54 protein-coding genes (2 of these 54 running past the window's edge) are annotated in these 57,371 nt (G+C 67.9%); 40 read left to right on the forward strand and 14 right to left on the reverse strand.

Going from position 1 to position 57,371, the window contains the following annotated elements; all coding sequences use genetic code 11:
* The 12 genes from IJ15_RS0107215 to IJ15_RS0107270 all read left to right on the forward strand — a co-directional run.
* A protein-coding gene (locus tag IJ15_RS0107215) for an MlaE family ABC transporter permease (protein WP_031937668.1) crosses the window boundary here: on the forward strand, positions 1–594 show its 3' portion. The gene continues 201 nt to the left of window position 1, outside the view; 594 of the gene's 795 nt are visible here — the last part of the coding sequence; the start codon falls outside the window, past its left edge; it ends in the stop codon at positions 592–594.
* Positions 595–598: 4 nt separating this feature from the next.
* On the forward strand, positions 599–1,459 hold the full coding sequence (locus tag IJ15_RS0107220) for an MlaE family ABC transporter permease (protein ID WP_031937669.1): 861 nt from the start codon (positions 599–601) through the stop codon (positions 1,457–1,459).
* On the forward strand, positions 1,456–2,784 hold the full coding sequence (locus IJ15_RS0107225; RefSeq protein ID WP_031937670.1) for an MCE family protein: 1,329 nt from the start codon (positions 1,456–1,458) through the stop codon (positions 2,782–2,784). Before IJ15_RS0107220 ends, IJ15_RS0107225 begins: the two co-directional genes overlap by 4 nt.
* A gap of 8 nt (positions 2,785–2,792) precedes the next feature.
* A complete protein-coding gene (locus IJ15_RS0107230) occupies positions 2,793–3,860 on the forward strand; it encodes an MCE family protein (protein ID WP_031937671.1) in 1,068 nt (355 codons plus the stop codon).
* Complete coding sequence (locus tag IJ15_RS0107235; protein ID WP_031937672.1) at positions 3,857–4,852, forward strand: MCE family protein; 996 nt, start codon at positions 3,857–3,859, stop codon at positions 4,850–4,852. Before IJ15_RS0107230 ends, IJ15_RS0107235 begins: the two co-directional genes overlap by 4 nt.
* A gap of 1 nt (position 4,853) precedes the next feature.
* Positions 4,854–6,101 carry an MCE family protein gene (locus IJ15_RS0107240; RefSeq protein ID WP_031937673.1) on the forward strand — a complete coding sequence of 416 codons (1,248 nt, stop codon included), beginning with the start codon at positions 4,854–4,856 and terminating at the stop codon, positions 6,099–6,101.
* Positions 6,102–6,112: 11 nt separating this feature from the next.
* Positions 6,113–7,351, forward strand: coding sequence for an MCE family protein (locus IJ15_RS0107245; RefSeq protein ID WP_031937674.1), 1,239 nt, complete (start codon positions 6,113–6,115; stop codon positions 7,349–7,351).
* Positions 7,351–8,601, forward strand: coding sequence for an MlaD family protein (locus tag IJ15_RS0107250; RefSeq protein ID WP_031937675.1), 1,251 nt, complete (start codon positions 7,351–7,353; stop codon positions 8,599–8,601). The genes IJ15_RS0107245 and IJ15_RS0107250 overlap by 1 nt, the downstream gene beginning before the upstream one ends.
* A 40-nt stretch (positions 8,602–8,641) precedes the next feature.
* Positions 8,642–9,259, forward strand: a complete 618-nt coding sequence (locus IJ15_RS0107255) for a mammalian cell entry protein (RefSeq protein ID WP_156112047.1) — start codon at positions 8,642–8,644, stop codon at positions 9,257–9,259.
* Positions 9,260–9,314: 55 nt separating this feature from the next.
* Complete coding sequence (locus IJ15_RS0107260) at positions 9,315–10,094, forward strand: hypothetical protein (protein WP_031937677.1); 780 nt, start codon at positions 9,315–9,317, stop codon at positions 10,092–10,094.
* Between the two features lie 342 nt (positions 10,095–10,436).
* Positions 10,437–13,943, forward strand: coding sequence for a DNA-directed RNA polymerase subunit beta (gene rpoB / locus IJ15_RS0107265; RefSeq protein ID WP_031937678.1), 3,507 nt, complete (start codon positions 10,437–10,439; stop codon positions 13,941–13,943).
* A 121-nt stretch (positions 13,944–14,064) separates the two neighbouring features.
* Positions 14,065–18,024, forward strand: coding sequence for a DNA-directed RNA polymerase subunit beta' (locus IJ15_RS0107270; RefSeq protein ID WP_031937679.1), 3,960 nt, complete (start codon positions 14,065–14,067; stop codon positions 18,022–18,024).
* A 106-nt stretch (positions 18,025–18,130) separates the two neighbouring features.
* On the opposite strand, the gene IJ15_RS0107275 is transcribed toward IJ15_RS0107270, so the two are convergent.
* Complete coding sequence (locus IJ15_RS0107275) at positions 18,131–18,916, reverse strand: acyl-[acyl-carrier-protein] thioesterase (RefSeq protein WP_051918608.1); 786 nt, start codon at positions 18,914–18,916, stop codon at positions 18,131–18,133.
* Positions 18,917–19,126: 210 nt separating this feature from the next.
* Between IJ15_RS0107275 and IJ15_RS0107280 the strand changes: the two genes are divergently transcribed.
* The 12 genes from IJ15_RS0107280 (at position 19,127) to IJ15_RS0107335 (ending at position 33,918) form a co-directional block, all read left to right on the forward strand.
* Positions 19,127–20,821 (forward strand): FAD-dependent oxidoreductase, encoded by a 1,695-nt coding sequence (locus tag IJ15_RS0107280; protein WP_031937681.1) that lies wholly within the window; start codon positions 19,127–19,129, stop codon positions 20,819–20,821.
* A 112-nt stretch (positions 20,822–20,933) separates the two neighbouring features.
* Positions 20,934–21,899: an NADPH:quinone oxidoreductase family protein gene (locus tag IJ15_RS0107285; RefSeq protein WP_031937682.1), complete on the forward strand. Its 966-nt coding sequence runs from the start codon at positions 20,934–20,936 to the stop codon at positions 21,897–21,899.
* A 152-nt stretch (positions 21,900–22,051) separates the two neighbouring features.
* Positions 22,052–22,522 (forward strand): MarR family winged helix-turn-helix transcriptional regulator, encoded by a 471-nt coding sequence (locus IJ15_RS0107290; protein WP_031937683.1) that lies wholly within the window; start codon positions 22,052–22,054, stop codon positions 22,520–22,522.
* A complete protein-coding gene (locus tag IJ15_RS0107295) occupies positions 22,519–24,030 on the forward strand; it encodes a DHA2 family efflux MFS transporter permease subunit (protein WP_031937684.1) in 1,512 nt (503 codons plus the stop codon). The genes IJ15_RS0107290 and IJ15_RS0107295 overlap by 4 nt, the downstream gene beginning before the upstream one ends.
* A gap of 150 nt (positions 24,031–24,180) precedes the next feature.
* Positions 24,181–24,537: a hypothetical protein gene (locus IJ15_RS0107300; protein WP_031937685.1), complete on the forward strand. Its 357-nt coding sequence runs from the start codon at positions 24,181–24,183 to the stop codon at positions 24,535–24,537.
* 121 nt (positions 24,538–24,658) lie between these two features.
* On the forward strand, positions 24,659–25,450 hold the full coding sequence (locus tag IJ15_RS0107305; RefSeq protein WP_031937686.1) for a TIGR03084 family metal-binding protein: 792 nt from the start codon (positions 24,659–24,661) through the stop codon (positions 25,448–25,450).
* A complete protein-coding gene (locus IJ15_RS0107310) occupies positions 25,447–27,186 on the forward strand; it encodes an acyclic terpene utilization AtuA family protein (protein WP_031937687.1) in 1,740 nt (579 codons plus the stop codon). Before IJ15_RS0107305 ends, IJ15_RS0107310 begins: the two co-directional genes overlap by 4 nt.
* Positions 27,183–28,331 (forward strand): acyl-CoA dehydrogenase family protein, encoded by a 1,149-nt coding sequence (locus tag IJ15_RS0107315; RefSeq protein ID WP_031937688.1) that lies wholly within the window; start codon positions 27,183–27,185, stop codon positions 28,329–28,331. Before IJ15_RS0107310 ends, IJ15_RS0107315 begins: the two co-directional genes overlap by 4 nt.
* Positions 28,328–29,926, forward strand: a complete 1,599-nt coding sequence (locus IJ15_RS0107320; protein WP_031937689.1) for an acyl-CoA carboxylase subunit beta — start codon at positions 28,328–28,330, stop codon at positions 29,924–29,926. The genes IJ15_RS0107315 and IJ15_RS0107320 overlap by 4 nt, the downstream gene beginning before the upstream one ends.
* Positions 29,927–29,934: 8 nt before the next feature.
* Complete coding sequence (locus tag IJ15_RS0107325) at positions 29,935–31,941, forward strand: acetyl/propionyl/methylcrotonyl-CoA carboxylase subunit alpha (protein ID WP_231569447.1); 2,007 nt, start codon at positions 29,935–29,937, stop codon at positions 31,939–31,941.
* Positions 31,938–33,101: an acyl-CoA dehydrogenase family protein gene (locus IJ15_RS0107330; protein WP_031937691.1), complete on the forward strand. Its 1,164-nt coding sequence runs from the start codon at positions 31,938–31,940 to the stop codon at positions 33,099–33,101. The genes IJ15_RS0107325 and IJ15_RS0107330 overlap by 4 nt, the downstream gene beginning before the upstream one ends.
* Before the next feature lie 10 nt (positions 33,102–33,111).
* Complete coding sequence (locus tag IJ15_RS0107335) at positions 33,112–33,918, forward strand: enoyl-CoA hydratase family protein (RefSeq protein WP_031937692.1); 807 nt, start codon at positions 33,112–33,114, stop codon at positions 33,916–33,918.
* Between the two features lie 69 nt (positions 33,919–33,987).
* Here the strand turns inward: IJ15_RS0107335 and IJ15_RS26935 are convergent, their stop codons facing one another.
* Entirely contained in the window at positions 33,988–34,116 is a 129-nt protein-coding gene (locus IJ15_RS26935; protein WP_031937693.1) for a hypothetical protein, read from the reverse strand.
* 191 nt (positions 34,117–34,307) lie between these two features.
* Between IJ15_RS26935 and IJ15_RS0107345 the strand changes: the two genes are divergently transcribed.
* The 7 genes from IJ15_RS0107345 to tuf all read left to right on the forward strand — a co-directional run bounded on the left by IJ15_RS0107345 (position 34,308) and on the right by tuf (position 40,833).
* Positions 34,308–34,946 (forward strand): TetR/AcrR family transcriptional regulator, encoded by a 639-nt coding sequence (locus IJ15_RS0107345; protein WP_051918610.1) that lies wholly within the window; start codon positions 34,308–34,310, stop codon positions 34,944–34,946.
* A gap of 18 nt (positions 34,947–34,964) precedes the next feature.
* Positions 34,965–35,489 carry a DUF3558 domain-containing protein gene (locus IJ15_RS0107350; RefSeq protein WP_031937695.1) on the forward strand — a complete coding sequence of 175 codons (525 nt, stop codon included), beginning with the start codon at positions 34,965–34,967 and terminating at the stop codon, positions 35,487–35,489.
* 10 nt (positions 35,490–35,499) lie between these two features.
* The gene (locus tag IJ15_RS0107355; RefSeq protein WP_031937696.1) at positions 35,500–36,033 is read left to right on the forward strand and encodes a DUF3558 domain-containing protein; all 534 of its coding nucleotides are present in this window, start codon (positions 35,500–35,502) and stop codon (positions 36,031–36,033) included.
* A 413-nt stretch (positions 36,034–36,446) separates the two neighbouring features.
* A complete protein-coding gene (gene rpsL / locus IJ15_RS0107360) occupies positions 36,447–36,821 on the forward strand; it encodes a 30S ribosomal protein S12 (protein WP_031937697.1) in 375 nt (124 codons plus the stop codon).
* Positions 36,821–37,291 (forward strand): 30S ribosomal protein S7, encoded by a 471-nt coding sequence (gene rpsG, locus IJ15_RS0107365; RefSeq protein WP_031937698.1) that lies wholly within the window; start codon positions 36,821–36,823, stop codon positions 37,289–37,291. The genes rpsL and rpsG overlap by 1 nt, the downstream gene beginning before the upstream one ends.
* Before the next feature lie 159 nt (positions 37,292–37,450).
* Positions 37,451–39,553 (forward strand): elongation factor G, encoded by a 2,103-nt coding sequence (gene fusA, locus IJ15_RS0107370; protein ID WP_031937699.1) that lies wholly within the window; start codon positions 37,451–37,453, stop codon positions 39,551–39,553.
* 89 nt (positions 39,554–39,642) lie between these two features.
* Positions 39,643–40,833, forward strand: a complete 1,191-nt coding sequence (gene tuf, locus IJ15_RS0107375) for an elongation factor Tu (RefSeq protein WP_031937700.1) — start codon at positions 39,643–39,645, stop codon at positions 40,831–40,833.
* A 108-nt stretch (positions 40,834–40,941) separates the two neighbouring features.
* Here the strand turns inward: tuf and IJ15_RS0107380 are convergent, their stop codons facing one another.
* Entirely contained in the window at positions 40,942–41,835 is an 894-nt protein-coding gene (locus tag IJ15_RS0107380) for a LysR family transcriptional regulator (RefSeq protein WP_031937701.1), read from the reverse strand.
* 99 nt (positions 41,836–41,934) lie between these two features.
* Here IJ15_RS0107380 and IJ15_RS0107385 point away from each other — a divergent pair, with 99 nt between their 5' ends.
* On the forward strand, positions 41,935–42,300 hold the full coding sequence (locus tag IJ15_RS0107385; protein WP_031937702.1) for a YybH family protein: 366 nt from the start codon (positions 41,935–41,937) through the stop codon (positions 42,298–42,300).
* A 20-nt stretch (positions 42,301–42,320) separates the two neighbouring features.
* On the opposite strand, the gene IJ15_RS0107390 is transcribed toward IJ15_RS0107385, so the two are convergent.
* The 6 genes from IJ15_RS0107390 to IJ15_RS0107415 are packed head-to-tail and all read right to left on the reverse strand — an operon-like array spanning position 42,321 to position 45,541.
* Positions 42,321–42,965: a pentapeptide repeat-containing protein gene (locus tag IJ15_RS0107390; protein ID WP_051918612.1), complete on the reverse strand. Its 645-nt coding sequence runs from the start codon at positions 42,963–42,965 to the stop codon at positions 42,321–42,323.
* Between the two features lie 4 nt (positions 42,966–42,969).
* Positions 42,970–43,596 carry a hypothetical protein gene (locus tag IJ15_RS0107395; protein ID WP_231569449.1) on the reverse strand — a complete coding sequence of 209 codons (627 nt, stop codon included), beginning with the start codon at positions 43,594–43,596 and terminating at the stop codon, positions 42,970–42,972.
* Entirely contained in the window at positions 43,593–44,582 is a 990-nt protein-coding gene (locus IJ15_RS0107400; RefSeq protein ID WP_031937705.1) for a DUF6286 domain-containing Asp23/Gls24 family envelope stress response protein, read from the reverse strand. The genes IJ15_RS0107395 and IJ15_RS0107400 overlap by 4 nt, the downstream gene beginning before the upstream one ends.
* A complete protein-coding gene (locus IJ15_RS0107405) occupies positions 44,575–44,754 on the reverse strand; it encodes a hypothetical protein (protein ID WP_005518282.1) in 180 nt (59 codons plus the stop codon). Before IJ15_RS0107405 ends, IJ15_RS0107400 begins: the two co-directional genes overlap by 8 nt.
* Positions 44,751–45,068 (reverse strand): Asp23/Gls24 family envelope stress response protein, encoded by a 318-nt coding sequence (locus tag IJ15_RS0107410; RefSeq protein ID WP_031937706.1) that lies wholly within the window; start codon positions 45,066–45,068, stop codon positions 44,751–44,753. The genes IJ15_RS0107405 and IJ15_RS0107410 overlap by 4 nt, the downstream gene beginning before the upstream one ends.
* Positions 45,065–45,541, reverse strand: a complete 477-nt coding sequence (locus IJ15_RS0107415) for an Asp23/Gls24 family envelope stress response protein (protein WP_031937707.1) — start codon at positions 45,539–45,541, stop codon at positions 45,065–45,067. The genes IJ15_RS0107410 and IJ15_RS0107415 overlap by 4 nt, the downstream gene beginning before the upstream one ends.
* Before the next feature lie 229 nt (positions 45,542–45,770).
* On the opposite strand from IJ15_RS0107415, the gene IJ15_RS0107420 reads away from it, so the two are divergent.
* On the forward strand, positions 45,771–46,973 hold the full coding sequence (locus tag IJ15_RS0107420) for an NAD(P)/FAD-dependent oxidoreductase (RefSeq protein WP_197059774.1): 1,203 nt from the start codon (positions 45,771–45,773) through the stop codon (positions 46,971–46,973).
* Positions 46,974–46,991: 18 nt separating this feature from the next.
* Positions 46,992–47,759 (forward strand): glutamate racemase, encoded by a 768-nt coding sequence (locus tag IJ15_RS0107425; protein ID WP_031937709.1) that lies wholly within the window; start codon positions 46,992–46,994, stop codon positions 47,757–47,759.
* A gap of 25 nt (positions 47,760–47,784) precedes the next feature.
* Here the strand turns inward: IJ15_RS0107425 and IJ15_RS0107430 are convergent, their stop codons facing one another.
* The 5 genes from IJ15_RS0107430 to mftR form a co-directional block, all read right to left on the reverse strand.
* Positions 47,785–48,396, reverse strand: a complete 612-nt coding sequence (locus IJ15_RS0107430; RefSeq protein ID WP_031937710.1) for a TetR/AcrR family transcriptional regulator — start codon at positions 48,394–48,396, stop codon at positions 47,785–47,787.
* Positions 48,380–48,742 carry an SPW repeat protein gene (locus tag IJ15_RS0107435; protein WP_031937711.1) on the reverse strand — a complete coding sequence of 121 codons (363 nt, stop codon included), beginning with the start codon at positions 48,740–48,742 and terminating at the stop codon, positions 48,380–48,382. Before IJ15_RS0107435 ends, IJ15_RS0107430 begins: the two co-directional genes overlap by 17 nt.
* A gap of 185 nt (positions 48,743–48,927) precedes the next feature.
* Positions 48,928–49,983, reverse strand: a complete 1,056-nt coding sequence (locus IJ15_RS0107440) for a ferredoxin--NADP reductase (protein ID WP_031937712.1) — start codon at positions 49,981–49,983, stop codon at positions 48,928–48,930.
* Positions 49,984–50,140: 157 nt separating this feature from the next.
* Entirely contained in the window at positions 50,141–50,944 is an 804-nt protein-coding gene (gene mftM, locus IJ15_RS0107445) for a mycofactocin oligosaccharide methyltransferase MftM (RefSeq protein ID WP_031937713.1), read from the reverse strand.
* The gene (gene mftR / locus IJ15_RS0107450) at positions 50,934–51,575 is read right to left on the reverse strand and encodes a mycofactocin system transcriptional regulator (protein WP_031937714.1); all 642 of its coding nucleotides are present in this window, start codon (positions 51,573–51,575) and stop codon (positions 50,934–50,936) included. The genes mftM and mftR overlap by 11 nt, the downstream gene beginning before the upstream one ends.
* A gap of 124 nt (positions 51,576–51,699) precedes the next feature.
* Between mftR and mftA the strand changes: the two genes are divergently transcribed.
* The 6 genes from mftA to IJ15_RS0107480 all read left to right on the forward strand — a co-directional run.
* Entirely contained in the window at positions 51,700–51,801 is a 102-nt protein-coding gene (gene mftA, locus IJ15_RS25535) for a mycofactocin precursor MftA (RefSeq protein ID WP_156112048.1), read from the forward strand.
* Entirely contained in the window at positions 51,786–52,106 is a 321-nt protein-coding gene (mftB, locus tag IJ15_RS0107460; protein ID WP_031937715.1) for a mycofactocin biosynthesis chaperone MftB, read from the forward strand. Before mftA ends, mftB begins: the two co-directional genes overlap by 16 nt.
* 61 nt (positions 52,107–52,167) lie before the next feature.
* On the forward strand, positions 52,168–53,385 hold the full coding sequence (mftC, locus tag IJ15_RS0107465) for a mycofactocin radical SAM maturase (protein ID WP_031937716.1): 1,218 nt from the start codon (positions 52,168–52,170) through the stop codon (positions 53,383–53,385).
* A gap of 87 nt (positions 53,386–53,472) precedes the next feature.
* Entirely contained in the window at positions 53,473–54,651 is a 1,179-nt protein-coding gene (gene mftD, locus IJ15_RS0107470; RefSeq protein ID WP_031937717.1) for a pre-mycofactocin synthase MftD, read from the forward strand.
* A gap of 18 nt (positions 54,652–54,669) precedes the next feature.
* Complete coding sequence (locus IJ15_RS0107475) at positions 54,670–56,646, forward strand: mycofactocin system FadH/OYE family oxidoreductase 1 (protein WP_051918616.1); 1,977 nt, start codon at positions 54,670–54,672, stop codon at positions 56,644–56,646.
* A 9-nt stretch (positions 56,647–56,655) separates the two neighbouring features.
* Positions 56,656–57,371, forward strand: partial view of a mycofactocin-coupled SDR family oxidoreductase gene (locus tag IJ15_RS0107480; RefSeq protein ID WP_031937719.1) — the 5' portion only. Its footprint extends 97 nt past the window's final position; the window shows 716 of its 813 coding nt (coding positions 1–716); it begins with the start codon at positions 56,656–56,658; the stop codon falls past the right edge of the window.

Below are 57,371 nucleotides of genomic sequence, written 5' to 3' on the forward strand. Positions count from 1 at the left end.
GTCGTGTCGCTGCAGACGGGGTCGCTGATCAAGCAGCTGGGCGCAGAAGCGTTCACGGGTGCCGCCAGCGTGCTCGCGGTGATCCAGCAGGGCAGTCCGATCGTGACCGCGTTGCTGATCGCCGGAGCCGCGGGCTCCGCAGTCACCGCCGATCTCGGTTCACGGACCATCCGTGAGGAGATCGACGCGATGGAAGTGCTCGGGATCAATCCGATCCAGCGGCTCGTCGTGCCCCGCGTGCTCGCGATGGTGCTCGTCGCGGTGCTCCTCAACGGGCTCGTGTCCGTCGTCGGTATCGCCGGCGGCTACTTCTTCAACGTCATCCTCCAGGGTGGCACCCCGGGTGCGTACCTCGCGTCGTTCTCGGCGCTGGCCCAGCTGCCCGACCTCTACATCGCGGAGGTCAAGGCGGCCATCTTCGGTGTCATCGCCGGCGTGATCGCGTCCTACAAGGGACTGACGCCGAAGGGCGGACCCAAGGGTGTCGGCGAGGCGGTGAACCAGGCGGTCGTCATCACCTTCCTGGTCCTGTTCTTCGCGAACCTGATCCTCACGATGGTGTACCTGCAGATTGTTCCGGCGAAGGGGGCCTGACCGGATGACGATCGCGAAGGGACGCGGCAGCTACACGCTGGTGCGTGCGCGCCGCTGGGCGCGGAAGCCGCTCGATGTGCTCGACAACGCCGGCGAACAGATGTCGTTTTACTCGCGGGCCATCGCGTGGACCCCGCGTACCCTGCGCCGCTACCGGAAGGAGATGCTCCGGCTGCTGGCGGAGGTCACGTTCGGCAGCGGCGCGCTCGCGGTGATCGGCGGCACGATCGGTGTCATCGTGATGATGTCCGGGTTCACCGGCGTCGTCGTCGGTCTGCAGGGTTTCGCCGCGCTCGACCAGATCGGTAGCTCGGTGCTGACCGGGTTCCTGTCGGCGTACGTCAACACCCGTGAGATCGCACCGGTCGTCGCGGCCCTGGCGCTGTCGGCCACGGTCGGGTGCGGGTTCACCGCTCAGCTCGGCGCGATGCGCATCTCGGAGGAGATCGACGCACTCGAGGTGATGGCCGTGCCCAGCGTGCCCTTCCTCGTCACCACCCGGATGATCGCGGGCTTCATCGCCGTGATTCCGCTGTACATCGTCGGCCTGCTCGCGGCCTACCTGGCGTCACGGGTGGTCTCGACGGTGTTCAACGGGCAGTCGTCCGGCTCGTACGACCACTACTTCAATCTGTTCCTGCCTCCCGAGGACGTCCTCTGGTCCTTCGGCAAGGTCCTGGTGTTCGCGTTCGTCCTGATCCTCATCCACTGCTACTACGGCTTCCACGCCCACGGCGGCCCGGCCGGGGTCGGGGTCGCGGTCGGCCACGCGGTGCGTACCGCGATCGTCACCATCGCCGTCCTGGACTTCTTCCTGAGCCTCGCCATCTGGGGCACGACGACCACGGTGCGGGTGGCCGGATGATCGAGCGCACGTCGAAGCTGCGTCGTAGGACCCTGGGAGTCGCCTTCTTCCTGGTCCTCGCCCTGTTCGTGGGCGGGACCATCGCCACCTACAACAAGACCTTCACGCCGGTCGTCAAGGTCGACCTCGTCACCGACACCGTCGGCAACGCGCTACCGCGCAACGCCGACGTCAAGGTGCGTGGCCTCATCGTCGGCGAGGTGCGTGGCGCGTCCACCGAGAACGGCAAGGTCACCTCCGTGATGGCGATCGATCCCGACAAGGCCGAACTGATCCCGTCGAACACCACCGCACGGTTGCTGCCCAAGACGCTCTTCGGTGAGCGGTACGTCGACCTGGTCATCCCGGTGAATCCGAGCCCCGACCCGATCACGGCCGGCGACACCATCCACCAGGACAAGAGTGGCAACGCGGTCGAGCTCGGCAGGATGCTCGACGGTCTGCTGCCGCTGCTGCAGGCCATCCCGCCGGAGAGCCTGGCCTCGACCCTGGGGGCGTTGTCACAGGCGCTCGACGGCCGGGGTGAGCGACTCGGTGTCACGCTCGATCAGCTCGACACGATCTTCGCCGGGGTCAACACCCGGCTACCGGACCTGACGGCCGGTCTGGAGAGCTTCGCGACCTTCACCCAGACGTACTCGGATGCGGCGCCGCAGTTGATCGACGCGCTCGACGACCTGCGGACCACGAACGCGACGATCGTGCAGGAGCGGCCCGCGATCGATGCCCTGATGGCGTCGGTGACGTCGACGGGATCGAGCACCGCGGACCTGCTGACGGCCAACCGGGATTCGCTGATCTCGATCGCCGCCGACTCGCGGGAGGCGCTGGAGATTCTGGCGCGGTTCTCCGGGACCTTCACCTGCACATTCGCGAACTTCGCGGAGGTGATGGCACGGTCCGGCGCGATCACCGGCGAGAACTCGCCCAACCCGGGTGCGCGCGCCACGATCGAGCTCGTCAATCCCCGCGGACGGTACCTGCCCAACCAGGATGAGCCGCGCCTGATCGACACCCGCGGTCCGCGGTGTTACGAGGCGCCGCCGCTGGGCACCGACATCGGGCAGTACCCCGGCGGTTCCATCCACGACGGCTCGTACCAGGTGCCGACCCGCAACCCCGGAGACCAGAACATTCCCGACGTCGCGGTCCCGCAGTTCTCGATGCTGCCCGCATCGGCGACGTTCGCCGGCTCGCCGCTCGAGCGGGAGACGTTGGCGGTCGTGTACGGCGAGGCGGCCGGTATCGCGCCGGAGGACGTGCCGTCCTGGACAACCATGATCGGTGCCCCCGCGCTCCGTGGAAAAGAGGTGAGCATCAAGTGAAGCGACAGCTGCGAGGGGTGGCTGCCCCGCTCACCAAGCTCGTGATCTTCGCGGTCGTGACGATTCTCGCGACCGGCATGCTCGCGTTGACGATCGCGAACACCAGTTCCACCGGGGGGACCAAGTTCAGTGCGCGGTTCACCGACGTCACGTCGCTCAACAAGGGCGACGAGGTGCGCATCGCGGGTGTCCGGGTCGGCCAGGTGACCAAGATCGAGATCGTCGACGATCGTGAGGCGCAGGTCGAGTTCGCGGTGACGGACCGCGACTGGCTGCCTGCGAGCACGACCGCGACCATCCGGTTCCGGAACCTCGTCGGTCAGCGCTACATCGCGCTCGAGCAGGGGACCGGGCAGCAGGGCTACAAGATGACGGCCGGCGACATGATCCCGCTGGACCGGACCAAGCCCGCAGTGAACCTGACGACGCTGTTCAACGGGTTCCGGCCGCTGTTCCAGACCCTCAGCGCCGACGACGTCAACAAGCTGTCGTACCAGATCATCCAGGTGTTCCAGGGGGAGGGCGGCACCATCGAGGAACTCGTGGCGAACACCGCGTCGTTGACGAACACGATCGCGGACAAGGACAAGGTGATCGGCGACCTCATCACCAACCTCAACATCGTGCTGGACACCGTCAACGAGCGGGACGAGCAGGTCGATCAGCTGATCGTCAACACCGAGCGTCTCGTGAGCGGGCTGTCCGCGGACCGCGGCGTGATCGGGCAGTCGGTGCAGTCGCTGTCGGACCTGACCAGTGCGACCGCGGACCTGCTGGTGCCCACACGCCCGTCGATCCAGGGGTCGATCGCGGGCCTGAACACGCTCGCCGGACACATCAACGAGAGATCCGCCGACGTGAACCAGGTACTCACGAACCTGCCGATCAAGATGGAGAAACTCGGCCGCGCCGGCAGCTACGGATCGTGGTTCCAGTTCTACCTGTGCGGCATCGACATCGTCGCCGGGCCCGGGACGGCGCCCCAGCTGAACATCCCGTCGAACCTGCCGACGATCAACCAGCCGATCTACACCAACGCGGCTCCCCGCTGCTACGCGGACGGTGAGCAGCCATGACGAAGAGAAGAAGTCCAGCGGTGACCGGTGCCCTCGGCATCGTCGTCGTCCTGCTCGCGACCATGTCGGCGTTCTTCCTCGACAGCCTGCCGATCATCGGTGCCGGCAACCGGTACACCGCCGAGTTCTCCGAGGCGGCCGGGCTCAAGCCCGGCAACGAGGTGCGGGTCGCCGGGGTGAAGGTCGGCAAGGTGTCGAGCGTCGAACTCGACGGCGACCGCGTGCTCGTGTCGTTCCAGACGAAGGACGCCTGGATCGGCGACCAGACCACCGCGTCGATCCAGATCAAGACGATCCTCGGCCAGAAGTACCTCGCGCTCGATCCGCGGGGCACCGAGGTCGCGGATCCGAGCGTGCGGATCCCGCTCGAGCGGACCACGTCGCCGTACGACGTCATCGACGCGTTCGGCGACGCCGCCACCACCCTCGCCGAGATCGACACGACGCAGCTGGCGTCGAGCTTCGAGGTGCTGTCGCAGTCGTTCGCGGGCACGCCGGACGAGATCCGTGGCTCACTCGACGGGGTGGCGCGGCTGTCGGAGACGGTTGCCAAGCGCGACCAGGAGCTCAAGCAGCTGTTCGAGGCGACGAAGCAGACGTCGCAGATCCTCGCCGACCGGAGTGAGGAGTTCGAGAAGGTGCTCGCGAACGGGGGGCTGCTGCTCGCCGAGCTCAATACCCGCCAGCAGGCGATCGGACGGCTGCTCAGCAGTACGCAGACGTTGTCGCGGGAACTGACCGGCCTGGTCGCCGACAACGAGGCGCAGATCACCCCGGCGCTCACCCAGTTGCAGGGCGCGATCGACATCCTCAACCAGAACCAGCAGAACGTGAGCCGGGCACTCGAGATGGCTGCGCCGTTCTACCGGATCTACGCGAACGTGCTCGGCAACGGTCGATGGTTCGACTCGGTCGTGACCAACCTGACCCCGCCCGGCCTGCCGGACATCCCCGGATACCGCGAGCCGCTGCGCACGATGGGGGGCAACTGAGATGAGTGAGACGCAGGCGCGAAACCGCAAGTGGATTCCGGTGGCGCTGATCGCGGCGGTCGCCGTCGTCGCGGTCGGGGTCCTGTGGTGGCTCTTCCAGAACGCCGGTACCACCAGGATCACCGCGTACTTCGACAGGTCGGTCGGCATCTACGAGGGCTCCGACGTCCGGGTGCTCGGCGTCAAGGTCGGCACGGTCGATTCCGTGGTGCCCCAGGGTAAGCAGGTCCAGGTGGTCATGACCGTCGACCGGGGTGTCGACATCCCGGCGGATGTGAAGGCCGCCCAGGTGACGCCGTCGGTGGTCTCCGACCGGTACATCCAGCTGACGCCGGTGTACACCGGCGGCGAGAAGCTGGCCAACGACGCGACGATCGAACGCGACCACACGACGACGCCGGTCGAGGTCGACGAGTTGTACGCGAGTGTGACCGAACTGTCGGAGGCGCTCGGGCCGAACGGGGCCAACCGGGACGGTGCGTTGTCGAACCTGGTGGACACCGCCGCCGCGAACCTCGACGGCAACGGTGACGCGCTCGGCAACACGTTCACGCAGTTGTCGGCGGCGGCCCGCACACTGTCCGACTCGCGTACCGACATCTTCGACACGGTCAAGAACCTGCAGGTGTTCGTCAGCGCCCTCGCCGCCAACGACGCGCAGGTGCGCCAGTTCAACACGCAGCTCGCGGACTTCAGTGGTTTCCTGGCGGGGGAGAAGGAGAACTTGGGTCTGGCGCTCAATCAGCTCTCGCTCGCGCTCGGCGACGTCGCGCGATTCGTCGAGAACAACCGGGAACTGCTGCAGGGGAACATCGAGAGCCTGACCACGGTCACACAGACCGTCGCGGACCGGCGCGATTCCCTCGCGGAGGCGCTCGTGACGATTCCGCTCGCAGTCAGCAACCTGGTCAACACGCACGACGCGGAGTCGGGCACGCTGCAGATGCGCGTCGATCTGCCGGATCTGCAGGACCCGTTCGGTCTGGGCTGCAAGCTCATCGACGTCGCCAAGCTCAAGCCCGGTGACCCGGAGTTCGAGGCGCTCGGCCGGCAGATGAAGCCACTGATCGACAACTGCAAGGTCATCACGGATCAGATGACCGCCGGCGTGAGGACACCGACGTTGAATCTGCCGCTCGGCATCCTCAGCGGTGACAACCTGCAGCGTGGCGCGGTTCCCGGGACGGTTCCGGGCACGCAGTCGCCGCGGCTGGGTGGCGGAACGCAACTGCAGGGGGGCACGCCGTGAGGCACGGGCGGATGAGGGCAGCGGCGGTCGCGGCGGGCGCGTGCGTCGTCGCGGTGACGGTCGGGGCGTGCGGCTCGGGAGGCATCTACGCGGTTCCGTTGCCCGGTGGCGCCGACGTCGGCAGCGACCCGATGCGATTGAAGATCGAGTTCGACGACGTCCTCGATCTGGTGCCGCAGTCGACCGTCAAGGTCGACGGGGTTCCGGTCGGACGGGTCGAGAGAATCGAGGTGGCGCCGGACGGCTGGACCGCGCAGGTGGAGACGCTGGTCAACAGTGCTGTCGATCTGCCGGCCAACGCGGTCGCGGAGGTTCAGCAGTCGAACCTGCTGGGCGAGAAGTTCATTGCGATCGCCGCGCCCGCACAGAGCCCGTCTCCGGAACGGTTGGCGAGCGGCGCGACGATCCCGGTGGACCGCACCCGGCACGCCACCGACATCGAGCAGGTGCTCGGTGCGATGTCGCTGCTGCTCAACGGTGGTGGTGTCGCGCAGTTGCAGCCCATCATCTCGGAGCTGGAGAAGGCGCTCGACGGTCGTGAGAGCAAGGTGCGTGGACTGCTGGAGCAGGCGAACACGTTGATCGCCGGCCTCGAGGGGCAGCGGGACTCGATCACGCGTGCGCTCGACGGCCTCGACACGCTCAGCGCCCGGGTGGGGGATCAGACCGCCAAGCTCGAGAAGGTCCTCGACGAGTTGCCGCAGGGTGTCGAGATCCTTGCGGAGCAGCGTCCGCAGCTGGTGGAGATGCTCGGTCAGGTCGATCGGCTCGGTCAGGTCGGCGCCGATGTCATCAACCGGTCCAAGGACGACCTGATCGCCGATCTGCGGGCCCTGCGCCCGACTCTGCAGCAGCTGGGTGCGGCGGCCCCGGACATCATCACGTCGGCGCCGCTCGTCCCGACGTTCCCGTTCCCGGACACGATCATCCCGTCGATCCACGGCGGCCAGGCGAACGTGTTCCTGTCGATCGACCTGCAGATCGGTGACACCCTGTCGAACCTCGGTGTCGGGAAACCGGACCCCGTCTACTACCCGCCCGAGTACGGCCCGCCGGTCCCGGTCGATCCGAGCAACCCGTACTACAACGGCAACGGACCGCGCCCGGGGTGGCCGACGGTGTCGATCCTGCCGCTGCCGCCGATCGTGCCGAATCCGGTCCCCGCGCCGGGTGTCGCGGTGTCCGCGCCGGCGGGGGCTCCGGTCAATCCGTTCGAGGCGTTCCTGAAGCAGCTGGGGGTGGGTGAGTAGTGGTCTCGCGTCTGGCCAGGTGGCAGTTGGTGGCGTTCATCGTCGTCGCGGTGCTCGGCATCAGTTACGTCGGTGCCAAGTACGTGCGGCTCGACACGCTGCTGGGCTTCGGTGAGTACCAGGTGAACGCCGAACTCGAGCGTTCCGGGGGCATCTTCACCAATGCGGAGGTGACCTATCGCGGTGTGCCGGTCGGCCGGGTCGGCGACCTGACGTTGACCGAGGAGGGTGTGTCCGTCGCGTTGATGATCGACGACTCGGCCCCGCAGATCCCGGCATCGGCGAAGGCCGTCGTCGCGAATCGCTCGGCCATCGGTGAGCAGTACGTCGACCTGCAGCCGGACACGGACGAGGGTCCGTTCCTCGTCGACGGTTCGGTGATCCGCGAGCCGAACACGGTGACGCCGATCCCGGTCGAGGATCTGATCGGCAGCGTGGACCGGTTGGCGCGTTCGGTGCCCACCGACTCGCTGCACACGGCCGTCGTCGAACTGGGGAACGCGTTCACCGGGAAGGGCGGCGACCTGCAGGTGTTGGTCGACTCGCTGGCCCGGTTCACCGAGACGGCGACCGAGGCGCTGCCGGAGACACTGACCTTCATCAGCGACGGCCGGACGGTGCTCGACACCCAGGCCGAGCAGTCGGGGTCGATCCGCGCGTTCAGTGACGGGCTCGAGCAGATCGCCGCCCAGTTGAAGTCGAGCGATCCCGACGTACGACGGCTGATCGGCACCGGTACCGATGCCACGGCCACGGTCGGCAAGCTCGTCGAGAACAGCGGCGACGCGTTGACCGCGAACCTGACGAACCTTGCGACGACGCTCACGACGGTGTCGCCGACGTTCATCGCATTGCAGCCGTTCCTGCAGTTCCTGCCGGCGCTGTCGGCGGGGGCGTCGGCGGTGGCGCCGGGCGACGGCACGATCCACTTCGGACTGGTCCTCGAGACCAACAATCCGGTGCCGTGCACGCAGGGCTACGAGGGCACTCAGGAGACCCTCGCGAAGATGAAGGCGGAGAACCCGAACTTCGACGACACCGTCGACAGCTTCCCGTTCAACATGGACGCACGATGCACGGTCGAACAGGGCAACCCGACGGGTGTCCGCAGTGCCGGACGCATCGTCTACGCCGATCCGCAGACCCCGCAGCCGTGGGACAGTACGCCTAAGGTCGACCCCGACAAGTTGAATCTGAACCCGATCGCCACCCAGATCGCGACGCTCATGGGCGTCGTGCCGGCGCGGTAGCGCCGGGCGAGAATTCATTACCCGAGAGTAAGGTTGCCGTGTGACGGACACCACCACGACCGCGCCCACGAAGAACATCACGCTCGCTGCCGTGGCGGTGGGGGTGCTCCTCGTCGGCGCGCTGGTTGCAGCGGTCTTCTTCGGGATCGGGTGGGCGAGGGCCGAGTCGGGCCGCTCGACCGCGGATGCGCGCGACACGGCGCTGTCCGACGCCCGGCAGGCGGCAATCAATCTCAACTCGTACGACGCCGCCGACATGGAGAAGTCCTTCGCCGATCTCGAGTCGTCGATCACCGGATCGCTCCTCGACGATCTGGGGAAGACGCGGGAGGACATGACCGCAGCCGCCGCCGCATCGGGCGCCAAGACCGACGGGCGCGTGCTGCGGGCCGCCCTGACCTCGCTCAATGTCGACGACGGGACCGCGGACGCGATGCTCGTCGTCGAGACCTCGACCGTGATGCCGAATCTCGAGACGCCGGTGAAACGTCAGATCACGATGCGGATGAGCCTCGTGCGCGACGGCGACGTCTGGAAGGCGTCCGACGCCGGCAACCTCGGTGAGCCCGTCGTGATCGACCCGGGGACGCCGCGCCCGGCCGCGCCCGCGCCCGCGCCGGAAGGCCAGGCCACCGATCCGCAGAGCGGCGGACAGTAGTCCGTCTCAGCAGCCGCCGACGTCTCCGCGTCGGTCGCTGGAAGGAGTTCCATCAGTGCCTCCCATTCGTCGTAATCCGAAGGCGTCCCCGTCGGCCGCTCGGCGGCCCAAGATCGCGGGCGGTTCCGCGCCCCGGTCGGTGGCGTCGCCGTCCCGCGGTGAGGACGCGGTCAGCGAGTCGGTCGACAGCGTGCTGCTCGTCAAGGAACCCGTGGTCGAGGAGCCTGCCGTGCAGGAGCCCGCGGTCGCGGAACCAACCGTGCAGGAGTCTGCCGCGCAGGAACCTGCCGTCGACGGAACCGGGTCGAAGCCGTCGGTGCCGACCGTGCCGGAGGCCGGGCGCGGGGCGGGTCGGCGTGCGGTCGTGATCGCGGGTGTCGCGGCGGTCGTGCTGGCGGCGTTCGCCGGCGTCGCGGCGATGGTGTCCCGTGACGGTGCGTCAGCCAATCGTGCGTACGTCGATGTCGGTGCGACGTCGGAGGTTGCGGCGGCGGCGGAGCAGGCGCTGACGGCCGTGACCGTCTATAGTGCTGATTCGATCGACCAGTTCCCCGACACGGCGCGCGCAGTGATGACGGACGGGATGAAGGCGGAGTTCGATCGGACAATCGGCACGACGGTCGACATCGTCAAGCAGACGCGGTCGGACACGGCGGCGCAGGTCACGAACGTGGGCGTCATGCTTCTCGGCGAGAATCGGGCCGAGGTGCTGGCCAACTTGATCGTGAGTGTCGAGAACGACGGCGTCGCGGCCGGCAGCACATCCGGGCCGGTGATTCTGAGAATGGAGAAGGTAGACGGTCAGTGGCTGCTGTCCGGTGTCGAGAACTCGTGACTGCGTGGGCGCACTCCGCGGTCGAAGCTCGAAGCGCCGGGATCTGGGCTTGACGCGGCGATGATCACGCGTCACTCTAAGCGTGAACATTCACGCGTCATACCGCGTGCGGCACCCGCGACGGGTGTCCTTTCTGCTGCCCGACTCGACATCTACTGAGTTTGGGTGTAATTTTGGACGTTGCGCTGGCTGCCTCCTGTCCACCTCTCATCCTCACTGTGGCGAAGTGTTCCACTTCCTGCTCCTGTGGCGAGGTTTCGTTCGGGTTGTAACCAGCGAATTCGCCCCACATGAAGAAGCAGATACAGCGGCGGTCGCACCAGCAAGAGCGGCCCGCGTGAGGTGCTGGAAGGACGCATCTTGGCAGTCTCTAGCCAGACCAAGGCAGTTGCCGGAATCCCCGGAGCCCCGAAGAGGGTCTCGTTCGCGAAAATTCGCGAGCCCCTCGAAGTACCAGGGCTCCTCGATGTACAGACCGATTCGTTCGAATGGTTGATCGGCTCGCAGGGCTGGCGTGAGCGTGCAGCCGCGCGCGGCGACGGTGCGGTCACGGGTGGCCTCGAAGAAATCCTGGCGGAACTCTCGCCTATCGAGGACTTCTCGGGGTCCATGTCCCTGTCCTTCTCGGACCCGCGCTTCGACGAGGTCAAGGCCTCTGTCGACGAGTGCAAAGACAAGGACATGACCTACGCGGCGCCGCTGTTCGTCACCGCGGAGTTCATCAACAACAACACCGGTGAGATCAAGAGCCAGACGGTCTTCATGGGTGACTTCCCGATGATGACCGACAAGGGCACGTTCATCATCAACGGCACCGAGCGTGTCGTCGTGTCGCAGTTGGTCCGCTCGCCGGGCGTGTACTTCGACGACACCATCGACAAGAGCACCGAGAAGACCCTGCACAGCGTCAAGGTCATCCCGGGCCGCGGTGCGTGGCTCGAGTTCGACGTCGACAAGCGTGACACCGTCGGTGTCCGTATCGACCGCAAGCGCCGTCAGCCGGTCACCGTGCTGCTGAAGGCCCTGGGTTGGACCACCGAGCAGATCACCGAGCGTTTCGGTTTCTCCGAGATCCTCATGGCGACGCTCGAGAAGGACAACACCGCCGGCACCGACGAGGCGCTGCTCGACATCTACCGCAAGCTGCGTCCGGGCGAGCCGCCGACCAAGGAGAGCGCGCAGACGCTCCTGGAGAACCTGTTCTTCAAGGACAAGCGCTACGACCTCGCTCGCGTGGGCCGCTACAAGGTCAACAAGAAGCTGGGCCTCAACACCGGCCTGCCCGTCGAGGCATCGACCCTCACCGAGGAAGACATCGTCGCCACGGTCGAGTACCTGGTGCGCCTGCACGCCGGTGACCGGACGATGACCGCCCCCGGCGGCGTCGAGGTTCCCGTCGAGGTCGACGACATCGACCACTTCGGCAACCGTCGTCTGCGCACCGTGGGCGAGCTCATCCAGAACCAGATCCGCGTGGGCCTGTCCCGCATGGAGCGTGTCGTCCGCGAGCGCATGACGACTCAGGACGTCGAGGCGATCACGCCGCAGACCCTGATCAACATCCGCCCGGTCGTCGCCGCGATCAAGGAGTTCTTCGGAACCTCCCAGCTGTCGCAGTTCATGGACCAGAACAACCCGCTGTCGGGTCTGACCCACAAGCGTCGTCTGTCGGCGCTGGGCCCCGGTGGTCTGTCCCGTGAGCGCGCCGGCCTCGAGGTGCGAGACGTTCACCCGTCGCACTACGGCCGTATGTGCCCGATCGAGACTCCGGAAGGCCCGAACATCGGCCTGATCGGTTCGCTGTCGGTGTACGCCCGCGTGAACCCGTTCGGTTTCATCGAGACCCCGTACCGCAAGGTCGAGGACGGTGTCATCACCGATCAGGTCGACTACCTGACCGCGGACGAAGAGGACCGGTACGTCGTCGCGCAGGCCAATTCGTCTGTCGACGTCAACGGCCACTTCGTCGAGGACCGGGTGCTGGTCCGCCGTAAGGGCGGCGACGCGGAGCTCGTCTCGGGCTCCGAGGTCGACTACATGGACGTCTCGCCGCGACAGATGGTCTCCGTCGCGACCGCGATGATTCCGTTCCTCGAGCACGACGACGCCAACCGTGCCCTCATGGGCGCGAACATGCAGCGTCAGGCCGTGCCGCTGGTCCGCAGCGAGTCTCCGCTGGTCGGTACCGGTATGGAGCTGCGTGCCGCGGTCGACGCCGGCGACGTCATCGTCACCGAGAAGTCCGGTGTGGTCGAGGAGGTCTCCTCCGACTACGTCACCGTGATGGCCGACGACGGCAGCCGCAAGACGTACCGTCTGCGCAAGTTCGCGCGCTCGAACCAGGGCACGTGCGCCAACCAGCGTCCGATCGTGGACGAGGGTCAGCGGGTCGAGACCGGCCAGGTCCTGGCCGACGGCCCCTGCACCGAGAACGGTGAGATGGCGCTCGGCAAGAACCTGCTCGTGGCGATCATGCCGTGGGAGGGCCACAACTACGAGGACGCGATCATCCTGTCGCAGCGCCTCGTGGAGGAGGACGTGCTCACCTCGATCCACATCGAGGAGCACGAGATCGATGCCCGCGACACCAAGCTCGGTGCCGAGGAGATCACCCGGGACATCCCGAACGTCTCGGACGAGGTCCTCGCCGATCTCGACGAGCGTGGCATCATCCGGATCGGTGCCGAGGTCCGCGACGGCGACGTGCTGGTCGGCAAGGTCACCCCGAAGGGCGAGACCGAGCTGACGCCGGAGGAGCGCCTGCTGCGTGCGATCTTCGGTGAGAAGGCCCGCGAGGTTCGCGACACGTCCCTCAAGGTTCCGCACGGTGAGTCCGGCAAGGTCATCGGCATCCGCGTGTTCTCGCGCGACGACGACGACGATCTGCCTCCCGGCGTCAACGAGCTGGTCCGCGTGTACGTGGCGCAGAAGCGCAAGATCCAGGACGGCGACAAGCTCGCCGGCCGCCACGGCAACAAGGGCGTCATCGGCAAGATCCTCCCGCAGGAGGACATGCCGTTCCTGCCCGACGGCACCCCGGTCGACATCATCCTGAACACGCACGGTGTTCCGCGTCGTATGAACATCGGTCAGGTGCTCGAGACGCACCTGGGCTGGATCGGCAAGACCGGCTGGAACGTGCAGATCGCCGCCGACGGTTCGCGTCCCGACTGGGCCGCGAGCCTGCCGGAGGAGATGCTGTCCGCACCGGCCGACTCGAACATCGCCACCCCGGTGTTCGACGGTGCCAAGGAGGACGAGCTCACCGGTCTGCTGGGTGCGACGCTGCCCAACCGTGACGGTGAGCAGATGGTCGGTTCCGACGGCAAGGCGACGCTGTTCGACGGTCGCTCCGGCGAGCCGTTCCCGTACCCGGTGTCGGTCGGCTACATGTACATCATCAAGCTGCACCACCTGGTCGACGACAAGATCCACGCGCGTTCGACCGGCCCGTACTCGATGATCACCCAGCAGCCGCTCGGCGGTAAGGCCCAGTTCGGTGGCCAGCGCTTCGGTGAAATGGAGTGCTGGGCGATGCAGGCGTACGGCGCCGCCTACACCCTGCAGGAGCTGCTCACCATCAAGTCGGACGACGTCGTCGGCCGCGTGAAGGTGTACGAGGCCATCGTCAAGGGCGAGAACATCCCCGAGCCGGGCATCCCCGAGTCCTTCAAGGTGCTCCTCAAGGAGCTCCAGTCGCTGTGCCTCAACGTGGAGGTGCTGTCCTCGGACGGCGCAGCCATCGCGATGGCCGACGGCGACGACGAGGACCTCGAGCGTGCCGCCGCGAACCTGGGCATCAACCTGTCCCGGAACGAGGCCGCGACCGTGGACGATCTCGCGAACTAGTTTTCGGTCCCCGGGCTGTGTGTGAGCACAGCCCGGGGGCGCTAGAGCACATTTGAATTGGCAGTCAGGAAAAGCGGATCTCACCCGCTGATCCACAATCCCTCTGGGGAAAGGAAGTTACGTGCTCGACGTCAACTTCTTCGATGAACTCCGCATCGGTCTCGCGACCGCGGAGGACATCCGCAACTGGTCTTACGGCGAGGTCAAGAAGCCGGAGACCATCAACTACCGCACGCTCAAGCCCGAGAAGGACGGCCTCTTCTGCGAGAAGATCTTCGGCCCCACCCGGGACTGGGAGTGCTACTGCGGTAAGTACAAGCGTGTCCGCTTCAAGGGCATCATCTGTGAGCGCTGCGGCGTCGAGGTGACGCGTGCGAAGGTGCGCCGTGAGCGCATGGGCCACATCGAGCTCGCCGCTCCGGTGACCCACATCTGGTACTTCAAGGGCGTGCCGAGCCGTCTCGGCTACCTGCTCGACCTGGCGCCGAAGGATCTCGAGAAGATCATCTACTTCGCCGCCTACGTCATCGTCGGTGTCGACGAGGAGCTGCGTCACAACGAGCTCTCCACGCTCGAGGCCGAGATGGAGGTCGAGAAGAAGACCGTCGCCGATCAGCGTGACGCCGACCTGGAGGCCCGCGCCCAGAAGCTCGAGGCCGACATCGCCGAGCTCGAGGCCGAGGGTGCCAAGTCCGACGTGCGCCGCAAGGTCAAGGACGGCGGCGAGCGCGAGATGCGTCAGCTCCGTGACCGTGCGCAGCGCGAGCTGGACCGGCTCGACGAGATCTGGACGACCTTCACCAAGCTGAGCGTCAAGCAGCTCATCGTGGACGAGGGCCTGTACCGCGAGCTGGTCGACCGCTACGGCGAGTACTTCACGGGTGCGATGGGCGCGGAGTCCATCCAGATCCTCATGCGCAACTTCGACATCCAGGCCGAGGCGGAGTCTCTTCGCGAGACCATCCGTAGCGGCAAGGGCCAGAAGAAGCTGCGTGCGCTCAAGCGACTCAAGGTCGTGGCTGCGTTCCAGCAGTCGGGCAACTCGCCGATGGGCATGGTTCTCGACGCCGTTCCGGTGATCCCGCCGGAGCTGCGTCCGATGGTCCAGCTCGACGGTGGCCGTTTCGCGACGTCCGACCTGAACGACCTGTACCGCCGCGTCATCAACCGCAACAACCGCCTCAAGCGACTGATCGACCTCGGTGCCCCCGAGATCATCGTCAACAACGAGAAGCGGATGCTGCAGGAGTCCGTGGATGCGTTGTTCGACAACGGTCGTCGTGGCCGGCCCGTCACGGGTCCGGGCAACCGTCCGCTGAAGTCGCTGTCCGATCTGCTCAAGGGCAAGCAGGGTCGCTTCCGTCAGAACCTGCTCGGTAAGCGCGTCGACTACTCGGGCCGTTCGGTCATCGTCGTCGGTCCGCAGCTCAAGCTGCACCAGTGCGGTCTGCCGAAGCTGATGGCGCTCGAGCTGTTCAAGCCGTTCGTCATGAAGCGTCTGGTCGACCTCAACCACGCGCAGAACATCAAGTCCGCCAAGCGCATGGTCGAGCGTCAGCGCCCGCAGGTGTGGGACGTCCTCGAAGAGGTCATCAACGAGCACCCGGTGCTGCTGAACCGTGCACCTACGCTGCACCGTCTGGGCATCCAGGCGTTCGAGCCGCAGCTCGTCGAGGGCAAGGCCATCCAGCTGCACCCGCTCGTGTGTGAGGCGTTCAACGCCGACTTCGACGGTGACCAGATGGCTGTGCACCTGCCGCTGTCGGCGGAGGCGCAGGCCGAGGCCCGCATCCTGATGCTGTCGTCGAACAACATCCTGTCGCCGGCGTCGGGTCGCCCGCTGGCCATGCCGCGTCTGGACATGGTCACCGGTCTGTTCCACCTGACCCGCGAGGCCGAGGATGGGCTGGGCGAGTACCAGCCGGCCACCGACGGTCAGCCGGAGCAGGGCGTGTACTCGTCGCCGGCCGAGGCTCAGATGGCCGTCGACCGTGGCGTGCTGTCCGTGCAGGCGAAGATCAAGGTGCGTCTGAAGCATCAGCGTCCGTCGCGTGAGGTCGAGGCGGAGCTGTTCCCCGAGGGCTGGCGCTTCGGCGACGCCTGGACCGCCGAGACGACTCTCGGTCGGGTCATGTTCAACGATCTGCTTCCGGCGGACTACCCGTTCGTCAACGAGCAGATGCCGAAGAAGCGTCAGGCGACGATCATCAACGATCTCGCCGAGCGTTACCCCATGATCGTGGTCGCGCAGACCGTCGACAAGCTCAAGGACACCGGCTTCTACTGGGCCACCCGTTCCGGCGTGACGGTCTCGATCTCCGACGTCCTCGTGCCGCCGGAGAAGGCTCAGATCATGGAGCAGTTCGAGGCGCAGGCCGATCAGATCGAGAAGAAGTACCAGCGCGGTGCTCTCAACCACACCGAGCGCAACAGTGCTCTCGTGAAGATCTGGTCCGAGGCCACCGACGAGGTCGGTAAGGCCATGGAGGCCCACTTCCCCGACGACAACCCGATCCCGATGATCGTGAAGTCCGGCGCGGCCGGCAACATGACTCAGGTTCGTTCGCTCGCCGGTATGAAGGGCCTGGTGACGAACCCGAAGGGTGAGTTCATCCCGCGTCCGATCAAGTCCTCCTTCAAGGAGGGCCTGACGGTCCTCGAGTACTTCATCAACACGCACGGTGCTCGTAAGGGTCTGGCCGATACCGCACTGCGTACCGCCGACTCGGGTTACCTGACCCGTCGTCTGGTGGACGTCTCGCAGGACGTCATCGTCCGCGAGGTCGACTGTGGCACCGAGCGTGGCATCATCACGCACATCGCCGAGAAGCAGGCCGACGGCGCGATCATCCGCGATGCGCACGTCGAGACCTCGACGTACGCCCGCACCCTCGCGTCGGACGCGGTCGACGAGAACGGCAACGTCATCGTCGAGCGTGGCCACGACCTGGGCGATCCGGCGATCGACGCGCTGCTCGCGGCGGGTGTCACGCAGGTCAAGGTTCGCTCGGTGCTCACCTGCACCACGGCGACCGGCGTCTGCGCCACCTGCTACGGCCGTTCGATGGCGACCGGCAAGCTCGTCGACATCGGTGAGGCCGTCGGTATCGTCGCCGCACAGTCGATCGGTGAGCCCGGTACCCAGCTGACGATGCGTACGTTCCACCAGGGTGGTGCGGCCGGCGCGGCCGACATCACCGGTGGTCTGCCGCGTGTCCAGGAGCTGTTCGAGGCTCGTGTCCCGAAGGGCAAGGCGCCCATCGCGGACGTCACCGGCCGGGTGCAGCTCGAGGACGGCGACCGCTTCTACAAGATCACCATCGTCCCGGACGACGGTGGCGAAGAGGTTGTCTACGACAAGCTCTCGAAGCGTCAGCGTCTGCGCGTGTTCAAGCACGACGACGGCAGCGAGCGTCTGCTGGCCGACGGTGACCACGTCGACGTCGGACAGCAGCTCATGGAGGGCGCTGCCGACCCGCACGAGGTGCTGCGTGTCATGGGCCCCCGCCAGGTGCAGATCCACCTCGTCAACGAGGTCCAGGAGGTGTACCGGAGCCAGGGTGTGTCGATCCACGACAAGCACATCGAGGTCATCGTGCGCCAGATGCTGCGTCGCGTCACGATCATCGATTCGGGTGCGACGGAGTTCCTGCCGGGCTCGCTGGTCGAGCGTGCGGAGTTCGAGGCGTCCAACCGTCGCGTCGTCGCCGAGGGTGGCGAGCCCGCGGCCGGCCGTCCGGTGCTGATGGGTATCACCAAGGCATCGCTGGCGACCGACTCGTGGCTGTCCGCCGCGTCGTTCCAGGAGACCACTCGCGTGCTGACCGATGCGGCCATCAACTGCCGCTCGGACAAGCTGATCGGTCTGAAGGAGAACGTGATCATCGGCAAGCTGATCCCGGCCGGCACCGGCATCAACCGGTACCGGAACATCCAGGTTCAGCCCACCGAAGAGGCACGGGCTGCCGCCTACGCGGTTCCGTCGTACGACGATCAGTACTACAGCCCGGAAGGCTTCGGCACCGGGACTGGCGCTGCTGTTCCGCTGGACGACTACGGTTTCGGCACCGACTACCGCTAGCCGGTAGGAACGTCTGACTCGAAGGCCCCGCCCCCGTTTCGGGGGGCGGGGCCTTCGAGCATTTCCGGGGAAGGCGGGATCGGGCGGCCCGGCGGGGCCTGGCCGGCTAGAGCGTCTCGACGCGGGCGGTGGCGCGCACCTCGTCCGCCACGAGGAACCACAGGGACAGTGCGGTGGCGCTGTCGTGGGTTCGGATGCGGACGTGGTCGCGGGCGAGGATCGGGCTCAGGTGCTCGACGACCGCGCGGTACGGGGTTTCGAGGAGGTCGGGGCGGTCGGTGAGGTATTCCTCGACCACGTGCCAGTAGGTGGCGTTGTTGACGTGGTTGAACGGGTCGATGTCGGTTGCCCGTAGGTGGAACGTGCGGTCGTCCTCATCGGTGTCGGGTGGGGTCGCCGGCAGCCACGGCTTCCATTTGAGTCGGTGTTCGTCGGTGGTGCGGCCGAGGTCGGTGAGCAGGTCGTCGCTGATCCGCGCCGGCATGCCGGTGTCGGTGCCGATGTTGATCCAGAATCCTTCGGTCTCGATCAGCGCGTTCGCGTCGTTGGTCATCCGGACGCGCATCGCCGACCACCGGGTGGAGTGTGCCGCGCACCAGCGCCGCAGGTGGATGCGGTCGGGCCACACCGCGGGCCGGTGGACGTCGACGACGGTGCGGCGCACGATCCACAGGGGGTCGGTTCGGTCGAAGCCGGAGGCCGCCAGATTGTCGGTGCCGATGTCCTGGAGGTAGCGGGCGATCCCGTCGAGCCGCAGTCGGTAGGCGGTGTCGACGTCGCCGGTGCGGATGGGCCGTGACGTCTCGAAGCCCTGTCCGTGCGGGGGTGCGGGGGCGAGGCTGTGTGCTGCGGTGGCGGGCTGCGCTGTGGGGACGATCTGCTCGGAAGGCACGTTGGTTCCCTCGGTTCGGCGGGTGTCGCCAGCGATTCTGGCAGTTCCCTCGGTGGGTCGTCAGAAGATTCGGGCAGTGATGCTTGTTCGGCGTCGCCGGTCCGAGTACAGTCCCATAGCTGTAACTCTACGTCACATGAAGGCCGTCACATCGGTGGCGTCGGCGGGCGTGCATCACGTCTGGTGTGGCACGAAGAACGGGAATCGAACATGGCCTACGTCATTACCCAGGCGTGCTGCAACGACGCGAGTTGCGTCTCGGCGTGCCCCGTGAACTGCATCCACCCGACGCCCGAGGAAGCGGAGTTCGCGACCACCGAGATGCTCTACATCGAACCGCAGGCATGCATCGACTGCGGTGCCTGCGTCGATGCGTGTCCGGTGAATGCGATCTTCCCCGAGGACCAGTTGACGGAGTCGCTGTCCCGCTACCGGGAGATCAACGCCGACTACTACACGCGGCACCCGCTGCAGCCGGATTGGATCCCGCTCACTCCCGCCACCCCGCCGGTCCGTGACCTGGGCACACTCCGGGTCGCGATCGTCGGGGCCGGGCCGGCCGCGTGCTACGCCGCCGAGGAACTCCTCAAGCGGTCCGACGTCGAGGTGGAGATGTTCGAGAAGCTCCCGACGCCGTGGGGGCTGGTCCGCGCGGGCGTCGCCCCAGATCATCCGGGGACCAAGGTCGTCACGGAGATGTTCGACTGGTCGCTCGGACGCGACGAGTTCCGGTTCCACCTCAACGTCGAGGTCGGCAAGCACCTCAGCCACGCCGACCTGCTGGCCCATCACCACGCGGTGATCTATGCGGTCGGTGCCTCGAGCGATCGCGCGCTCGGCATCCCCGGTGAGGACCTGCCCGGCAGCCACGCCGCCACCGAGTTCGTGGCCTGGTACAACGGGCACCCGGACTACGCGGACCGGGTGTTCGACCTGTCCGGCGAGCGGGCCGTCGTCGTCGGGAACGGCAACGTCGCGCTCGACGTCGCCCGCATCCTTACGCTGGACCCCGACGATCTCGCCAGTACCGACATCGCCGATCACGCGCTGGCGGCGTTGCGGGAGAGCAATGTTCGCGAGGTCGTGCTCTTGGGCCGCCGCGGACCGGCGCAGGCGGCGTACACGACTCCGGAGTTCCTGGCGCTCGGCGACCTGCCGGGTGTCGACGTCGTGATCGACCCGGCGGAGGTGGAACTTGATTCCCGGTCGCAGGCACTGATCGATGCCGGCGAGGTTGAACCGGCCGTCGCGATGAAGGTGCGCCTCGCGCAGGAGTTCTCGCAGCGGGCCCTCACCCCCGGCAACAAGCGGATCGTGTTCCGGTACCGGACGTCGCCGACGGAGATCCTCGGCGCGGACCGGGCCGAGGGTGTGACCGTGGTGGCGAACGAACTGGTCGAGGACGCGGCCGGTTCTCTCGCCGCACACCCCACCGACGACACCGCGCGCGTCGACGCGTCGCTGGTGCTGCGTTCGATCGGCTACCGGGGCCGGCCGCTCGCGGGTGTCCCGTTCGACGAGCGGCGGGGGGTGATCCCCAACGATCGCGGTCGTGTCGTCGCCGGCGGCGGGGAGCCCGTCGACGGTGTGTACGTGACCGGGTGGATCAAGCGGGGTCCGAGCGGCGTGATCGGCACCAACAAGACGTGCGCCCGGGAGACGGTCGCACGGATCGTCGAGGACTTCGAGGCCAAGCGACTGTCGGCGCCGGCACTGGGCCGGAAGGACCTGTCCAAGCTGCTGGCCCGTCGGCGGCCGGAGCGGATCTCGCGCCGCGGATGGGAGGCGATCGATCAGGTCGAGCGCGGTCGCGGGCTGGCGGCCGGCCGGCCCCGGGTGAAGATGACCGATACCGCGGAGATGGTGGCGGTCGGCCGTAAACGGAGGGGCCTGTTCGGTAACTGACCGTCGCCGCTTCTCCCCGGGTAGCTTCGTCCGGAGGGCGCAGACGGCCTGCAGGGTAAGGCGCCCGGTGGACGCTCTTGTCGATGGTGCTCGGAGATCTCGGAGGTGGAAAGTGCGCGCAGTGGTGGTCACGGAGTTGGCGGGTCCGTCGGCGATGGCGGTGCAGGAGGTGCCGGAGCCGGATGCGACGGGGTTGGTCCTCATCGACGTCAAGGCCAGTGGTGTGTGCTTCCCTGACCTGTTGATCAGCTACGGCAAGTACCAGATCCGGCCCGAGCCGCCGTTCGTGCCGGGAACCGAGGTCGCGGGCGTCGTGCTCGATGCGCCGGAGGGCAGCGGGTTCGAACGCGGTCAGCGGGTGCTGGCGGTCTCGAGTCTCGGTGGTTACGCGGAGCGGGTCGCCGTCCACCCGAACCTGGTGCTTCCGATTCCGGACGATCTGGCGTTCGAGGCCGCGGCCTCGTTGATCATCAACTATCAGACGATGGAGTTCGCCTTCACGCGTCGTGCGCGGCTGCAACCCGGTGAGACCGTCGCGATCCTGGGCGCCGCCGGTGGGGTCGGAACGTCCGCGATCCAGCTGGCGAAGGCGCACGGTGCCCGCGTGATCGCGGTGGTCCGACGTGACGGTGCCGACGACTTCCTGCGCGAGATCGGCGCCGACGAGGTGGTGCGCCTGACCGACGGCTGGGCGGCACGGGTGCGGGAGCTGACCGGCGACCGCGGAGTCGATGTCGTGGTCGATCCGGTCGGCGGCGACGCGTTCGACGATGCCGTCCGGGCGTTGGCGCCGGAGGGTCGTCTGGTGGTGATCGGTTTCGCCGGTGGGGGGATCCCGTCGGTGAAGGTCAATCGAGTGTTGTTCCGGAACGTCAGCATCGTGGGGGCCGCGTGGGGCGAGTTCCTGCGGGTCGAACCGTCGGCACTCGCCGAGACTCACGCGGCGCTGGTCGAGCACGTGCGTCGCGGTCTGCGTCCCGTCGTGAAGGCGCGCTATCCGCTGGCGGCCGCGGCAGAGGCGCTCGCGGACCTCGAGGCCGGTCGGGTGCTCGGAAAGGCCGTTCTGCTCCAGGAATGATTGTGTTCCTCATCACCTAGCCCCCTCCTGCGTCGAAAATCTGTTGCTGCAGGTGGGGGCCTCGTGGTGTCGTGGAAGGGTCGCGATTCCGGGTACCGATCCGGGTTGCTTGCATTGTTGCAATAGTTGCGTGGTCGCTAGTATTCACGCTCGTGCCAGATGTGACGCCAGACGATGTCTACACGGTGCTCGAGGAGTTCATCATGCGACTTCTGGGCATGGGGGAGTCCGAGTCGATGGACACCCTCGTCGCGATGGACCTGTCGTTCTCTCAGGTCCGCGCACTCTTCGTGCTGGCGCAGCACGGGGAGCCGATCGCGATCAACGTGGTCGCCGAGTGTCTGCGGATGTCGGTGGCCGCTGCCGGTCGCAACATCGACCAACTGGTGTGCCAGGAATTGGTGCTGCGCCGCGAAGACCCCGACGATCGCCGGATCAAACGGGTCTCACTGACGGAGGCCGGGCGAACTCTGGTCTCCCGTCATCTCGAGGACAAGCGTGACGAGCTGCGCGCGTTTGCGGGACGGCTCGACCAGCCGGACCGCAGACAGTTGCTCGAGGCCCTTCAATCCATACTCGCAGGCGACGCCCTGCGAGCCCGAAGTCAGGAATTCTGCTCATGACGACGCCCAACTCGCCGGCGGCGCCCCCATCCGGGGCGCCGGGGTCGGACAAGATCGACGGCGCGGTCCTCAAGATCGCCTCCGTGGTGGTGCTCGGCGCCATCATGTCCATCCTGGACGTCACCGTCGTCAGTGTTGCGCTGCCGACGTTCGCCCAGGAGTTCGACACTACCTACGCGGTCGTCGCCTGGACCATGACCGCGTACACGCTCGCGCTGGCCACCGTCATCCCGGTCACCGGCTGGGCCGCGGACCGGTTCGGCACCAAGCGGCTGTACATCGGCGCCCTGGTGCTGTTCGTCATCGGTTCGGTTGCGTGTGCGTTCGCGTGGGACATCTCGTCGCTGATCGCGTTCCGAGTCCTGCAGGGCCTCGGCGGCGGCATGCTGATGCCGCTGGGTATGACGATCATGACCCGGGCTGCCGGCCCGGAGCGCGTCGGCCGCGTCATGGCGGTGCTGGGTATCCCGATGCTGCTCGGCCCCATCGGCGGCCCGATCCTCGGTGGCTGGCTGATCGACGCCGCCAGCTGGCACTGGATCTTCCTCATCAACCTGCCCGTCGGCATCATCGCGCTGGTGGCCGCGTTCAAGCTGCTGCCGAAGGACGAGCCGAGCCCGTCGCAGGCGTTCGACGTCGTCGGCATGGTCCTGCTCTCGCCGGGTCTGGCGCTGTTCCTGTACGGCGTGTCGTCGATTCCCGAGCACGGCAAGGGCTTGACTCCCGACGTGCTCGTTCCGGTGGGTATCGGTCTCGCGCTCATCGTCGGATTCGTCTTCCATGCGCTGCGCAAGGATCATCCGCTGATCGATCTGCGCCTGTTCCAGAACCGGCAGCTGACGATCGCCGTCCTCACCACGACGGTGTTCATCATCGCGTTCATGGGCGCCGGACTGCTGTTCCCGAGCTACTTCATCCAGGTGCGCGGTGAGTCGGCGATGGCCGCCGGTCTGCTGCTCGCGCCGCAGGGTCTCGGTGCGATGGTCACGATGCCGATCGCCGGCCGACTGGTCGACAAGCTCGGACCGGGCAAGATCGTGCTGACGGGTATCCCGCTGATCGCACTGGGCATGTTCACGTTCACCCAGCTGTCCGCGACGTCGCCGTACCCGCTCCTTCTCGGCTCGCTGTTCGTGATGGGCATGGGCATGGGCTGCACGATGATGCCGCTGATGACGGCCGCGATGGTCACGCTCAAGCACGAGATGATCGCCCGCGGTTCGACCCTGATGAACATCGTGCAGCAGGTTGCCGGCTCGATCGGTACCGCGACGATGTCGGTGGTCCTCACCAGCCAGATGACGTCGCACGGTCTGGACAAGGAAGCGGCACCCCCGACGGATCCGGCCGGCGTCGCGCAGATGCTCGAGTCCTCCGCGCAGTCCTTCGGCGGCACCTTCATGGTGGCGTTCGTGATCGTCCTGCTGACGCTGATCCCCGCGTTCTTCCTGCCGCGCAAGCGCATGGTCGCGTCGACGGAGAGCGTCCAGCCGGTGATGATGCACTGACCTTCCGGACCCTCCGGTGGAGCCCCCGAGCGATGCGAATCGCTCGGGGGCTCTTCGCGTTCTCGGGGGTGTCTCGGCGCGTCGCTTCGAACTTGTCGGGGTGCGGTCCTATCGTCACGACAGGAGCCTCGAGTAGGGAAGGGGCGCATCATGGCTGAAGAGCCTGGCGTCGCGCACAACCCGGACAACACTTCGAACTGGCACTACTACGCGGTCGTGGGGACCACGGTCGGGGGCGGTCACACGCTCGCCGAATTCGGCCCGCACTCCACCGCACTCACGGCGCTGCAGGTCGCCGTCCATTCGGTCAATCGCACGGCGTACTCGCTGTTCGAGCAGGGGATGACCGGGAACATGCTCGCCGAGCAGCAGGTGGTGGAGCGCCTTCCGATCACGAACTTCGCGATCGAGCGGCTCGATCCGGTCACTCGTGCGCCGGATCTCGGGTGGTCGCTCAACGGCGGCCGCCGACGGTCGTGGCTCGGTGTGGGACATCTGAGCGCCTGACGGCCGCGGGTCCTACGCCGGGCCGGGCACCGCCTCGCCGCCCAGCGACGGTAAACAATCATGCATGCTTGATTTTTTACCGTCGCGGTGTGATCCTGGTCTCAGGACTGGAGGAGGGTATGTGGCTGACCTGAGCAAGATCGTCGACGACCTGCGGGCGGAGGGGGCGGCGCTCGACGCGCTCGTCGCCGATCTGCCGGACGAGAGGTGGGGGACTTCGACACCCGCCGAGGGCTGGACCGTGGCGCACCAGATCGGTCACCTCGTGTGGACGGACCGCGCCGCACTGCTGGCGGCCACCGACGCGGACGCCTTCGCGGCGCAACTGACGGAGGCGTGGAAGAACCCGTTCGGGTTCGTGGACGAGGGCGCCGAGGTCGAGGCGCAGCGCCCCCCGCGGGAACTGCTGGCCGACTGGCGGGAGGTCCGGAACAGGCTCGCGGCGGTGCTCGAGGCGGTTCCGGCCGGCACCGCACTGCCGTGGTACGGGCCGCCGATGAGTGCGGCGTCGATGGCGACCGCGCGACTGATGGAGACGTGGGCGCACGGCCGCGACGTCGCCGACGCGCTCGGCGCGGTGAGCGGGCCGACCGATCGGTTGCAGCACATCGCGCGGTTGGGTGTCCGCACCCGCGACTTCGCATACAGCGTCAACCAGTTGACCCCGCCCGCCGAGGAGTTCCGGGTGGAGCTGACCGCGCCGGACGGCGCCGTCTGGGGGTGGGGTCCCGAGGATGCCGCGCAGCGGGTCAGCGGTTCCGCCGAGGACTTCTGCCTCCTGGTCACCCAGCGTGCGCACCGGCGGGACACCGACCTGCGTGCGACGGGCGCCGACGCCGAGACGTGGCTCGGGATCGCGCAGGCGTTCGCCGGACCGTCCGGCGCCGGCCGTGACGCGAAGGCCGTCCGGTGAGCGCCCCGGTCCGGATCGGGAACTGCTCCGGCTTCTACGGCGACCGCATCTCGGCGATGCGGGAGATGCTCGAGGGCGGCGACCTGGACTACCTGACCGGCGACTATCTCGCCGAGTTGACGATGCTCATCCTCGGCCGCGACCGCATGAAGGATCCGGCGCGCGGCTACGCGAAGACCTTCCTCCGTCAGGCCGAGGACTGTCTCGGGCTCGCACTCGATCGCGGCGTGAAGATCGTCGCCAACGCCGGCGGGCTCAACCCGGCCGGACTCGCCGACGCGCTGCGCGAGGTCAGCGACCGACTCGGTCTGAACGCCCGCATCGCGCACGTCGAGGGCGACGACCTCATCGGGCGGGCCGCCGAACTCGGCCTGGACCGGGAGACCGCACCGCTCACCGCGAACGCCTACCTCGGGGCCTGGGGCATCGTGGAATGCCTGAACGCGGGCGCCGACGTCGTCGTCACCGGGCGGGTCACCGACGCCTCGGTGATCGTCGGCCCCGCCGCCGCGCACTTCGGTTGGGCCCGGGACGATTTCGACCGGCTCGCCGGTGCGGTCGTGGCCGGGCACGTGATCGAGTGCGGCACGCAGGCGACCGGAGGCAACTACTCGTGGTTCACCGAGATCGCCGACCTGGGGCGGCCCGGCTTCCCGATCGCCGAAATCCACGACGACGGCTCGTCGGTCGTCACCAAGCACGCCGGTACCGGCGGGGCGGTGAACCGGGGGACCGTGACGGCCCAGTTGCTGTACGAGATCACCGGCGGCCGCTACGCGAACCCCGACGTCACGGCGCGGATGGACTCCGTCGTGCTCACCGACGACGGCCCGGACCGCGTCCGCCTCTCCGGCGTCACCGGTGAGGCCCCGCCGCCGCAGTACAAGGTGTCGCTCAATGCGCTCGCCGGTTTCCGGAACGAGGCCACCTTCGTGCTCACCGGACTCGACATCGAGGCCAAGGCGAATCTGGTTCGGCAGCAACTGGATACGTGGCTGACGGTGCGGCCGCAGGAACTCGAGTGGACCCTGGCGCGGACGGACCATCCCGACGCCGACACCGAGGAGGCCGCGAGCGCGCTGCTGCGCTGCACGGTCCGCGACACCGACCCGAATGTCGTCGGACGGGCGTTCTCGTCGGTTGCGGTCGAGTTGGCGCTCGCGAGCTACCCGGGGTTCACGCTCACCGCGCCGCCGTCGAACGGGCAGCCGTACGCGGTGTTCACGCCCGGCTACGTCGATGCCGGTGAGGTGCCGCACGTCGCGGTGCTGCCGGACGGCACGCGCGTCGCCGTCGCTCCGAGTGTCGACACGAGACCGCTCGAGGATCTTCCGGAACCTGCTCTGCCGGAGCCGCTTCCGGAGCTCGAGACGGTGAGTGTGCCGCTCGGTGTGATCGCGGCCGCGCGCAGCGGCGACAAGGGCGGCAACGCCAACGTCGGGGTGTGGGTCCGCACCGACGACCAGTGGCGTTGGCTCGTGCACGCGCTCACCGTCGACGAGGTGAAGCGAATGCTCCCCGAAACGAAGGGCCTGACCGTGACCCGGCACGTGCTTCCGCACCTGCGGGCGGTGAACTTCGTGATCGAGGGCATCCTCGGCCGCGGCGTCGCGTCGCAGGCCCGCTTCGATCCGCAGGCCAAGGGCCTCGGCGAATGGCTGCGCTCGCGGCACATCGAGATCCCGCTCGACTTGGTTCCCTCTTACGCCGACGAACTTCAGGAAGGGCACGCATGAGTGTGTGGGACACCCCCGAACGGCAACAGCTCCGCAAGACTGTCCGGGGCTTCGTGGAACAGGAGATCCTGCCGCACCTGAACGACTGGGAGCGCGACGGCGAGATTCCACGTGAATTGCACCGCAAGGCCGCGGCACTGGGACTGCTCGGTGCCGGCTTCCCGGAGGAGGTCGGCGGCGACGGCGGCGACCTGGTCGACGCGGTGCTGATCTGCGAGGAGATGCACCAGGCCGGCGCGTCCGGCGGGCTGTTCGCGTCGCTGTTCACGTGCGGGATCGCGTTGCCGCACCTGATCGCGGCGGGTGACCCGCGGCAGATCGACCGGTGGGTGCGGCCCACCCTCGCGGGCGAGAAGATCGGGTCGCTCGCGATCACCGAGCCCGGGGGCGGCTCCGACGTCGGGCACCTGCGCACGACCGCGGTGCGCGACGGCGACCACTACGTCGTCAACGGGGCCAAGACGTTCATCACCTCAGCCGTGCGTGCCGACTTCGTCGTCACCGCGGTCCGCACCGGCGGCCCCGGCGCGGGTGGGGTGTCGCTCCTCGTGATCGAGAAGGACACACCGGGATTCGAGGTGGCCCGGAAGCTCGACAAGATGGGCTGGCGGGCGTCCGACACCGCCGAGCTGTCGTTCGTCGACGCTCGGGTCCCGGTGGAAAACCTGGTAGGCGAGGAGCACTCGGGGTTCGCGCAGATCGCGCAGGCGTTCCTCACCGAGCGGATCGCGCTGGCCGCGCAGGCGTATGCGAGCGCGCAACGCTGCCTCGACCTGACGCTGCAGTGGTGCCGCGACCGTGAGACGTTCGGCCGCCCGCTGATCTCCCGGCAGGCGGTGCAGAACACGGTCACCGAGATGACGCGGCGCACCGATGTCGCCCGCGTCTACACCCGCGCCCTCGTCGAGCGGTCGCTCGTCTCGGACGAGGACTTCGTCGCCGAGGTGTGCTTCGCGAAGAACACCGCCGTCGAGGCCGGTGAGTGGGTGGCCAACCAGGCCGTGCAGCTGTTCGGCGGCATGGGCTACATGGCAGAGAGCGAAGTGGAGAGGCAGTACCGGGACATGCGGATTCTGGGAATCGGGGGCGGGACGACGGAGATCCTGACCTCCCTGGCGGCGAAGCGATTGGGGTACCAGGCATGACGATCCTGCGATCGACGCTGGACGTGCACTCACCGGAGTACGCGTCGGCGGCGGAGTCGATGACCACCAAGCTCGCCGAGATCGAGGCCGAGCACGCGAAGGCGCTCGCCGGAGGCGGCGAGAAGTACGTGGAGCGCCATCACAAGCGGGGCAAGCTGCTGGCCCGCGAGCGGATCGAACTGCTGCTCGACCCGGATTCGCCGTTCCTCGAGCTGTCACCGCTCGCGGCGTGGGGCACCGAGTTCCCGGTGGGCGCGTCCACGATCGTCGGTATCGGCGTCGTCAGCGGCGTCGAATGCCTCATCGTCGCGAACGACCCCACGGTCCGCGGCGGCACCTCGAACCCGTGGACCCTGAAGAAGGGCTTCCGCGCCAACGACATCGCCGTCCAGAACAGGCTGCCGGTGATCTCGCTCGTCGAGTCGGGAGGCGCCGACCTGCCGACGCAGAAGGAGGTCTTCATCCCGGGCGGACGGATGTTCCGCGACCTCACCAAGCTGTCGGCAGCCGGGATCCCGACGATCGCGCTGGTCTTCGGCAACTCCACCGCCGGTGGCGCGTACATCCCCGGCATGTCCGATCACGTCGTGATGATCAAGGAACGCTCCAAGGTGTTCCTGGCCGGTCCGCCGCTGGTGAAGATGGCGACGGGGGAGGAGTCCGACGACGAGTCCCTCGGCGGCGCCGAGATGCACGCGCGCACCTCGGGTCTCGCGGACTACTTCGCGGTGGACGAGCCCGACGCGATCCGCATCGGCCGCAGCATCGTCCAGCGGCTGAACTGGCGCAAGCAGGGGCCCGCACCGCGCGCCGAGGTGATCGAACCGCTCGAAGACCCCGAGGAACTGCTGGGCATCGTCCCGGCCGATCTGAAGATCCCGTTCGATCCGCGCGAGGTGATCGCCCGCATCGTCGACGGCTCCGACTTCGACGAGTTCAAGCCGCTGTACGGGTCGTCGCTCGTCACCGGCTGGGCTGAACTCCACGGCTACCCGATCGGCATTCTCGCCAACGCGCGGGGCGTGCTGTTCAGCGAGGAGTCGCAGAAGGCCACCCAGTTCATCCAGCTCGCGAACCGGTCGAACACGCCGCTTCTGTTCCTGCACAACACCACCGGATACATGGTGGGCAGGGAGTACGAGGAAGGCGGCATGATCAAGCACGGCTCGATGATGATCAATGCCGTCTCGAACTCCACGGTCCCGCACATCTCGATCCTGCTGGGGGCGTCGTACGGCGCCGGTCACTACGGCATGTGCGGGCGCGCGTTCGATCCCCGCTTCCTGTTCGCGTGGCCCAGTTCCAAGTCGGCGGTCATGGGCGGTGCCCAGCTCGCGGGTGTCATCTCCATCGTCGGCCGTGCCGCCGCGGAGGCCCGCGGGCAGGCGTTCGACGCGGAGGCCGACGCCGGCATGCGCGCGATGATCGAGAACCAGATCGAAGCCGAGTCGCTGCCGATGTTCCTGTCGGGGCGCCTGTACGACGACGGTGTCATCGACCCCCGCGACACCCGCACGGTGGTGGGAATGTGCCTGTCGGCCATTGCCACCGCCCCGATCGAGGGCACCGAGAACTTCGGTGTCTTCCGGATGTGAGGAACCGAGTGAGCAGCACTGTGAGTACTTCCCCCGTCACCTCCGTCCTGGTCGCCAACCGCGGTGAGATCGCCAGACGCGTCTTCGCGACGTGCCGGCGCACCGGGGTCGGCACGGTCGCGGTCTTCTCCGATCCCGACGCCGCGAGCCCGCACGTCGCGGAGGCCGATGCCGCGGTCCGGCTGCCGGGTTCGACACCGGCCGAGACGTACCTGCGCGCCGACGCGCTCATCGCCGCGGCGCGTGCCGCCGGGGCCGACGCCGTCCACCCCGGATACGGATTCCTCTCGGAGAACGCCGATTTCGCGCAGGCCGTCGAGGCTGCCGGACTCACCTGGATCGGGCCGCCGCCCAAGTCCATCGAGCTGATGGGCTCGAAGGTGGAGTCCAAGCGGATCATGGCCGAGGCCGGCGTCCCCGTCCTCGCCGAGTTGGACCCGGCATCGGTCACCGAGGCCGACCTGCCGGTCCTGGTCAAGGCGTCCGCCGGTGGCGGCGGCCGCGGCATGCGCGTGGTGCGTGAGCTGTCGGCGCTGCCCCGCGAGATCGAGGCGGCCGCGCGCGAGGCCCAGTCCGCGTTCGGTGATCCGACGGTGTTCTGCGAGCGCTACCTCGAGACCGGACGGCACATCGAGGTCCAGGTGATGGCCGACCGGCACGGCACGGTGTGGGCGGTCGGCGAGCGTGAGTGCTCCATTCAGCGCCGCCACCAGAAGGTCGTGGAGGAGGCTCCGTCGCCACTGGTCGAACGCATTCCGGCCATGCGTGCGCGCCTGTTCGAGGCGGCGCGCCTCGCCGCCAACGCGATCGGCTACGAGGGCGCCGGCACCGTCGAGTTCCTCGCCGATGAAGCGGGAGACTTCTACTTCCTCGAGATGAACACGCGTCTGCAGGTGGAACACCCGGTCACCGAGTGCACCACCGGGCTCGATCTCGTCGAGCTGCAGCTACAGGTGGCGGCCGGTGCCGCACTGCCCGCCGAACCGCCCGCCCTGCGCGGACACTCGATCGAGGTCCGGCTGTACGCCGAGGACCCCGCCCACAACTGGCGACCGCAGAGCGGCACCGTCGAACGCATCGAGTTGCCCGGCCCCGCCGCGGAGTTCGAGGTTCTCGACCGGACCGGGGTGCGCCTGGACTCGGGCGTCGAGGACGGGTCGGTGGTGAGCGTCTTCTACGACCCCATGCTCGCGAAGGTCATCTCGTTCGCGCCCACCCGCACGCAGGCCGCGCAGGTGCTCGCGTCGGCGCTGGCCCGCACCCGGCTGCACGGTCTGCAGACCAACCGGGATCTCCTGGTGAACGTCCTGCGCCATCCCGCGTTCCTCGCGGGCGACACCGACACCGCGTTCTTCGACACCCACGGACTCGACGCGCTGTCGCGTCCGCTCGCCGACGAGCAGGCCGAGAAGCTGTCCGCGCTCGCGGCCGCGCTGGCCGACGCCGCCGCCAATCGTGCCGCGGCACCGGTGAACGCCGGCCTGCCCAGCGGCTGGCGGAATCTGCCGTCGCAGCCGCAGCACAAGCAGTACGCGGGCACGCACGGCGAGCACGACATCCGCTACCTGCAGACCCGATCGGGTCTGACGGCGGAGGACTTCGAGAACGTCGTACTGGTGTCGTCGGCGCCCGACCGGGTGGTGCTCGACGTCGCGGGTCTGCAGCGCGGGTTCGACGTGGCCCGCTACGGGGACCTGGTGTGCGTCGACTCGGCGCTCGGACCGGTATCGCTCACGGCGGTACCGAGATTCGTCGACCCGTCGACCGTCGTCGCGGAGGGGTCGCTGCTGGCGCCGATGCCGGGTGCGGTGATCCGCCTCGGCGCGGCGGCGGGCGATCGCGTGGAGGCCGGTCAGCCGATTCTGTGGCTCGAGGCCATGAAGATGGAGCACACCGTCAAGGCGCCCACCGCGGGCGTGCTCACCGAACTACCCGTTGCCGTCGGCCAGCAGGTCGATGTCGGATCGATCCTGGCAATCGTGGAAGCAGAAGTCGCAGAAGGAGAAACCACATGAGCAGCTTCATCGAGTCGGAGGAGCAGAAGGAGCTGCGGGCGGCGGTGTCCAAGCTCGCGCAGCGCTTCAACTACGTCGACTACGTGCTGCCGAAGGCCCGCAAGGGCGAGCCGCTCACGGAGTTGTGGACCGAGGCCGGCAAGCTCGGGTTCCTGGGCGTCAACCTGCCCGAGGAGTACGGAGGCGGGGGAGCGGGCATCTACGAACTCGCGCTGGTGCAGGAGGAACTCGCGGCACAGGGCGCCGGACTGCTGCTGGTCGTGGTCTCGCCCGCGATCTGCGGCACCATCATCGGCAAGTACGGCACCGATGCGCAGAAGCAGGAATGGCTGACCGCGCTCGCCGACGGCTCCAAGATCATGGCGTTCGGCATCACCGAGCCCGATGCGGGTTCCAACTCGCACCAGATCACCACCACGGCGCGAAGGGACGGAGACGACTGGATCCTGCGCGGCAACAAGGTCTACATCTCCGGCGTCGATCAGGCCGACGCCGTCCTGATCGTGGCCCGCACCGAGGACCACAAGACGGGCAAGCTCAAGCCCGCACTGTTCATCGTGCCCACCGAGGCCGAGAACTTCGTCGCGCAGCCGATGGAGATGGACGTCGTCGAGCCCGATCGCCAGTTCACGCTGTTCCTCGACGACGTCCGACTGCCCGCCGACGCGCTGGTCGGCTCGGAGGACGCGGCACTGATGCAGTTGTTCGCGGGTCTCAACCCGGAACGCATCCTGGGGGCGGCGATGGCGATCGGCATGGGGCGCTGGGCGCTCGAGGCGGGCGTGAAGTTCGCGAAGGAACGCACCGTCTGGAAGACGCCGATCGGCGCTCACCAGGGGCTGGCACATCCGTTGGCGCAGTGCAAGATCGAGCTCGAGCTCGCCAAGCTGATGATGCAGAAGGCGGCCGTCCTCTACGACAGCGGCGACGACTTCGGTGCGGCGGAGGCCGCGAACATGGCCAAGTACGCGGCCGCCGAGGCCAGCATCCGGACTCTCGACCAGGCGATCCAGACGCACGGCGGCGCGGGCCTGACCAAGGAGTACGGGCTGTCGGCGATGCTCGGTGCGGCGCGGATCGCGCGGGTGGCTCCGGTGAGCCGCGAGATGATCCTCAACTTCGTCTCCCAGCATTCGCTGGGCTTGCCGAAGTCGTACTGAGGCGGTAGCGATGACTGATTCCGATGCGGTACCCGTGATCGATCGTTTCGTTCGATACGACGTCGCCGACAGTTGTGCGACGCTCACGCTGGACTCGCCGCACAATCGCAATGCGATCTCGAGCCGGCTGGTCGGTGAACTGCTGCAGGGCTTGGCCGATGCCGCGGCCGACGACGGGGTGCGTGCCGTCGTGCTCACCCACACCGGTGGCACGTTCTGCGCGGGTGCGGACCTGTCGGAGGCGAGTGGCGCCGCGGACGCCGACCCGGCGGAACTCGCGGCCGAGCGGACCCGTCAGATGGTCGGTCTGTTGAGGGCGATCGTGGAGCTACCGAAACCGGTGATCGCCCGTGTGGACGGACACGTCCGTGCCGGTGGGATGGGTCTGGTGGGGGCGTGCGACATCGTCGTCGCCGGTCCGGACAGCACGTTCGCGTTGACGGAGGCTCGTCTGGGTCTGGCGGCGTCGATCATCTCGCTCACGGTGATTCCGCGGCTCACGGCGCGTGCGGCCGGACGCTACTTCCTCACCGGCGAGAAGTTCGGTCCGCACGAGGCGGAGGCGATCGGTCTGGTCAGCGAGGCGGTGCAGGACGCGGAGGACACTGTCCGGGAGTTGGTCGCGACTCTGTGGAAGTGCTCGCCGCAGGGGTTGGCCGAGTCCAAGAAGCTCACGACGATGCGGATGCTCGAGGACTTCGATCGCTACGGGGATGTCCTCGCCGCGCAGTCCGCGGCGCTGTTCGGATCGGCCGATGCGGTCGAGGGAATCACGGCGTTCATGCAGAAGCGGCGGCCGTCGTGGGTGCCCCAGTGATGTCCGACCGCAGTGCCGACACACGGATGCGCCGTGACCCGGACGGGTCACGGCGCGGTCCGGGCATTGTTACTTGCCCAGGCCCTGGAACGCGTCGAGCGAGCCGGAGAAGAAGTCCAGCGCCTTGAGCAGGTTGGAGGCGTTCGACGCGAAATCCTTGACGAAGTCGAAGTAGGGGATGAAGTCTGCAGAACCCATGGAAAGTGCTCCTGTGTGAGTGGATCGGGAGGAAGTGGGCCTTCCCTCACAGGAATTAGTAGCGGCCGCAACGCGGTTCGGCAATCGAGATGTGACTAAGGACACCCTAATTTGGGTATTATCCGCATCCTGAGCACGCGTGATTCACTCGAAACCCGACCACGGCCGACCCGAGAGGACGAACGACGGACATGCGAGCACCGCAGCAGGACCGGAGCCGGCTGACCCGGCATCGCCTCCTCGAGGCAACCGTCGACTGTCTGGCCGAGTTCGGTTGGTCGGCCACGACGGTGGCCGTCGTCGCGCAACGCGCCGGCGTCTCCCGTGGCGCCACGCAGCATCACTTCCCGACCCGCGAGGATCTCATCACCGCAGCGCTCGAGTTCATGTTCGACAGCCGGATGGAGCAGGCGCGGCGTGAGGCGACGGAGCTGCCGGACGGTGCGGGCCGGACCGAGGCGGTGGTGGCGCGGCTCGTCGACTACTACTCGGGCTCGCTGTTCAAGGCGGCGCTGCAGGTGTGGACGGCGGCGGCCGCCGACGCGGAACTGCGGGCGCGGGTCCTCCCGCTCGAGGACCGGTTCGGCCGCATCGCGCACCGCACCGCCGTCGAGAGTCTCGGCGTGGACGATTCGAACCCGACGGTCCGACGTCTGGTCCAGGCGACGCTCGATCTGGCGCGCGGTCTCGGGCTCGCGGACGTCCTCACCGACGACTCGCGACGTCGGGCCGAGATCGTGCGGTGCTGGGCCGCCCAGCTCGACTCCGCGCTGTCACCGCTCGACGCTCGACGCGGTGATGTGACGTCGCCCGCGTCGCCGGTGTCGTAGCCGGTACAGTTCCGCCCCATGTCGATCAAGCTGGTGGGGGTGCTGGCGGGTGCCGCCGTGCTGGTCGCCGGCTGCGGTGCGGCGGACGGGTCCGACGAATCCGTCGGCTCGACGGTGTCGACCGTGCGCGCGACCGGTCCGTTCTTCGGTGAGTGCGGTTCGGTCACCGACGAGGAGGTGGCCGAAGCGTTCGGCGTCCCGGGGTTCGGCACGGTGGTCCGAAACTCGGTGGGCTGCGAGTGGCAGGTATCGCAGGATGCCGGGCAGGGCGGCCCGCACGTGTCGTTCTCGTGGTACCGCGGCAGTCCGATCGGGCGTGAGCGGGCCGGCAGCGAACTGATCGGGCGTCCGGCCGCCGACATCGAGATCGCGGGGAACCCGGGGTTCGAGGCGTCCGTGTCGAGCAGGCTGTGCGAACTGGGTGTCGAGTTCGGCGACGGCTTCGTGCACTGGTCGGTCGCGTACGTCGGCTCGGTACCGACGGCCGATCCGTGCGTCGCGGCGCGAGAGCTCGCGGAGCTCACCGTGGCGAGGGGGAAGTGAAGTGACCCGGATTCCGGCATCCGTCGTCCGTTCGGCCGCGGTCCTGGCGCCTGCGCTCGTCCTCGCGGGCTGCACGTCGATCGTTTCCGGTACGCCGACCCCCGTCGGCGCCGGGGAATCCGGCGCGTCGTCGAGATTCGCGTCGCTGCTCACCGAGTGCGATGTCGTCGCGCCGGACAGGATCGCCGAGGCGGTCGGCGGCGGCCCCGTCGAACGGGGCTTCTTCGGCGCGATCTGCCGCTGGACGGTCGGTGGCCCGAGCGGTCCCGTGCGGGTGACGTTCAACTGGTTCGAGACCGGTTCGCTCGACATCGAGCGCCGGACGTCCGAACAGTTGGGGTACGACGTGCAGGACGTGAGCATCGAGGGCCGGCGCGCCGTGCTGTCGCGCCCGCCGCAGGATCCGGGTAGCTGCGGGATCTCCGCAGGTGGCCCGGCCGGTGGCGTCGTGGGCTGGTGGGTGCAGTTCCGGGCGGCGGGACATCCCGATCCGTGTGACGCCGCGATCGAGCTGGCGAAACTGACGCTGACGCAGAGCGCGTGAGTCGGACCTGCCGCGACCTGCCGCGACCGGCACAGCCGATGTCCGGGCTTACATACCACGCCGGGCATACCATGTTCGGCCCGCTTTGACCTCGAATGGAGCTGCCGGGTATCGTTGGGGGTCGTGTCCGACCGTGGGGGTCGCTACGCAGGCTATTGCTTCCGCGTGTCCGGGCCGATCTGTGTGCCTATGCGAGGCATTGCCGTGCGCGAGTTTCTGTGGTTTCTGCAGGTACGAGCATCCGGTTGCCTGTGTAGGGGTGCGCGACACGCCCGACCTCGTGTGCACGCGAGGACCGGGTGAGGGGCAGCAGCTCTCTTGCCCCAACCGATGGATCCCTAATTTCAGAACAGCCAAGGTTGCTTGAACGGGTTCCTGTACGAGCAGTCCGAAACGAAGAAGAAAGCCGGTAAATGCCAACCATCAACCAGCTGGTCCGCAAGGGCCGCCGCGACAAGGCCGCCAAGGTCAAGAGCGCGGCGCTCAAGGGCAGCCCGCAGCGTCGTGGCGTGTGCACTCGCGTGTACACCACTACCCCCAAGAAGCCGAACTCCGCGCTGCGTAAGGTCGCCCGTGTGCGCCTGACCAGCTCCGTCGAGGTCACCGCTTACATCCCGGGTGAGGGCCACAACCTGCAGGAGCACTCGATGGTGCTCGTCCGCGGCGGTCGTGTGAAGGACCTTCCGGGTGTGCGCTACAAGATCATCCGTGGCTCGCTCGACACCCAGGGTGTCAAGAACCGCAAGCAGGCACGCAGCCGCTACGGCGCCAAGAAGGAGAAGAGCTAATGCCACGTAAGGGCCCCGCTCCCAAGCGCCCGCTGATCGCCGATCCGGTCTACGGTTCGCCGCTGGTCACGCAGCTCGTCAACAAGATCCTCATGGACGGCAAGAAGTCCACTGCCGAGCGCATCGTCTACGAAGCACTCGAGCAGGCCCGCGAGAAGACCGGCACCGATCCGGTCGTCACCCTCAAGCGCGCGCTCGACAACGTCAAGCCCGCCCTCGAGGTTCGCAGCCGTCGTGTCGGTGGCGCCACCTACCAGGTGCCGGTCGAGGTTCGCCCCGGTCGCTCCACCACGCTGGCCCTGCGCTGGCTGGTGACCTTCTCGCGTGCACGTCGTGAGAAGACCATGGTCGAGCGTCTCGCCAACGAGCTCATGGATGCCAGCAATGGTCTCGGTGCAGCCGTGAAGCGTCGCGAGGACACCCACAAGATGGCTGAAGCCAACAAGGCGTTCGCGCACTACCGCTGGTGACACCACGCCAGGCCGGGGGAGCCTCACGGGTCTGAATCCCGAGAAACCCCCGGCCTGGCGTCGTCACTACTGTGTCGGTTCCGTAATCGGGCCGGCTGACAAGAGAAAAGACGGTGGCCCCAGAAGGGCCGACACGATCAACGAGCGGGGAAGAATCCTGTGGCACAGGAAGTGCTGACCGACCTGAACAAGGTCCGCAACATCGGCATCATGGCGCACATCGATGCCGGTAAGACCACCACCACCGAGCGCATCCTCTTCTACACCGGTGTGAACTACAAGATCGGTGAGACCCACGACGGTGCGTCGACCACCGACTGGATGGAGCAGGAGAAGGAGCGTGGTATCACCATCACCTCCGCTGCTGTCACCTGTTTCTGGAACGACAACCAGATCAACATCATCGACACCCCGGGTCACGTCGACTTCACGGTTGAGGTCGAGCGTTCCCTCCGTGTTCTCGATGGCGCCGTTGCCGTGTTCGACGGCAAGGAGGGCGTCGAGCCCCAGTCCGAGCAGGTCTGGCGCCAGGCTGCCAAGTACGACGTTCCGCGCATCTGCTTCGTCAACAAGATGGACAAGATGGGCGCGGACTTCTACTTCACCGTGCAGACCATCATCGACCGTCTCGGCGCGAAGCCGCTGGTCCTGCAGCTGCCGATCGGCGCTGAGGACGACTTCGACGGCGTCGTCGACCTCGTCGAGATGCGCGCTCTGACCTGGCGCGGCGTCACCGAGATCGGTACCCCGGCGACGATCGAGGAGATCCCGGCGGAGCTGGCCGACAAGGCTGCCGAGTACCGCGAGAAGCTGCTCGAGACCGTTGCCGAGTCCGACGAAGCTCTCATGGAGAAGTACTTCGGCGGCGAGGAGCTCACGATCGAGGAGATCAAGGGCGCCATCCGCAAGCTGACGGTCAACTCCGAGCTGTACCCGGTGCTGTGTGGCACCGCGTTCAAGAACAAGGGCATCCAGCCCATGCTCGACGCGGTCATCGACTACCTGCCGACCCCGCTGGACATCGGCGAGGTCGAGGGTCACAAGCTGAACGACGAGGAGACCATCCTCAAGCGCAAGCCGAGCAAGGAAGAGCCGTTCTCGGCGCTGGCCTTCAAGATCGCTGCGCACCCGTTCTTCGGCAAGCTCACCTTCGTGCGCGTCTACTCGGGTCGTATCGATCCGGGTGCCCAGGTCCTCAACGCGACCAAGGGCAAGAAGGAGCGCATCGGCAAGCTCTTCCAGATGCATGCCAACAAGGAGAACCCGGTCGACGAGGCCGTGGCCGGCCACATCTACGCGATGATCGGCCTGAAGGACACCACGACCGGTGACACCCTGTGCGCGCAGGACAACCCGATCGTCCTCGAGTCCATGACCTTCCCGGATCCGGTCATCCAGGTCTCCATCGAGCCCAAGACCAAGTCCGACCAGGAGAAGCTGGGCACCGCGATCCAGAAGCTCGCCGAAGAGGATCCGACCTTCTCGGTCGAGCTCGACGAGGAGACCGGCCAGACCGTCATCGGCGGCATGGGCGAGCTTCACCTCGACATCCTCGTCGACCGTATGCGTCGCGAGTTCAAGGTCGAGGCCAACGTCGGCAAGCCGCAGGTTGCGTACCGTGAGACCATCACCAAGACGGTCGAGAAGCACGAGTTCACGCACAAGAAGCAGACCGGTGGTTCGGGCCAGTTCGCCAAGGTCATCATCGCCCTCGAGCCCTTCCTGGGTGAGGACGGCGCGAGCTACGAGTTCGAGAACAAGGTCTCCGGTGGCCGCGTTCCGCGCGAGTACATCCCCTCCGTGGACGCCGGTGCGCAGGACGCGATGCAGTACGGCGTTCTCGCCGGCTACCCGCTCGTGAACCTGAAGCTGACCCTGCTCGACGGCGCATACCATGACGTCGACTCCTCGGAAATGGCCTTCAAGGTTGCCGGTTCGCAGGCGCTGAAGGAAGCCGCCCGCAAGGCCGGCCCGGTCATTCTCGAGCCCATCATGGCTGTCGAGGTCACTACGCCCGAGGACTACATGGGTGAAGTGATCGGCGACCTCAACTCCCGCCGTGGCCAGATCCAGGCCATGGAGGAACGCAGTGGTGCCCGTGTCGTGAAGGCGCTGGTTCCGCTCTCGGAGATGTTCGGCTACATCGGTGACCTGCGGTCGAAGACCCAGGGTCGAGCGAACTTCTCCATGGTGTTCGATTCCTACGCAGAGGTTCCCTCGAACGTCTCGAAGGAAATCATCGCCAAGGCGACCGGCGAGTAACCTCGGTTTCGTCGGCCGAAGCACGACCAACGTAATAACCAACCGCACTGCTGCATACCGCAAGCACAATCAGTCCAGGAGGACATCCAGTGGCGAAGGCGAAGTTCGAGCGGACCAAGCCGCACGTGAACATCGGCACCATCGGTCACGTCGACCACGGCAAGACCACGACCACCGCGGCCATCACCAAGGTGCTCGCGGACAAGTACCCGGACATCAACGAGAGCTTTGCGTTCGATCAGATCGACAAGGCTCCCGAAGAGAAGGCCCGTGGCATCACGATCAACATCTCGCATGTTGAGTACCAGACGGAGAAGCGTCACTACGCTCACGTCGATGCCCCCGGTCACGCCGACTACATCAAGAACATGATCACCGGCGCGGCTCAGATGGACGGCGCGATCCTGGTCGTGGCGGCTACCGACGGCCCGATGCCCCAGACGCGCGAGCACGTGCTGCTCGCTCGCCAGGTCGGCGTGCCCTACATCCTCGTCGCGCTGAACAAGGCCGACATGGTCGACGACGAGGAAATCCTCGAGCTCGTCGAGATGGAGGTCCGCGAACTGCTGGCCGGCCAGGAGTTCGACGAGAACGCTCCGGTCATCCCGATCTCGGCACTGAAGGCACTCGAGGGCGACCCGAAGTGGGTCAAGTCCGTCGAGGACCTGATGGACGCGGTCGACGAGTCCATCCCGGACCCGGTTCGTGAGACCGACAAGCCGTTCCTGATGCCCGTCGAGGACGTCTTCACGATCACCGGTCGTGGCACCGTCGTCACCGGTCGTATCGAGCGTGGCGTGGTCAACGTGAACGAGGAAGTCGAGATCGTCGGCATCCGCACCGAGGTCACCAAGACCACGGTCACGGGCATCGAGATGTTCCGCAAGCTGCTCGACCAGGGCCAGGCTGGCGACAACGTCGGTCTGCTGGTTCGTGGCATCAAGCGCGAAGATGTCGAGCGCGGCCAGGTTGTCGTCAAGCCGGGCACCACGACTCCCCACACGGAGTTCGAGGGCCAGGCGTACATCCTGTCCAAGGACGAGGGCGGCCGCCACACGCCGTTCTTCAACAACTACCGTCCGCAGTTCTACTTCCGTACGACTGACGTGACGGGCGTTGTGACCCTGCCCGAGGGCACCGAGATGGTCATGCCCGGTGACAACACCGAGATGTCCGTCGTGCTGATCCAGCCGGTCGCTATGGACGAGGGCCTGCGTTTCGCGATCCGTGAGGGTGGCCGCACCGTCGGTGCCGGTCGCGTCACCAAGATCGTCAAGTGAGCTAGTTTTCACTGACGGTTGATCCCGTCGATGGCGCCCACTCCTTCGGGAGTGGGCGCCATTGCGCGTTTCGGGGCTCGTCCGGTGTCGCCGGGGCGTGCGGAAGTGTCAGGAAGCCCGTGAGGCGGGGACCGTGAACGCGTTCCGCGTGTGCATCAGGAGTTCCCGCAGCGCGGGGGCGGGCTCGTGTTTCCACACCAGCGCCAGTACCGCGTCGACGGCGATGTCGGCGATCGGTCGTGATTCCAGGCCCGGATACGACGAGGCCATGGACTCGCTCAGGATTGCGACGCCCAACCCGCGCATCGCGAGGTCGGCCACGGCGTCAGGGGCGCTTGCCTGCAGGGCGATGTCGGGTCGGCAGCGGAGATCCGCGCACCCCTGCTCGAGGACTGCGCGGATGCCGGTGCCCATCGGCAGGGTGACGAGAGGATGCGCAACCACCTCGGCCAGCGTCACCGTCGGCATCCGGGTGAGCGGGTGGCCGGCAGGGGCGGCGGCGACGAGGCCTTCGCTGACGAGCGTGAGCGAGGCCAGATCGGTGGGCGGGTGGCCGGGGATCCCGACGAGCGCGAGGTCGATCGCGCCGCCGCGTACGCCGTCGACGAGTCGATCGGAGTTGTCCTCGAGCAGGCTCACGTCGACACCCGGGTGTGCGCGATGGAACGCGGACAGCGCATCGAACAGGGGTGTCACGGTGCAGGCAGTGACCATGCCGACCTCGAGCCGGCCCCGGACCAGCTGATTGACGTCGTCGACTGCGTCACGGACGGCGCGGGCCGCGGCCAGTGCGGCGCGGGCGTGCGCGAGTGCGGCCTCTCCGGCCGTCGTGAGCGTGGCGATGCGCGTCGAGCGGTCGAAAAGGGGCGCGCCGAGATCGTTCTCGAGCTGCCGGATCTGTGCGCTGATCCCGGACTGGCTGACGTGGACGCGGGCCGCGGCGCGTGTGAAGTTCGCTTCCTCGGCGACCGCGACGAAGTACTCGAGTTGGCGCAATTCCATAACTGATGATTCTACTTTCGAGCAGAACTATCTGTTGGACTTCTCGTTTGGGGAGACGGATGCTGAAGGCACCGAATTCGCTGCACGAGAGGACCAGGCATGACGAGTACCGAGAAGGCCATGACCCCCGAGGATCTCACCCGGCTGTTCGTCGATCGCTCCAACGCGGGCGACGCCGACGGCGTCGCGGCGCTGTACGAGGAGGGCGCGGTGATGGCGTACCCGCCCGGATCGGTGACCGTGGGCCGGGCCGCGATCCGCGATCTGTGGGCGCAGGTGCTGGCGCACGCTCCTCGCTTCGAGCCGGAACCGCCGCTGCCGACACTGGTGAGCGGTGGGCTCGCCCTGACGTCGACGCCGCCCCGGGACGGGGCGGGCGCGCGGGCGCAGGTGGTCCGCCGACAGCCGGACGGCAGCTGGCTGCGGGTCCTCGATCAGCCGGAGTTCGTCCGGCCTCCCGAGTGAGTATTCGCGCGGGTGCGCGGCTAGTGGCCGGCCACCCGCAGTCCGTTCGCGGCCGCGAAGCTCACTGCCTGGTGCATCTCGATGCGCGCGCCGGTGAGTTTCGCGGACGTCCACAGCGCGGCGTCGACGCGGGCACCTTCCAGGTCGGCGTCGTCGAGACGTAGCTCCCCGGTCCGTGCGCCGGTCAGATCGGCGCCACGCAGGATCGCCTTGCGGAGGTCGGCCTTGACGAGGTTCGCCTCCCGCAGGCGGCAGCCCGACAGGTCCACGCCGCGCAGGTCGATCTCGCCGAGCGAGGCGAGGGTGAAGTCGACCTCCTCGAGGGTGAGCGGGCGGATCCGGGAGTCCCGGATGACCGAACCCATGAAGCTCGAATGGCGGAAGGTGCTGTCCCACATGCGGGTGTATTCGAAGTGGCAGTTTCGGAACGCGGACCCGCTGTGCTGTGACCCGGTGAGGTCGGCTCCGGTGAAGTCGCATTCGGTGAACGTCACCGACTCGGTGACGAGGTCCGACAGGTCGGTGTCCCGGAAGGTGCAGCCCGTGTAGGTGCGGTGCCGCCAGGTCTCGCCAGCGAACGTCGCGTCGGAGAAGTCCTCGCCCTCGATGTGCGTGCCTTCGTTGTCGGAGTCGGTGTTCGTGAGGTCGGGGTCCGTGTCGCGCATGGGGTCAGTCTGCTCCATCGACGGCGGCGGGCGGCGGTCCGGGTGCGTCGGGTGTCGCCGCCGGTGCATGGTCGGCGCGGTCGAGGTGCAGCAGGACTCGCACCGCGACGTCGGCGACCGCGGTGCCGCCGAGCGCGGAGGTCGTGGTGGCCGCGATCCGCTCGGACGCGTGGGTGAGCGCGGCGGCGTCGGAGTGCGGATCGGCCTCGACGGTCACCTGGATCGTCGCGAGCCCACGATCGGACAGGGCACGCCCCCTCGCGCGCCGCACCCCGGGCAGTCGCTCGAGTTCGGTGGCGACGCCGGTCGCGATCGGGCCGAGGTCGATCGACACGGGGGTGTCGGTCCGTGACTCGAGGAACTGGCTGGGCGCGGCGCGGCGCCGGGTGAGGTCGACGGCGAGGACCGCGACCGCCAGGACGAGGCAGACACCGATCGTCACGCCGAGTGCCGTGTGCCACCAATCCTGTTGGGGGACCTCGATCAACCGGTCACGGTCGAAGTTGGTCACCGCGTCGCGGATCGTGGTGACGCCGCGGTCCCACGCGAGTGCCGCCGCGCCGGCCGCGGCGAGGGCGAGCCCGACGAGAAGGACCAGGAGGCGGTTCAGTGCCGCCGCGCGGCGCTTCACGATCGCTTCTGAGGACGGTCGGCGCGTGTCTTGACGCGCAGTTTCAGGGGGTGGCCGAGGAGGGAGAGTACGTCGCCGACAGCGTCGCCGACGGCGTCTCGGAGGCCGTCCGCGTCGGGTCCGGTGACGGCGGCATCGGTGATCACGTGGACGGTGGCGCGGCGGCGGTCGACGATGGTGTGCGCGGACAGTACCCGGGGCACCGTGCCGGCGCGCGCACTGCACATGCGGGCGACGTCGACGGGACGCATCCACACGGTGGCGGCGCCGTCGCCGGTGCGGAGCGGAACGTGGGTCCGGGAGCGTGGGGCGAGCGCGAGGAACACGAACACGATGCCGACGACGAGACCGGCGAGCGCGACTGGGACCAGCCACTGCTCCCAGTGCAGGCGTCCGAGCCATTCGAAGGTGTTCTGCAGCCAGGGCGCTCCCGTGATCGTGCCGCGGGCTATCAGCAGTTCGCGGGCTGCGACGGCAGCCAGGCCCAGCAGGCCCAGCGCGATCAGGATCGCCGCGGGGACCGCGGCGGGCGCGGCGGTCGGTGGCCGCGGTGCGATCACGGTGTCGGCGGGACGGGGCGTCGGGCACGCGATGTCGGAGTCGGCGGGCGTGTCGGGGCCGGTGCCGGCGACGAGTACGCCGAGTTGGTGCAGTTGCATCCCGGTGAGGCTCTCGACCTGTCGGCCCACTTCGTGGTGGACGCGCCGGGTCAGCTCCGCGACGTCACACGGCCAGTGCACACCGAGGTACAGATTGACCGCCACCGACCGTGTCCCGGTGGAGACGTCGGCGCGGGGCAGTTCGCGGCCCGTGAACCGGGTGAGCCCGCCGCCCTGCGCCACCACTCCGGGCACCTCGAGGGCTGCGGTGGTCGCGATCTTCTCGATCGCCCGGTCCTTGATGACCAGGCTTCCCCGTGACCCGGGTTCGTCGATCGCTGCGCGAGCCGGCGGGGCGTCGCTCGGTTCGGTGTCCGGTTCAGCCACGGCCGCGGGATCGGAGCAGGGCGCCGAGGTCGAGGTGGCCGTCGCGGTGGGCGCCGATCGCCATTCCGACCGCGCCGAGGAGCACGGCGAAGACGAAACCGCTGAAGCCGCCGAGGATTCCGGCGAGCGCCAGGAGCAGTCCCGCGATCAGCCCCATGCCTGTACTGCTCATAGTTCGGGTCCTGTCTCGTTGTCGGGGAGGCCGGTCAGGTCCTCGATCGTCACGTCCACCGGCACGCTCACGACCTCGCGGACGGCGTCGCGGATCCGCTCGGCGGTGGCGAACAGGTCGGCCGGATACCGGACGGTGACGTGGACGGAGCAGCGGGTGTCGTCGATGCGTACGCCGGTGACCCGTCGGCCGGGCAGATACGTGGCGACCTCGCCGAACTCGCCACCGTGCAGTCCCACCACCTGGGGTACCGCCAGCGCAGCCTGTGCGGCGAGCTCGGCCGGTGAGAGTGTCTGTGCGACAGGCTCTGTCACTGCACCCTCGGTTTGGCGTCGGGTTCGGCGCCGGTGTCGGTCTCGTCGAAGAGCACGACGTCGAAGACGGTGATGTTGACCTCGGTGACTTCGAGGCCGGTCATGTTCTCGACCGCGGCGATGACGTTCCGGCGGATCCCGGCCGCGAGTTCGTGCAGTGCCACGCCGTATTCGGCGACGATGCCGATGTCGATCGCGGCCTGCTTCTCGCCGACCTCGACGGCGACACCCTGCCGATGATCGACGCGGGCACCGGGGATGCGGTCGCGGAGCGCACCGACGACGCGTGCGGTGCCGCCGCCGACGTCGTAGACGCCGTTGATCTCGCGGGTGGCGATACCCGCGATCTTCGCGACGACCGCGTCCGCGATGATCGTCCTGCCCTGCGAGCTGATCAGGTCGGGCGTCCCGCTCGCCCCGAATGGGATTCGCCCACCCGTCGTGTTCGAACCTGCGCCCGGATCAGTGGTCATCGTCGCTCCTCTTACGGTGCCGTTCCCGCGTCGGCCCGGTTCCGGTTCAACTGTAGTGACTTCCGCGTCCGCTCGGGAGCAGCGACGGGCCACGGTTCGAGCGGCGACCGCCGGCGGTGCGGGACCCGGCCCGGTCGAGGGAGTATCGCTGGACCCTACGTGTTTGATAAGAACAAGTTCTAATTCTTGCGACGGCCCGTGCGGGTCGCGGCGATGGAGGGTTGACGCAATGTCGAGTAACGAGAGCACCGTGGGTCCGGTCGTGATCGTCGGGGCCGGTCTGGCCGCCGTCCGCGCCGCCGAGGAGCTTCGCCAGGCGGGGTACGACGGCGAACTGGTGATCGTCGGTGACGAGCCGCACCTGCCCTACGACCGGCCGCCGCTGTCGAAGGAAGTGGTGCGCGGCGAGAACGACGACACGACGCTGCGGCCGCGAGAGTTCTTCGACGAGCAGCGGATCGATCTGCGTCTGGGCGCCGCCGCGACGGGCCTCGACCGGGAGAACCGCACGGTCGCGCTGTCGGACGGCACGGAGATCGCGTACGCCGACCTGGTGATCGCGACCGGTCTGACCCCGCGCCGCATCCCGGGCCTGCCCGAGCTGGCCGGCGTCCACGTCCTGCGGTCGGTCGACGAGAGCCGCGCGCTGCGGGCCGACCTCCGCGAAGGGGCCCGCGCCCTGGTCGTCGGCGCCGGTTTCATCGGGTGCGAACTGGCCGCGAGCATGCGGGCGCTGGGTCTGGACGTCGTGCTCGTCGAACCGCAGCCCGCGCCGCTCGCGTCGGTGCTGGGGGAGCGGGTCGGTGCGCTGGTCGGGCGCATGCACCGGGACGAGGGTGTCGACGTCCGCGCCGGTGTGGGCCTGGCCTCGCTGACCGGGCAGGAGCGGGTGAGCGGTGCCGTGCTGTCCGACGGCACCGAGCTCGACGTCGATGTCGTCGCGATCGGGATCGGCTCGGTGCCCGTCACCGGTTGGCTCGATGGTTCGGGGATCGCCCTGGACAACGGTGTGCTGTGCGACGACGTGGGCCGGACCGCCGATCCGCACGTGTGGGCGATCGGCGACGTTGCCGCGTGGCGTCACGAGGCGGGCGGTCACAAGCGGGTCGAGCACTGGAGCAATGCCGGTGACCAGGCGAAGATCCTCGCGGGGGCGCTCACCGGCACCGGCGACCCGGACGCTCCGGCGCAGGTCCCGTACTTCTGGAGCGACCAGTACGGCGTCAAGATCCAGGCCCTCGGCACCGTCTCGGCCGACGACGACGTCCACGTGATCAAGGACGACGGCCGCAAGTTCGTCGTCTACTACTCGCGCGGCGGCGCGCTGACCGCGGTCGTCGGACTGGGATCGGCCGGTGCGGTGATGAAGATGCGCGCGAAGATCGCGGCGGGGGTGCCGATCGGGGAACTGCTCGAGGCCGCCCCTGCCTGACCCGGCTAGATTTGTCAGGTGATCGTTGCGCTCATCGACTCGGGTCTGGGACTGCTTCCGACGTCTGCCTGGCTGCGTCGGTTGCGGCCCGATCTGGATCTGATGCTGTCGCTCGACCCGGAGAATGCGCCGTGGGGGCCGCGGGACGAGCAGTGGGTGATCGACCGGGTGGTCGGCACGGCGCGCCGGGCGGTCGAGCGGGGCGCCGAGGTGGTGGTGCTGCCGTGCAACACCGCGAGTGTCACCGCGCTCGACCATGTGCGTGCCGACCTCGGCGACGGCATTCCCGTCATCGGTACGGTGCCGGCGATCAAGCCGGCCGCGGCGGTGTGTGATTCCGTCGCCATCTGGGCCACCGCCGCGACCACGGCGAGTGCCTACCAGGCGAATCTGGTCGAGGAGTTCGCGAACGGAAGTTCGGTGGTGGGGGTCGCGTGCCACGGGTTGGCCGACGCGATCGATCTCGGCGACGTCGAGGCGGCGCGGGCTGCCATCGCGTCGGCGGCGGCCCGTACCCCCGACGACGTGGCCGGTGTCGTGCTCGGGTGTACGCACTACCCGCTCGTCGCGGACGAGATCGCCGCGCACCTTCCCGACGGGGTCGCGTTGTTCGACAGCGCCGAGGCGGTGGCGGCGCAGACCCTGCGCCGCATCGATGCGCTCGGACGGGACACGACCGGGCAGGGGACCGTGGAGGTCCTACTCAGTGGGACCAGGGGGAACCTGCCGGTCAGTGCCGCGGCGTTCGACGCCGGACGGCTCCTGCTGGCCGCGCCGTCGCGCTGACCCGCTCGGGTCGGGTCGGGTCGGTTCAGCCCAACTGCACCATCCCGGCGGCGACGACCCGGGCCACGCTGCCCAACTCGTCGCCCGCGCGTCGCCGGATGTCGTCGAGGTCGTGGACCCGGTCGTCCATCCGGTCGTCGTGGGCGGCCGAGAACATCGCCGCGACCCACGCGTTCGCGCAGGCTCGCAGGGTTCCCGGCTGTACCGGGCCGACGGCGCTGGCCTGCAGGACACGGACCGTCGCGTCCTGCAGGTACGAGCGGAATCGTCGCAGGTGATGACGGATGTCGGGGTGCGTCTCGGCCTCCCGCCAGATGATCACCCGCATCGTCGACGAGTGGTGGTCCCGCGTGTTGAGCGCGGTGTCGAGATTGATCAGGCTGGTCGCGGGGTCGCCCGGCGCGACGACGGGGCCGAGGTCGTCGAGCGGTTCGGCGGGCAGTCGCTCCGCGAGCAGGGCGGTGAGGATGTCGGCCTTGGTGTCGAAGTAGTAGAAGATGAGCCCCTTGGGCACCCCGGCGGCCGCGGCGACCGCGGCCGTCGAGGTGGCGTCGAATCCGTGCTCGGCGATCAGCGATTCGGCGGCGTCGAGGATCTTCTTGCGGGAGGTCCCGTCGCCGTCAGTGCGCTGCGACACCGCCGTGTCCGTGCATCCGGGCACTCATCGCCGGCATCCCGGCGACGGCGACCACCACGGTCAGCGCTCCGACCACCCAGGCCGTCCACGATGCCCCGGTCATCGCGCTGAAGTTCATGACCCACGGGGAGATGAACATCAGGACGCCGAACACGCCCATCGCGTAGTCCGCCGCGGCCGTCGACGGGCGTGCCATCTGGGCCAGGCCGGACAGGGCGACCAGCACACCGAGCACGATCAGCGACCAGCGGGCGCCGGTGTCGGTGGCGAGCCACAGGGGTGACAGGGCCGCGTAGGCGCCGAGGACGACAGCCGCGTAGTCCTGCCAACGAGTTGATGCCTTCATGCCAGCCTCCTCGGGAAAGGATTGTGTCCTCACCCCAGTGTCACGCCGACTGACCGGCCGATCAATATGTTCCGATTGCGCTCTTGTTGCAGGTTTGTGCAGTTCAGGACACGAAACAGTACGCGAGAGGCCCGACCCCACCAGGTGGTGGAATCGGGCCTCTCGGAAGGTGCGGGAACCGCGTGTCAGAACTCGATCTTGAGGTGATCGCTCACCGGCTTGGCCTGGCAGCCCAGGATGTAGCCGTTGTCGATGTCCTCCTGGTCGAGGACGCCGGCGTGGTCCATCGCGACCTCGCCCTCGCGGACGGTGCAGGCGCACGAACCGCACTCGCCCTCCTGGCAGGAGTACGGCACGTCCAGGCCCTTGGACAGCATGACGTCGACCAGGGTCTGCTTGCGCGGCCACGCGAAGCTGTGGGTCTCGCCGTCCAGTTCGATCTCGACGGTCGCGGCGTCGGCGGCCTCCTCCTCGGTGACCTCCTCGAGTTCGACGTCCTCGAACGGGTCGCCGCTGAGGGAGTTGAACACCTCGGCGTGGACCTGCGCGCGCGGCATCCCGGCCTGGGCCAGCGCCTCGTGGATGGTGTCCATGAACGGGCCGGGGCCACACATGAACGCCTCGTACGAGGTGTACGGAGCCAGGAGCGTTGCGAGCTGCGTCGCGCTCGGCAGGCCCTGGACCGTCTCGATCCAGTGGAAGATCGTGAGGCGGTCGGCGTACTTGGCGGCGAGCTCGCGCAGCTCGGCAGCGAAGATCACCGACTCGACGTCGCGGTTGCCGTACAGGAGGACGACCTTGCTGTCGCTCTGGGTGAGCGCCGACTTCAGGATCGACATGACGGGCGTGATGCCGCTGCCGCCGCCGAAGAGCAGGAAGTTGTGGTCGAGCGACTTGGGGGTGAAGACGCCGGCGGGGGGCAGGACCTCGATCTGGTCGCCCACCGAGATGTTGTCGCAGAGCCAGTTGGAGCCGTAGCCCTCGGCGGTGCGCTTGACGGTGACCTTGGGTGCGTCGTCGGTGAACGGCGAGCTCGCCAGGGAGTAGCAGCGGGCGACCGAGCCGGTCTGGTCGCTGGGAATGCGCAGCGTCAGGAACTGGCCGGGCTTGTACTGGAACTTGCTCTTCATGTCCGCGGGGACGTCGAAGACCAGCGACCGCGAATCGGGGGTCTCCTCGATAACCCCGGACACGGTGAGCACCGCGGATCGAGAGCTGTGCGGCACATCGATAGTGGTCATGCGAACTCTGGTCCTCTCGTGGATCAGTGTAGAACGTATAGAACGTGTTCTAGTTTCAGCGTAGCAGCGTAGCGACGTTACCGGGGCGATGGTAATTCGCCGCTTCCGGCTCCCGCTGATCGGGAGCGTCTCGAGAGGTGTGATCGGGGCTCGGGAATCAGGCCTCGAGGACCAGCCAGCCGCCGTGATGCTCGAAGACCTCGAAGGGCCGGCCCGTCGAGGCGCCGAGTTCGCGCAGTGCGTCGGCGTCGAACGTGCGGATGTGGCCGTGGCAGGCGGTGGCCTCGTCCTCGTACGGGACCGCGATCACGACGCGCTCGCGGGCGATGCGCAGGGCCTCGGCGACGACCGCGGCACCCGTCGCGGGATCCACGTGCTCGAGGAGGTGGACGGCGGTGACGGTGTCGGCGCTGTCGTCAGGCACAGGGACGTTCGCGGCGTCGCACACGAGGGTGTCGATGGGGATGCCGAGCTGCGGGGCGACGGCGTCGAGCAGCGTCATGGTGCCCGGCAGGATGTCGGTCGCGGTGACGGGGACGCCTGCGCGGGCCAGGCGCAGCGGCAGGAAGCCGAAGCAGGAGCCCAGGTCGAGGACGCTGCCGCGGACCAGTTCGGCGGCCTTGTCGTGGATCGGGGCGAAGTCGGCGGTGCCGTTCTGGAGATCCTCGAGCGAGTTCCGGTAGTAGACGGTCCAGGAGTCGAGCGCGCCGGGCACGGTCGACCGGACCAGCCCCACCATGGTGAGTTCGAACTCCACCTGCCCGAAGCTCGCGTCGCCGATGGAAGCGGTCACCTCGGCGACCAGGCGTTCGCTCAGTGCGTCCGGCCCCAGCGAGTGGCGAACGTGCAGCGCGTCGCCGGTCCTGGTGAGCGAGAGGGGGCCGCTGGGGACGCGCTCGACGGTGACGTGGTCGTGCGACCACCGACCGGGTGTGCAGGGGGCGAGCGAATCAAGCGTCATGGTGGGCGGCCCCGTTCAGGAGTGGTTCGTGCAGGTCGGCGAGGCCGGTGTAGAGCACCCGACTGCCCTGGGAGATGAGGTCGATCAGGTCGAGGGACTCGTCGGTCAGCCACGTCTCGTATGCCCCGAGTGCGACGCCGAGCATGAGGTAGCCGACGGTCTTGGGGAGCTGGTCGGTGGGCTCGAGGCCCAGTCGTTGCGCGACGTACTCGGCGATCACCCTGCGCCAGCCGTCGTACATCACCACCGAGTACGCCTGCAACGCCGGCACGACGAAGATCAACTCCATGCGACGCCGGTGGCCTTCCGCGACCTCGGGCGGAAAACTGTTGAACGCCAACACGACCGAGACGAGGCTGTCGAGGATCGACATGTCGGCGGGCGTCTCCGCGAGCATGGTGCGCATCTCCGACATGTGCGCGTCGAAGTCGCCCCACGGCACCGCGTTCTTCGACGGGAAGTACCGGAAGAACGTGCGACGCGCGATGCCGGCGGCCTCGGCGATGTCGTCGACGCTGGTGTCGTCGAACCCGCGGGCAGCGAACAGGTCGATGCCGACCGCGGCAATGCGGTCACGTGTCGTGGTCGGTCTCCTACCGATTCGCGTCGACGGGTTCCTGCGAGTTCGCACCTGTGTGGCCTCCTTCACTAGTCATTGTGCACCCAATGCCATTACAGTGGTGAGTCGAGTCACAGTGAAGAAGTCACTATGACCACAGACTCCGATCCCGGGGTCCGATTTGGAGGAGGAATCGATGTCCGATCGCGACAGTGTCATTTCTGCCAACGAGAACCAGCTCGTCGAGGAATCCCTCGTCGAAGAGGTTTCCATCGACGGCATGTGCGGCGTGTACTGATCGTGTCCACACCAGCCGCCGGCAGCAGCTCGTCGGCCGGCACGATCGATCTCGACGCGGCGTGGAAGCTTCACCCGCAGGTGGCGCTGCGCCCCGAACCTTTCGGGGCGCTGCTCTACCACTTCGGAACGCGCAAGCTCTCGTTCCTGAAGAACCGGACCATCGTCGCGATCGTCGAATCCCTGCCGGAGCACCCGGACGTCCGGGCAGCTCTGTCGGCGCAGGGCATCGAGGAGGATGCGGCACGGCCGTATCTGCGCGCCCTCGAGACCCTGGCCGACTCGCACATGATCGTGCCGTCCTGAGCTCTGTCTCATCTCCACACATGCACCCAACCAGACATCCCCGATGTGAGGACGCAGCCCCATGACCTCAGTTCTCGAGCCGCCCGCCCCCAAGGTGGGTCGGCTAGTCGACCAGTTCGAACTCGGTCTCGACGCGCCGATCTGCCTCACGTGGGAACTCACCTACGCCTGCAACTTGTCCTGCGTGCACTGCCTGTCGTCCTCGGGACGTCGGGACCCGCGCGAGCTGTCCACCGAGCAGTGCAAGTCGATCATCGACGAGTTGCAGCGCATGCAGGTGTTCTACGTCAACATCGGCGGTGGCGAGCCCACGGTGCGCTCCGACTTCTGGGAGCTCGTCGACTACGCGACCGAGCACCAGGTGGGCGTGAAGTTCTCCACCAACGGCGTCAAGATCGACAAGAAGGTCGCCGAGCGCCTCGCGGCCAGCGACTACGTGGACGTGCAGATCTCGCTCGACGGCGCGACCGCCGAAGTCAACGACGCGGTGCGCGGCCCGGGTTCGTTCGCGATGGCGGTCCGGGCGCTCGAGAATCTGGCGGAGGCCGGGTTCAAGGACGCGAAGATCTCGGTCGTCGTCACCCGGCAGAACGTGAGCCAGCTCGACGACTTCAAGGAGCTCGCCGACAAGTACGGTGCGACGCTGCGCATCACGCGGCTGCGTCCGTCCGGTCGCGGTGCCGACGTGTGGGACGAGTTGCATCCCACGCTGGACCAGCAGCGCGAGTTGTACGACTGGCTGGTCGCGAACGGCGAGGGCGTCCTGACGGGCGACTCGTTCTTCCACCTGTCCGCGTACGGTGACGCGTTGCCGGGCCTGAACCTGTGTGGTGCGGGTCGCGTCGTGTGCCTGATCGACCCGATCGGCGACGTGTACGCGTGCCCGTTCGCGATCCACGACCAGTTCCTCGCCGGAAACATCGTCTCGGACGGTGGTTTCCAGCAGGTCTGGCAGCATTCGGAGCTGTTCCAGGATCTGCGGTCGCCGCAGACCGGTGGCGCGTGCGCCAAGTGCGACCACTACGACTCGTGCCGCGGCGGCTGCATGGCGGCCAAGTTCTTCACCGGCCTGCCGATGGACGGCCCGGACCCCGAGTGCGTCCAGGGATACGGCGAGTCGGCGCTCGCGGCCGACCGCAGTGTGCCCAAGTCCAGCCAGGACCATTCGCGGACCGGTAAGCGTGCCGAGCGTCGCACGCCGCAGGCGCCGGTTCCGCTCACCTTGCTGACCCGTCCGCCGGCCAAGATCTGTGACGAAAATCCGCTTGCCGGGATGTAGTTCCCGATGGCCGAATGTCGCACGCGTGCAGTCCAACTGAACGTGTACGACATTCGGCCGGAACCCCTTGATCGAAAGAAGAGTGTGATGGCCAAGAGTGCCTGGTTCGAGACGGTTGCCGAAGCGCAGCGTCGCGCGCAGAAGCGCCTGCCCAAGTCGGTGTATGCGGCGCTCGTCGCGGGCTCCGAGAAGGGTCTGACCGTCGATGACAACATCGCGGCATTCACCGAACTCGGGTTCGCGCCGCACGTCGCCGGACTGTCCGGAGAGCGTGACCTCTCGACGACCGTGATGGGCCAGCCCATTTCGATGCCCGTGATGATCTCGCCCACCGGTGTGCAGGCCGTGCACCCGGACGGCGAGGTCGCGGTTGCGCGCGCCGCCGCCGCGCGGGGCACCGCGATCGGGCTCAGCTCGTTCGCGAGCAAGTCCATCGAGGAGGTGGCGGCGGCTAATCCGCAGACCTTCTTCCAGATGTACTGGGTGGGCGACCGAGACACGCTGCTCCAGCGCATGGAGCGGGCTCGCGCGGCGGGGGCGACCGGACTGATCATCACGCTGGACTGGTCGTTCTCCAACGGTCGCGACTGGGGCAGCCCGTCGATCCCGGAGAAGATGGACCTCAAGGCGATGTTCCAGTTCGCGCCCGAGGGCATCACCCGCCCGAAGTGGCTGTGGGAGTTCGCCAAGACCGGCAAGGTTCCGGATCTGACGACGCCGAACCTTGCGGCGCCGGGCCAGGCGCCGCCCACGTTCTTCGGTGCGTACGGCCAGTGGATGGGCACGCCTCTCCCGACGTGGGAGGACGTCGCGTGGCTGCGTGAGCAGTGGGGCGGACCGTTCATGCTCAAGGGCGTCATGCGCGTCGACGACGCCAAGCGGGCACTCGACGCCGGCTGTTCGGCGATCTCGGTGTCGAACCACGGCGGCAACAATCTCGACGGCACCCCCGCACCGATCCGTGCGCTGCCGGCGATCGCCGAGGCCGTGGGCGATCAGCTCGAGGTCGTGCTCGACGGCGGCATCCGCCGCGGCAGCGACGTCGTCAAGGCGCTCGCGCTCGGCGCGCGGGCCGTCATGATCGGCCGTGCGTACCTGTGGGGCCTGTCGGCCAACGGCCAGGCCGGTGTCGAGAACGTCCTCGACATCCTCCGCGGTGGCATCGACTCGGCCGTCCTGGGCCTGGGCCACAAGTCGATTCACGATCTCAGTGCCAACGACCTGGTGATCCCGGAGGGTTTCCGCCGCGACCTGGGCGTCGGCTAGAAGACCGCGCGCCAGCGGATGCGCGGCAGTCTCACCGAGCAGTTCACCCTGGCCGGGCGCACCGCCCGGTCCAGGGTGCTGTTCGGCCCGCACGAGACCAACCTGGGTGACGGCCGGGGGCTGTCGCCGCGACATGTCGCGTATTACGAGCGCCGGGCGCGGGGCGGTGCCGGGCTGATCGTCACCGAGACCGCGTCGGTGCACCAGAGCGACTGGCCCTACGAGCGGGCACCGCTCGCCGCGGACTGCGAACCGGGTTGGCGCGCGGTGGCCGACGCGTGCCGCCCGCACGAAACGCTGGTGCTCGCGGGTCTCGGCCATACCGGGCTGCAGGGGTCGAGTGCGTGGTCGCAGTCCGCGCTGTGGGCGCCGTCCCGGTTCCCGGATCCGGTGTCGCGTGAGCTGCCGATGGAGATGGAGTCCGGCGAGATCGATGCGCTCGTCGAAGGTTTCGCATCGGCTGCGCGGCTTGCGGTGTCTGCGGGCATCGACGGCGTCGAACTCGATGCGGGCGCTTTCTCCCTGCTGCGGCAGTTCCATTCCGGACTGACCAACCGTCGCGCCGACGGCTACGGCGACGACCGATTGCGCCTCACCCGCGAGGTGGTCGCCGCGGTGCGCGCCGAACTGGGTGCCGACCGGATCCTCTCGCTGCGGCTCAGCTGCGACGAACTCGCACCGTGGGCCGGTGTCACCCCCGACGAGGCCGTCGAACAGGTTCGCGCGCTAGCGGATTCACTGGACCTGCTCGTGGTCGTGCGCGGCGGCCCGTTCGCCACCGACGCCTACCGCCCGGACCTGGGTACCGGCCCCGGATTCAACCTCGACCTGTGCCGGTCGATGCGGGCGGCCGCCGACGGTCGCATCCCGGTCGTGCTGCAGGGCAGTGTCGTCGACGCCGAGCAGGCCCAGCATGCCCTCGACGACGGCGACGCCGATCTGGTCGAGATGACGCGGGCGCAGATCGCGGACCCCGACCTGGTCACGCGTGTGCGGGACGGCCTCGATCCGCGTCCGTGCGTGCTGTGCAACCAGACCTGCCTGGTGCGTGATCCGCGCAATCCGATCGTCACCTGCATCGGCAATCCGTCGGCCGGGTACGAGACGGTCGATCCCGAACCCGTCGTCGTCGCGGCGCCGGCGGCGGCGCTCGTGGTGGGCGGTGGTCCCGCCGGGCTCGAGGCGGCGCGGGTACTGGCGCGGCGTGGCTTCCGGGTGACGTTGACGGAGAAGGCTGCTCGGACGGGCGGCATGGTCCGCACGGCTGCCGTCGGGAGCGGGCGGGCGCGGTTGGCGGGGCTCGTCGACTGGCTCGAGGGGGAGTGCCGCCTGCTCGGGGTGGAGATCCGGACGGGCATCGAGATCGGTGTGGACGGTGTGGAGGATGCGCAGCGCGGCGGCGGGGTCGTCGTCGTGGCGACGGGGAGCACCGCGCGTCCGGCTCTGTGCCCGGTCGAGGAAGGTGTGCAGGCCGTCACCGCCGCCGACGTGCTGGCGGGCGTGCCGCTCGACCCCGGTCCGGTACTGGTGTCCGATCCGGTCGGCGGTCCCGTCGCGGTGTCGGTGGCGTCGTTGCTGGCGGCCCGCGGCCGGGTGGTCGCGATCGCCACGCCGGATCAGTTGATCGGATCGAGACTGGGGCCCACGGGGGATCTGACGGGGGCGAACAAGCGTCTGGCGGCCGCCGGTGTGACGTCGCATCTGGCGGTTGTCCCGGTGGGTGGGAGAGCGGGAGAAGTGTTGCTGCAGAACCGCTTCACGGGGGTTTCATTCGGCGTACCGTGCTCGGTACTGGTGGACTGCTCGGCTCCTCTGCCGAACGAGCAACCGGTCGGTGCGGCAACGAGGGTCGGCGATTGTGTCGCCCCGCGCACAGTTCTCGAAGCCGTCCGCGAGGGGCGTCTCGCGGCAGTGTCGGCGGTGCCGTCGATATCGGAAGTATCGGCGGCGCCCGGGCACCGGTCCACGCCAGTCAACGAGATTGTCACGGGATAGGAGATCACGGTGGGACAGTTCGACGGCAAGGTCGCCTTCATCACGGGTGCGGCGCGCGGCCAGGGCCGCACGCACGCGGTGCGGTTGGCACGGGAGGGTGCCGCGATCATCGCGGTGGATGTCTGCAAGAGCGTCACCGACGACAACACGTACGACGCGGCGACGTCCGAGGACTTCGCCGAGACGGTGCGCCTCGTCGAGGCCGAGGGCGCGAAGATCTACGCCCGTGAGGCGGACGTCCGCGACAGTGCGGCGCTGAGGGCCGTCGTCGATGCGGGTGTGGAGCAGTTCGGTCGGCTCGATGTCGTGATCGCGAACGCCGGCATCTGCAACTGGAACCGATTCTGGGAGATGTCGGACGAGCAGTGGGAGACGCTGATCGACATCAACCTCACCGGAGCGTTCAAGACGCTCAAGGCGGCGGTGCCGGCGATGATCGAGGCGGGCAACGGTGGCTCCATCATCGTCGTCAGCTCGGTGGCCGGTATCAAGGCACTGCCGGGCCAGGCGCACTACGCGGCGTCGAAGTTCGGTCTGGTCGGACTGACACAGGCCGCCGCGAAGGAGTTGGGCGAGTACCGGATCCGGGTCAACTCGATCCACCCGTACGGCGTCAACACGCATATGGGTACCGATCAGGGCAGCCTGGTGATCCTGCAGCAGTACCCGCACTACGGTCCGAACTTCGCACCGATCCTCACCGAGAAGCCGATCGCCGACCCGGA

The sequence above is a fragment of the Prescottella defluvii genome, assembly GCF_000738775.1.
GTDB lineage: Bacteria > Actinomycetota > Actinomycetes > Mycobacteriales > Mycobacteriaceae > Prescottella > Prescottella defluvii.

Excerpts from the sequence above, each read along its gene's own strand:
- IJ15_RS0107220 (WP_031937669.1), top strand. The coding sequence starts at position 599 with ATGACGATCGCGAAGGGACGCGGCAGCTACACGCTGGTGCGTGCGCGC.
- IJ15_RS0107225 (WP_031937670.1), top strand. The coding sequence starts at position 1,456 with ATGATCGAGCGCACGTCGAAGCTGCGTCGTAGGACCCTGGGAGTCGCC.
- IJ15_RS0107235 (WP_031937672.1), top strand. The coding sequence starts at position 3,857 with ATGACGAAGAGAAGAAGTCCAGCGGTGACCGGTGCCCTCGGCATCGTC.
- IJ15_RS0107240 (WP_031937673.1), top strand. The coding sequence starts at position 4,854 with ATGAGTGAGACGCAGGCGCGAAACCGCAAGTGGATTCCGGTGGCGCTG.
- IJ15_RS0107245 (WP_031937674.1), top strand. The coding sequence starts at position 6,113 with ATGAGGGCAGCGGCGGTCGCGGCGGGCGCGTGCGTCGTCGCGGTGACG.
- IJ15_RS0107280 (WP_031937681.1), top strand. The coding sequence starts at position 19,127 with ATGGCCTACGTCATTACCCAGGCGTGCTGCAACGACGCGAGTTGCGTC.
- IJ15_RS0107295 (WP_031937684.1), top strand. The coding sequence starts at position 22,519 with ATGACGACGCCCAACTCGCCGGCGGCGCCCCCATCCGGGGCGCCGGGG.
- IJ15_RS0107300 (WP_031937685.1), top strand. The coding sequence starts at position 24,181 with ATGGCTGAAGAGCCTGGCGTCGCGCACAACCCGGACAACACTTCGAAC.
- IJ15_RS0107315 (WP_031937688.1), top strand. The coding sequence starts at position 27,183 with ATGAGTGTGTGGGACACCCCCGAACGGCAACAGCTCCGCAAGACTGTC.
- IJ15_RS0107320 (WP_031937689.1), top strand. The coding sequence starts at position 28,328 with ATGACGATCCTGCGATCGACGCTGGACGTGCACTCACCGGAGTACGCG.
- IJ15_RS0107330 (WP_031937691.1), top strand. The coding sequence starts at position 31,938 with ATGAGCAGCTTCATCGAGTCGGAGGAGCAGAAGGAGCTGCGGGCGGCG.
- IJ15_RS0107335 (WP_031937692.1), top strand. The coding sequence starts at position 33,112 with ATGACTGATTCCGATGCGGTACCCGTGATCGATCGTTTCGTTCGATAC.
- IJ15_RS26935 (WP_031937693.1), bottom strand. The coding sequence starts at position 34,116 with ATGGGTTCTGCAGACTTCATCCCCTACTTCGACTTCGTCAAGGATTTC.
- IJ15_RS0107345 (WP_051918610.1), top strand. The coding sequence starts at position 34,308 with ATGCGAGCACCGCAGCAGGACCGGAGCCGGCTGACCCGGCATCGCCTC.
- IJ15_RS0107350 (WP_031937695.1), top strand. The coding sequence starts at position 34,965 with ATGTCGATCAAGCTGGTGGGGGTGCTGGCGGGTGCCGCCGTGCTGGTC.
- rpsL (WP_031937697.1), top strand. The coding sequence starts at position 36,447 with ATGCCAACCATCAACCAGCTGGTCCGCAAGGGCCGCCGCGACAAGGCC.
- rpsG (WP_031937698.1), top strand. The coding sequence starts at position 36,821 with ATGCCACGTAAGGGCCCCGCTCCCAAGCGCCCGCTGATCGCCGATCCG.
- IJ15_RS0107380 (WP_031937701.1), bottom strand. The coding sequence starts at position 41,835 with ATGGAATTGCGCCAACTCGAGTACTTCGTCGCGGTCGCCGAGGAAGCG.
- IJ15_RS0107385 (WP_031937702.1), top strand. The coding sequence starts at position 41,935 with ATGACGAGTACCGAGAAGGCCATGACCCCCGAGGATCTCACCCGGCTG.
- IJ15_RS0107390 (WP_051918612.1), bottom strand. The coding sequence starts at position 42,965 with ATGCGCGACACGGACCCCGACCTCACGAACACCGACTCCGACAACGAA.
- IJ15_RS0107405 (WP_005518282.1), bottom strand. The coding sequence starts at position 44,754 with ATGAGCAGTACAGGCATGGGGCTGATCGCGGGACTGCTCCTGGCGCTC.
- IJ15_RS0107415 (WP_031937707.1), bottom strand. The coding sequence starts at position 45,541 with ATGACCACTGATCCGGGCGCAGGTTCGAACACGACGGGTGGGCGAATC.
- IJ15_RS0107420 (WP_197059774.1), top strand. The coding sequence starts at position 45,771 with ATGTCGAGTAACGAGAGCACCGTGGGTCCGGTCGTGATCGTCGGGGCC.
- IJ15_RS0107435 (WP_031937711.1), bottom strand. The coding sequence starts at position 48,742 with ATGAAGGCATCAACTCGTTGGCAGGACTACGCGGCTGTCGTCCTCGGC.
- IJ15_RS0107440 (WP_031937712.1), bottom strand. The coding sequence starts at position 49,983 with ATGACCACTATCGATGTGCCGCACAGCTCTCGATCCGCGGTGCTCACC.
- mftM (WP_031937713.1), bottom strand. The coding sequence starts at position 50,944 with ATGACGCTTGATTCGCTCGCCCCCTGCACACCCGGTCGGTGGTCGCAC.
- mftA (WP_156112048.1), top strand. The coding sequence starts at position 51,700 with ATGTCCGATCGCGACAGTGTCATTTCTGCCAACGAGAACCAGCTCGTC.
- mftC (WP_031937716.1), top strand. The coding sequence starts at position 52,168 with ATGACCTCAGTTCTCGAGCCGCCCGCCCCCAAGGTGGGTCGGCTAGTC.
- mftD (WP_031937717.1), top strand. The coding sequence starts at position 53,473 with ATGGCCAAGAGTGCCTGGTTCGAGACGGTTGCCGAAGCGCAGCGTCGC.
- IJ15_RS0107475 (WP_051918616.1), top strand. The coding sequence starts at position 54,670 with ATGCGCGGCAGTCTCACCGAGCAGTTCACCCTGGCCGGGCGCACCGCC.